At 66.1% G+C, this 56,327-nt stretch carries 52 protein-coding genes, 2 tRNA genes and 2 pseudogenes (2 of these 56 only partly in view); 30 read left to right on the forward strand and 26 right to left on the reverse strand.

Features of this window, described 5'->3' with window-relative positions; all coding sequences use genetic code 11:
* On the reverse strand, positions 1-896 hold the 5' portion of the coding sequence (locus DFI_RS05105; protein WP_051308333.1) for a M28 family peptidase. It extends 352 nt beyond the left edge of the window; only the first 896 of its 1,248 coding nucleotides appear in the window; its start codon is at positions 894-896; its stop codon lies off the left edge, out of view.
* A 32-nt stretch (positions 897-928) separates the two neighbouring features.
* Complete coding sequence (locus DFI_RS05110) at positions 929-1,816, reverse strand: EamA family transporter (protein WP_043779686.1); 888 nt, start codon at positions 1,814-1,816, stop codon at positions 929-931.
* Positions 1,817-1,954: 138 nt separating this feature from the next.
* On the opposite strand from DFI_RS05110, the gene DFI_RS05115 reads away from it, so the two are divergent.
* The 4 genes from DFI_RS05115 (at position 1,955) to DFI_RS05130 (ending at position 5,587) form a co-directional block, all read left to right on the forward strand.
* Positions 1,955-2,458: a MarR family winged helix-turn-helix transcriptional regulator gene (locus tag DFI_RS05115; RefSeq protein WP_022799747.1), complete on the forward strand. Its 504-nt coding sequence runs from the start codon at positions 1,955-1,957 to the stop codon at positions 2,456-2,458.
* A 65-nt stretch (positions 2,459-2,523) separates the two neighbouring features.
* A complete protein-coding gene (locus tag DFI_RS05120) occupies positions 2,524-3,033 on the forward strand; it encodes a phosphotransferase-like protein (protein ID WP_276345299.1) in 510 nt (169 codons plus the stop codon).
* Positions 3,034-3,131: 98 nt separating this feature from the next.
* Complete coding sequence (locus tag DFI_RS05125) at positions 3,132-4,385, forward strand: MDR family MFS transporter (RefSeq protein WP_051308329.1); 1,254 nt, start codon at positions 3,132-3,134, stop codon at positions 4,383-4,385.
* Positions 4,386-4,471: 86 nt separating this feature from the next.
* Positions 4,472-5,587 carry an MFS transporter gene (locus DFI_RS05130; RefSeq protein ID WP_244940323.1) on the forward strand — a complete coding sequence of 372 codons (1,116 nt, stop codon included), beginning with the start codon at positions 4,472-4,474 and terminating at the stop codon, positions 5,585-5,587.
* On the opposite strand, the gene DFI_RS05135 is transcribed toward DFI_RS05130, so the two are convergent.
* The 4 genes from DFI_RS05135 to cysM all read right to left on the reverse strand — a co-directional run bounded on the left by DFI_RS05135 (position 5,532) and on the right by cysM (position 8,762).
* Positions 5,532-5,894 carry a hypothetical protein gene (locus DFI_RS05135; RefSeq protein ID WP_027464276.1) on the reverse strand — a complete coding sequence of 121 codons (363 nt, stop codon included), beginning with the start codon at positions 5,892-5,894 and terminating at the stop codon, positions 5,532-5,534. The two genes, DFI_RS05130 and DFI_RS05135, sit on opposite strands and share 56 nt — an antisense overlap.
* A 122-nt stretch (positions 5,895-6,016) precedes the next feature.
* Positions 6,017-7,012 carry a lipoyl synthase gene (lipA, locus tag DFI_RS05140; RefSeq protein ID WP_022799742.1) on the reverse strand — a complete coding sequence of 332 codons (996 nt, stop codon included), beginning with the start codon at positions 7,010-7,012 and terminating at the stop codon, positions 6,017-6,019.
* 3 nt (positions 7,013-7,015) lie between these two features.
* Positions 7,016-7,747 carry a lipoyl(octanoyl) transferase LipB gene (lipB, locus tag DFI_RS05145; protein ID WP_027464275.1) on the reverse strand — a complete coding sequence of 244 codons (732 nt, stop codon included), beginning with the start codon at positions 7,745-7,747 and terminating at the stop codon, positions 7,016-7,018.
* Between the two features lie 121 nt (positions 7,748-7,868).
* Positions 7,869-8,762 (reverse strand): cysteine synthase CysM, encoded by an 894-nt coding sequence (cysM, locus tag DFI_RS05150; protein ID WP_027464274.1) that lies wholly within the window; start codon positions 8,760-8,762, stop codon positions 7,869-7,871.
* A 68-nt stretch (positions 8,763-8,830) separates the two neighbouring features.
* On the opposite strand from cysM, the gene DFI_RS05155 reads away from it, so the two are divergent.
* The 4 genes from DFI_RS05155 (at position 8,831) to DFI_RS05170 (ending at position 11,738) form a co-directional block, all read left to right on the forward strand.
* The gene (locus DFI_RS05155; protein WP_027464273.1) at positions 8,831-9,661 is read left to right on the forward strand and encodes a serine O-acetyltransferase; all 831 of its coding nucleotides are present in this window, start codon (positions 8,831-8,833) and stop codon (positions 9,659-9,661) included.
* Between the two features lie 56 nt (positions 9,662-9,717).
* Positions 9,718-10,242: a GNAT family N-acetyltransferase gene (locus tag DFI_RS05160; RefSeq protein WP_027464272.1), complete on the forward strand. Its 525-nt coding sequence runs from the start codon at positions 9,718-9,720 to the stop codon at positions 10,240-10,242.
* Positions 10,243-10,391: 149 nt separating this feature from the next.
* On the forward strand, positions 10,392-10,847 hold the full coding sequence (gene rplS / locus DFI_RS05165) for a 50S ribosomal protein L19 (protein ID WP_022799739.1): 456 nt from the start codon (positions 10,392-10,394) through the stop codon (positions 10,845-10,847).
* 81 nt (positions 10,848-10,928) lie between these two features.
* On the forward strand, positions 10,929-11,738 hold the full coding sequence (locus DFI_RS05170; RefSeq protein WP_027464271.1) for an HAD hydrolase family protein: 810 nt from the start codon (positions 10,929-10,931) through the stop codon (positions 11,736-11,738).
* A 61-nt stretch (positions 11,739-11,799) separates the two neighbouring features.
* Here DFI_RS05170 and DFI_RS20110 read toward each other — a convergent pair whose 3' ends face one another.
* Positions 11,800-12,021, reverse strand: a complete 222-nt coding sequence (locus DFI_RS20110) for a hypothetical protein (RefSeq protein WP_022799737.1) — start codon at positions 12,019-12,021, stop codon at positions 11,800-11,802.
* Positions 12,022-12,077: 56 nt separating this feature from the next.
* Positions 12,078-12,566, reverse strand: coding sequence for a GNAT family N-acetyltransferase (locus DFI_RS05180; RefSeq protein WP_027464270.1), 489 nt, complete (start codon positions 12,564-12,566; stop codon positions 12,078-12,080).
* 65 nt (positions 12,567-12,631) lie between these two features.
* Here DFI_RS05180 and DFI_RS05185 point away from each other — a divergent pair, with 65 nt between their 5' ends.
* Entirely contained in the window at positions 12,632-13,405 is a 774-nt protein-coding gene (locus tag DFI_RS05185) for a metallophosphoesterase family protein (RefSeq protein ID WP_027464269.1), read from the forward strand.
* Between the two features lie 8 nt (positions 13,406-13,413).
* Here the strand turns inward: DFI_RS05185 and DFI_RS05190 are convergent, their stop codons facing one another.
* Together DFI_RS05190 and DFI_RS05195 are read right to left on the reverse strand one after the other, a co-directional pair.
* A complete protein-coding gene (locus DFI_RS05190; protein ID WP_043779681.1) occupies positions 13,414-14,184 on the reverse strand; it encodes an RNA methyltransferase in 771 nt (256 codons plus the stop codon).
* Positions 14,185-14,228: 44 nt separating this feature from the next.
* Entirely contained in the window at positions 14,229-15,053 is an 825-nt protein-coding gene (locus tag DFI_RS05195; RefSeq protein WP_027464268.1) for a hypothetical protein, read from the reverse strand.
* A 103-nt stretch (positions 15,054-15,156) separates the two neighbouring features.
* Between DFI_RS05195 and DFI_RS05200 the strand changes: the two genes are divergently transcribed.
* Entirely contained in the window at positions 15,157-15,873 is a 717-nt protein-coding gene (locus tag DFI_RS05200) for an alpha/beta fold hydrolase (protein WP_027464267.1), read from the forward strand.
* A 3-nt stretch (positions 15,874-15,876) separates the two neighbouring features.
* Here DFI_RS05200 and DFI_RS05205 read toward each other — a convergent pair whose 3' ends face one another.
* Positions 15,877-17,223, reverse strand: coding sequence for a glycogen synthase (locus tag DFI_RS05205; RefSeq protein ID WP_027464266.1), 1,347 nt, complete (start codon positions 17,221-17,223; stop codon positions 15,877-15,879).
* A gap of 134 nt (positions 17,224-17,357) precedes the next feature.
* Between DFI_RS05205 and DFI_RS05210 the strand changes: the two genes are divergently transcribed.
* The 3 genes from DFI_RS05210 (at position 17,358) to DFI_RS05220 (ending at position 18,351) form a co-directional block, all read left to right on the forward strand.
* Positions 17,358-17,433, forward strand: a tRNA-Ile gene (locus DFI_RS05210).
* Positions 17,434-17,439: 6 nt separating this feature from the next.
* A tRNA-Val gene (locus DFI_RS05215) sits at positions 17,440-17,514 on the forward strand.
* Between the two features lie 84 nt (positions 17,515-17,598).
* Complete coding sequence (locus DFI_RS05220) at positions 17,599-18,351, forward strand: tyrosine-type recombinase/integrase (RefSeq protein ID WP_081426028.1); 753 nt, start codon at positions 17,599-17,601, stop codon at positions 18,349-18,351.
* On the opposite strand, the gene DFI_RS05225 is transcribed toward DFI_RS05220, so the two are convergent.
* Positions 18,298-19,412 (reverse strand): IS3 family transposase gene (locus DFI_RS05225; protein ID WP_244940324.1). Its coding sequence is split into 2 segments (ribosomal slippage): positions 18,298-19,163 and positions 19,163-19,412, totalling 1,116 coding nucleotides; the frame shifts between segments, so codons are not numbered across the junction. The two genes, DFI_RS05220 and DFI_RS05225, sit on opposite strands and share 54 nt — an antisense overlap.
* A 240-nt stretch (positions 19,413-19,652) precedes the next feature.
* Between DFI_RS05225 and DFI_RS05230 the strand changes: the two genes are divergently transcribed.
* The 7 genes from DFI_RS05230 (at position 19,653) to DFI_RS05250 (ending at position 27,886) form a co-directional block, all read left to right on the forward strand.
* On the forward strand, positions 19,653-21,290 hold the full coding sequence (locus DFI_RS05230; protein ID WP_043779689.1) for a tyrosine-protein kinase domain-containing protein: 1,638 nt from the start codon (positions 19,653-19,655) through the stop codon (positions 21,288-21,290).
* 130 nt (positions 21,291-21,420) lie between these two features.
* Positions 21,421-22,836, forward strand: a complete 1,416-nt coding sequence (locus DFI_RS05235) for an O-antigen ligase family protein (protein WP_162145444.1) — start codon at positions 21,421-21,423, stop codon at positions 22,834-22,836.
* Complete coding sequence (locus DFI_RS20115) at positions 22,823-23,635, forward strand: hypothetical protein (RefSeq protein WP_155864613.1); 813 nt, start codon at positions 22,823-22,825, stop codon at positions 23,633-23,635. The genes DFI_RS05235 and DFI_RS20115 overlap by 14 nt, the downstream gene beginning before the upstream one ends.
* Positions 23,628-24,872, forward strand: coding sequence for an oligosaccharide flippase family protein (locus tag DFI_RS05240; protein ID WP_081426031.1), 1,245 nt, complete (start codon positions 23,628-23,630; stop codon positions 24,870-24,872). Before DFI_RS20115 ends, DFI_RS05240 begins: the two co-directional genes overlap by 8 nt.
* Positions 24,872-25,831, forward strand: a complete 960-nt coding sequence (locus tag DFI_RS05245; protein WP_081426027.1) for a glycosyltransferase — start codon at positions 24,872-24,874, stop codon at positions 25,829-25,831. The genes DFI_RS05240 and DFI_RS05245 overlap by 1 nt, the downstream gene beginning before the upstream one ends.
* Before the next feature lie 205 nt (positions 25,832-26,036).
* Entirely contained in the window at positions 26,037-27,116 is a 1,080-nt protein-coding gene (locus DFI_RS20120) for a hypothetical protein (protein WP_162899072.1), read from the forward strand.
* 176 nt (positions 27,117-27,292) lie between these two features.
* Entirely contained in the window at positions 27,293-27,886 is a 594-nt protein-coding gene (locus DFI_RS05250) for a DUF3885 domain-containing protein (protein ID WP_027464263.1), read from the forward strand.
* Here DFI_RS05250 and DFI_RS05255 read toward each other — a convergent pair.
* From DFI_RS05255 to DFI_RS05275, 5 genes and pseudogenes are all read right to left on the reverse strand, one after another.
* A pseudogene (locus tag DFI_RS05255) lies at positions 27,883-28,686 on the reverse strand (IS4 family transposase); the annotation flags it as partial. The gene DFI_RS05250 and the pseudogene DFI_RS05255 overlap by 4 nt on opposite strands.
* Before the next feature lie 17 nt (positions 28,687-28,703).
* Positions 28,704-29,549 (reverse strand): IS5 family transposase, encoded by an 846-nt coding sequence (locus DFI_RS05260; protein WP_118375840.1) that lies wholly within the window; start codon positions 29,547-29,549, stop codon positions 28,704-28,706.
* Between the two features lie 79 nt (positions 29,550-29,628).
* A pseudogene (locus DFI_RS05265) lies at positions 29,629-29,916 on the reverse strand (IS4 family transposase); the annotation flags it as partial.
* A gap of 116 nt (positions 29,917-30,032) precedes the next feature.
* Positions 30,033-31,400, reverse strand: a complete 1,368-nt coding sequence (locus DFI_RS05270; protein ID WP_027462406.1) for a cytochrome P450 — start codon at positions 31,398-31,400, stop codon at positions 30,033-30,035.
* 47 nt (positions 31,401-31,447) lie between these two features.
* The gene (locus DFI_RS05275; RefSeq protein WP_051307606.1) at positions 31,448-31,747 is read right to left on the reverse strand and encodes a hypothetical protein; all 300 of its coding nucleotides are present in this window, start codon (positions 31,745-31,747) and stop codon (positions 31,448-31,450) included.
* A gap of 148 nt (positions 31,748-31,895) precedes the next feature.
* On the opposite strand from DFI_RS05275, the gene DFI_RS05280 reads away from it, so the two are divergent.
* A complete protein-coding gene (locus DFI_RS05280) occupies positions 31,896-34,112 on the forward strand; it encodes an ATP-dependent helicase (RefSeq protein WP_027462407.1) in 2,217 nt (738 codons plus the stop codon).
* On the opposite strand, the gene DFI_RS20570 is transcribed toward DFI_RS05280, so the two are convergent.
* From DFI_RS20570 to DFI_RS05315, 7 genes are all read right to left on the reverse strand, one after another.
* Entirely contained in the window at positions 34,099-35,040 is a 942-nt protein-coding gene (locus DFI_RS20570) for an NUDIX domain-containing protein (RefSeq protein WP_051307608.1), read from the reverse strand. The two genes, DFI_RS05280 and DFI_RS20570, sit on opposite strands and share 14 nt — an antisense overlap.
* Before the next feature lie 103 nt (positions 35,041-35,143).
* On the reverse strand, positions 35,144-36,826 hold the full coding sequence (locus DFI_RS05290) for a bifunctional metallophosphatase/5'-nucleotidase (protein ID WP_027462409.1): 1,683 nt from the start codon (positions 36,824-36,826) through the stop codon (positions 35,144-35,146).
* Between the two features lie 7 nt (positions 36,827-36,833).
* On the reverse strand, positions 36,834-37,916 hold the full coding sequence (bioB, locus tag DFI_RS05295) for a biotin synthase BioB (protein WP_081425781.1): 1,083 nt from the start codon (positions 37,914-37,916) through the stop codon (positions 36,834-36,836).
* A gap of 77 nt (positions 37,917-37,993) precedes the next feature.
* Positions 37,994-39,388 carry a hypothetical protein gene (locus DFI_RS05300; RefSeq protein WP_027462410.1) on the reverse strand — a complete coding sequence of 465 codons (1,395 nt, stop codon included), beginning with the start codon at positions 39,386-39,388 and terminating at the stop codon, positions 37,994-37,996.
* Positions 39,389-39,448: 60 nt separating this feature from the next.
* Positions 39,449-40,600, reverse strand: coding sequence for a vWA domain-containing protein (locus DFI_RS05305; RefSeq protein ID WP_118375841.1), 1,152 nt, complete (start codon positions 40,598-40,600; stop codon positions 39,449-39,451).
* A gap of 1 nt (position 40,601) precedes the next feature.
* Positions 40,602-41,624, reverse strand: a complete 1,023-nt coding sequence (locus DFI_RS05310; RefSeq protein ID WP_027462412.1) for an ATP-binding protein — start codon at positions 41,622-41,624, stop codon at positions 40,602-40,604.
* Between the two features lie 127 nt (positions 41,625-41,751).
* Positions 41,752-42,732, reverse strand: coding sequence for a vWA domain-containing protein (locus DFI_RS05315; RefSeq protein ID WP_027462413.1), 981 nt, complete (start codon positions 42,730-42,732; stop codon positions 41,752-41,754).
* Between the two features lie 324 nt (positions 42,733-43,056).
* Between DFI_RS05315 and DFI_RS05320 the strand changes: the two genes are divergently transcribed.
* The 3 genes from DFI_RS05320 to DFI_RS05330 all read left to right on the forward strand — a co-directional run bounded on the left by DFI_RS05320 (position 43,057) and on the right by DFI_RS05330 (position 48,487).
* Positions 43,057-46,254: a (Fe-S)-binding protein gene (locus DFI_RS05320; RefSeq protein WP_027462414.1), complete on the forward strand. Its 3,198-nt coding sequence runs from the start codon at positions 43,057-43,059 to the stop codon at positions 46,252-46,254.
* 114 nt (positions 46,255-46,368) lie between these two features.
* Complete coding sequence (locus tag DFI_RS05325; protein WP_027462415.1) at positions 46,369-47,214, forward strand: DegV family protein; 846 nt, start codon at positions 46,369-46,371, stop codon at positions 47,212-47,214.
* Entirely contained in the window at positions 47,207-48,487 is a 1,281-nt protein-coding gene (locus DFI_RS05330) for a serine hydrolase (RefSeq protein ID WP_081425782.1), read from the forward strand. The genes DFI_RS05325 and DFI_RS05330 overlap by 8 nt, the downstream gene beginning before the upstream one ends.
* Here the strand turns inward: DFI_RS05330 and DFI_RS05335 are convergent.
* On the reverse strand, positions 48,456-49,469 hold the full coding sequence (locus DFI_RS05335; RefSeq protein WP_027462416.1) for a DHH family phosphoesterase: 1,014 nt from the start codon (positions 49,467-49,469) through the stop codon (positions 48,456-48,458). The two genes, DFI_RS05330 and DFI_RS05335, sit on opposite strands and share 32 nt — an antisense overlap.
* Before the next feature lie 66 nt (positions 49,470-49,535).
* On the opposite strand from DFI_RS05335, the gene DFI_RS05340 reads away from it, so the two are divergent.
* From DFI_RS05340 to aceA, 4 genes are all read left to right on the forward strand, one after another.
* Positions 49,536-50,210, forward strand: a complete 675-nt coding sequence (locus DFI_RS05340; RefSeq protein ID WP_081425783.1) for a hypothetical protein — start codon at positions 49,536-49,538, stop codon at positions 50,208-50,210.
* A 70-nt stretch (positions 50,211-50,280) separates the two neighbouring features.
* Positions 50,281-50,904 carry an HAD family hydrolase gene (locus DFI_RS05345; RefSeq protein ID WP_027462418.1) on the forward strand — a complete coding sequence of 208 codons (624 nt, stop codon included), beginning with the start codon at positions 50,281-50,283 and terminating at the stop codon, positions 50,902-50,904.
* Between the two features lie 115 nt (positions 50,905-51,019).
* On the forward strand, positions 51,020-52,597 hold the full coding sequence (aceB, locus tag DFI_RS05350) for a malate synthase A (protein WP_027462419.1): 1,578 nt from the start codon (positions 51,020-51,022) through the stop codon (positions 52,595-52,597).
* Positions 52,598-52,690: 93 nt separating this feature from the next.
* A complete protein-coding gene (gene aceA, locus DFI_RS05355; RefSeq protein WP_027462420.1) occupies positions 52,691-54,019 on the forward strand; it encodes an isocitrate lyase in 1,329 nt (442 codons plus the stop codon).
* A 58-nt stretch (positions 54,020-54,077) separates the two neighbouring features.
* Here the strand turns inward: aceA and DFI_RS05360 are convergent, their stop codons facing one another.
* A complete protein-coding gene (locus DFI_RS05360) occupies positions 54,078-55,589 on the reverse strand; it encodes a histidine kinase N-terminal 7TM domain-containing diguanylate cyclase (RefSeq protein ID WP_027462421.1) in 1,512 nt (503 codons plus the stop codon).
* Between the two features lie 151 nt (positions 55,590-55,740).
* Between DFI_RS05360 and DFI_RS05365 the strand changes: the two genes are divergently transcribed.
* Together DFI_RS05365 and DFI_RS05370 are read left to right on the forward strand one after the other, a co-directional pair.
* Positions 55,741-56,160 carry an Rrf2 family transcriptional regulator gene (locus DFI_RS05365; RefSeq protein ID WP_027462422.1) on the forward strand — a complete coding sequence of 140 codons (420 nt, stop codon included), beginning with the start codon at positions 55,741-55,743 and terminating at the stop codon, positions 56,158-56,160.
* Positions 56,161-56,244: 84 nt separating this feature from the next.
* On the forward strand, positions 56,245-56,327 hold the 5' end (the start) of the coding sequence (locus tag DFI_RS05370; protein ID WP_027462423.1) for an SDR family oxidoreductase. It continues 766 nt past the right edge of the window; 83 of the gene's 849 nt are visible here — the first part of the coding sequence; the start codon lies at positions 56,245-56,247; its stop codon lies beyond the right edge, outside the window.

Below are 56,327 nucleotides of genomic sequence, written 5' to 3' on the forward strand. Positions count from 1 at the left end.
AGCAGGCCGTCTTCCTCTGCGTCGAACAGCACGAACACGCTGCGCGCCGCCACCGGGGTGTTCGCGGCCCGCCGGGCGATGTCCAGCACGGCCAGCGTGCCGGACAGGTTGTCGTTCGCGCCGGGCGAGAGGTGCACACTGTCCAGATGCGCGCCGATCAGTACGGAGGGAGGCGCCGCGGCCGGCCGGAACGCCACGAGGTTCACGGCCCGGGCCTCCACGGGCGCCACGTGCACCGCCACCGTCACGGCCTGTCCGGTCGTCATGGCCTGCGCGGTGCTCCGGCTGACGGCCAGCACTGGGAAATCCAGCCGCAACCCCAGGCGCCCGCCGTGCACGGTGTCGTCCGGCCCGGCCAGCACCACCGCGAACGCCCCGGCGATCATGGCGTTGAGGACCGGGGTGATCAGGGGCAGGTCGCTGCGCTCGATCACCGCGACCCTGCCCCGCACGTTCACGTTCAGGAAGTCGCTGTCCACCCCGGTGCCCGGCACCCGGACGGCCTCGGCGGTCACCTGCCCACCCGTGGACCCCTGCAGCGCCCGGCCGGAGAGAACCTGCGCCGGCCCGCCCGGGGTGGCGGGAGGCACCGTCACCGTGGAGCCCAGGTCGTTCAGGCGGCGGTATCGGAATTCCTCCCGGCGCGTCTGGTAGCCCAGCGCCCGGAACTGCCCTTCCAGGTACGCGCGGGCCTGTTCGTTGGCCGGGCTGCCCACCACGCGCGGCCCAAAGGCGAGCACCCGGCGGGCCTGCGCCCCCAGATCGTCGCCAGTGGCAACCGCGGCCACTCGCGGGGGCCGGGCCGTCTGGGCCGAGGAGAGGACGGAGGGCAGGCCCAGCAGGAGCGCCGTGGTCAGCAGAAAGGGGGTGGGACGTGAGGGGAGAGCGCGGCGCACCGGCCCAGGAAAGCACACGCCCGGGCGGCCCTTCAGGAGACCAGCTGCTTTTCCGCGGGCTGCGCCGCCGGCCTGAGGCGGGCGGGCCACGCGCTGGCGACCACGCTGCCCAGCACCAGGGCCGCGCCCAGCCACTGCGCCGGGCCCAGTGTGCGGTGCACGATCAGGACGTCCAGGATCAGGGCCGTGAAGGGACTCAGGGGCGCGAGCAGGCTCACCTGCTGCACCGGCAGGTGGTTCAGGCCGCGCTGCCACAGCAGGGCCGCCACGGCCGTGCCGACCAGCGTGAGGAACCCCAGCGCCAGCCAGCCGTTCAGGGGCAGCGAACCCAGCCGCGGCAGGTCCGCGGCGCTGAGGGGCAGCAGCAGCAGGCCGCCCAGCGTGAGGTCCCAGGCGACCTGGTGCAGCGGGGTGGCGCCGGCCGGCGCGCCCCAGCGTTTGAAGAGGGTGACGCCCAGGGCGTTGACCAGCGCGAACCCCAGCGCCATCAGGATGCCCAGGGGGTCCAGCCGCCCGCCGCCGGACACGCTGATCAGGGCCACGCCCACCAGCCCCAGGCCGGCCAGGGTGAGGTTGCGGCGGCTGGGCGGCTGGTGCAGCAGCGGCCATGCCAGGAACACGACCAGCATGGCGCTGCTGGCGCCGATGGTGGCGGCCACCCCGCCCGGCAGCCGCAGCGCCGAGGCGTACAGCAGCGTGAAGAACAGGCCCTGGCGCAGCAGGGACAGCACCGCGATGCGGCCCCACCACGCGCGCGGGGGGAGGCTGCGCACCAGGGCGAGCAGCAGCAGACCGGCGGGGAGGATGCGCAGCGTGCCCAGCAGCGGCGCAGGCAGATTGCTGAGGTACGTGGTGGTGATGAGGTAGGTGGTGCCCCAGATCAGGGGTGCCACCGCGGTGAGCAGCAGAACCGGGTTCATGGGTGGGACCGGGGAGACAGGGGAGGGGCGGCGCGCATGGGTCCACCATACGCCCATTACTTAGACGTCTAAATAAGCCGCGTGGCCTAGCGGGACGGCGCCACCTCCAGCCCATGCAGACGGTGGTAGAACAGCCGCATGTCCACCCGCCGCCACGTTCAGCGCATCCACGACGACTGGCGCCGCGTCCGCCCCGACCTCGACCCCACCCCCATGCGGCGCCTGATCCTGCTCAACCTCACCGCCCGCCTGGCCCTGGACCAGATCGAACGGACCCAGCAGACGCACGGCCTGAACCTCGCCCAGGCCGACCTGCTGCTCACCCTGTACCGCAGCGCCCCCGACCAGGGCCTCACGCCCGGCGAACTCACCAACCTGATCGCCATCACCCCCGCCAGCATCACCAACCGCCTGGACCGCCTCGAACACGACAACCTGATCGCCCGCACCCCCGACCCTCACGACGCCCGCGCCCGCCGCGTCCGCCTCACCCCCGAGGGCCGCGCCCGCGTCGAGGCCCTGCTCCCCGACCACCTCGGCAATGAGGAACGCATGCTCGCCGGCCTCACCGACGCCGAACACGCCGACCTGGAACGCCTGCTGCTGAAACTCGCCGGGCACCTCGAGGACCTCACCCCCTGAGCCACGCGGCCGATGCCCGGAACGGAACCCGGCCCCGGACTGCCGGTAGGCCCGGTTCCCTGATCCTGATCAACGGCGCGTCCAGCGCGGGAAAGACCACGCTGACCCACGCCCTGCGCGACACCCTGCCGATCCCGTTCCTGCACTTCAGCCTGGACTTCTTCCACTTCGGCGACGCGGTCCTGCCCCGCACCCCGGACGGGACACTCCGCGACTGGGCACGGGTGCGGCCTCAGCTGTTCGAGGGCTTCCACCGCTGCCTGCCCGTCCTCCTGGACGCCGGGAACAACCTGGTCGTGGACGACATCATCGAGACGCCGCAGATGTGGACGCAGTTCCAGACGCTGCTGCGCGGCCACGACGTGTTCCTGGTCGGTCTGCACTGCCCCCTGGCCGAACTTGAACGCCGAGAGCAGGCCCGCGGGGATCGCCGCGTCGGGGATGCCGCCCGCGACCTGCTCACCGTTCACGCCTTCACGCCCTCCCACCGGGAACTGGGGTGCAGTGCGTCTCCAGAGCAGAACGACGCCTGGGTCAGTCAGGCCTGGAGGCGGCAATCCGCTGCCGAACGCTGACCGGACCGCTGCCGCGCCCGTCCTGTGCGTCACGCAGGGACACCCCCTAGGCAATCTGGCGCTCCCCGCGCCTGCCCCGCTGCGGCACACTGGCCCGCATGTGGAACACGCTGCACCCGAACGTCAGGATCCGCATCATCAACTCCTTCCTGACCCGCATGGTGGGCGGCGCGATCTTCCCGTTCATGGCCATCTACTTCACGCACCACCTGGGCGCGGCCCTGGCGGGCCTGCTGCTGATGCTGCTGGTCGCCGTGCAGTTCGTCGCCGGTCTGTACGGCGGCGGCCTCGCGGACGCCTGGGGCCGCCGCCGCACCCTGCTGGCCGGTGAGGTCCTGAAAGTCGCCGCGTTCGCCGCGCTGCTGCTCGCCAACCTGCACGCGCCGCTGCCCTGGCTGACCTTCGCCACGCTGGTCGCCATCAACGTGGCCAACGGTCTGATCAACCCGGCCGCCGAGGCGATGCTGGTGGACGTCAGCACCCCCGAGACGCGCACGTTCATGTACTCCGTGAACTACTGGGCGATCAACGCCAGCCTCCTGATCGGCACGCTGCTCGGCGGGTGGCTGTACCAGGACCACTTCCAGGCGCTGCTGGCCGGGCTGCTGGGCATGTCCTTCGTCACGCTGTTCCTCGCCTGGACCCGCATGAGTGAAACGCTGGGCGGCCCGCGCCCCACGCGCGCCGAGGTGCGCGGGCGCATGGGGCCGGGGCCGCTGCTGCGCAGTTACGCCCAGGTGGTCGGGGACCGCGCCTACCTGCTGTTTCTGCTGGGGTTCGTGCTGCTCATGAGCATCGAGATGGGCCGCCAGAACTTCATTCCCGTGCACCTCGCGCAGGACTTTCCCGTGCAGGCGCTGTTCGGCGTGCCGCTGACCGGCGTGAAGGCCATGAGCTTGATGACCGCCATCAACACCGTCATGATCGTCCTGTTCACCATTCCCGCCAGCCGCTGGGTGCAGGGCCGCGACCTGCGGCGCGTGATGGCCGCCGGGTTCCTGCTGTTCACCGCGGGCTTCGCCGGCCTGAACGGCAGCGCGCACCTGGGCACCCTGATGCTCGCCAGCGTGGCCCTGAGCATCGGTGAACTGCTGTACGTGCCCAGCCGCCAGACGCTGCTGGCCGACCTGATCCCGGAGGACCGGCGCGGCGCGTACCTCGCCGTGAACGGCCAGACCTTCACGCTCGGGAAGTGGATCGCCGCGCTCGGCGTGCCGCTGGGCGCCCAGATCGGCCCGGGCGGCATGCTGGCCGCCGTGCTGCTCACCGGCGTGGCCGCCACGGCCCTCAGCCTCGCCGGGCTGCGCCGCCCCGCCGCGCCCGCCCGCGTGCCCGTCCCGGAGAGCGTCTGACGCGCCTGACCTCCCTGATCGCCGCGTACCCCCGGCCCTTCTGGCTGCTGTGGACGGGCACCCTGATCAACCGCACGGGCGAGTTCGTGGTGCCGCTCCTGGGTTTTTACCTCACCGCGCAGCAGCACATGAACGTGGGGCAGGTCAGCGTGATCCTTAGCGCGCTGGGCGTGGGCCGCTTCCTCGCCGAGGGCTTCGGCGGGCAGCTCAGCGACCGGTACGGCACCGCCTTCACCATGACACTCGCCCTGACCGGCGGCGGCCTCATGCTGCTGCTGCTCGCCCAGGCGCACACCTTCGCGCAGCTGTTCGCCGGGGTGCTCGCCTACTCCCTCCTGACCGCCATGTACAAACCCGCCGCCAGCACCGCCGTCGCCGACCTCACCGCCGGCCCGCAGCGCGCCCGGGCGTACAACCTGCTGTACTGGGCGATCAACGTCGGCGCGTCCATCGCCCCGGTCCTCGGCGGCGTCCTCGCCGGCCTGAACGCCCGACTGCTGTTCTACCTGGACGCCCTGACCATGTTCGTGTACGCCGCGATCCTCACCCTCTTCTACCGCGCGCCCCGCACCCCGCACGAGCACACCCGCAGGGCGGCCCTGCTCCCCCGCGACCGGCTGCTGTGGCAGTTCTGCCTCGCCACCCTGCTGTACGCCCTGACCTACCAGAGCTACAAATTGCTCGCCCTGGTGTTCGCGCAGCAGGGCTACGCAGCCGTGCAGTACGGCCAGGTGCTCGCCGTGAACGGCCTGCTGGTGATCCTGCTGGGCCTCCCGGTCGGGCACTTCATCGCCCGCACCAGCCACCCCCGCTGGCAGGTCGCGGGTGCCGCGCTGCTCGGCACGGGCTTCCTGCTGCACGCCTTCGCGCACACCCTGGGGCAGCACGTCCTGGCCGTCACCGTCTGGACCCTGGGCGAGATTGTCGCCTACAGCATCAGCAAGACCATCATCAGCGAACTCGCCCCACCCCAGAACCGCGGCGCGTACATCGGGCTGGTGGGCAGCATGAGCGGCCTCGCCACCCTCATCGCGCCCCTGCTGGGCGGCGCGCTGCTCCAGCACCTCGGCGCCGCGCCCATGTGGACCGCCATGGCCGGCGTGGGCTTCACGGCCGCCGCGCTGTACCTGTGGCTGGAGGCCCGCGTCACCCGCCGGCGCGCGGAGACGGCCCGCTGGGAAGCGGCCCTGCCGGCCGGCTGAACATGCCCGCCAGCAGGCACCCCCAGCCCACCGTTTCCAGCACCGTCACGAACACCCCCACCAGCCCCTGCATCCGCAGGGCCATTCCGGCCGTAAGATCCTGCTCCGCCATGTATCCGGGGAGCCAGACAGTCAGCCCGCTGCCCACCACCCGCGTGACGCCCAGGATGACGAACGCGGCGATCGCCCACCGCAGCGCCGGCCTTTCCCGAACATGAAGGGCGGCCAGCACGGCCCCGGTGAACCAGACGGCCAGGACGGGGAATTGGCCCAGCGCGGGCCACAGGACAGCTTCGAGGAAGGACATCAGTGGGCCAGCATCGCAGAGTCGCCCGGCAGGTGAAGGCGAATCTGAGGGGAGCGCTCGGCATGACTGGCCATATGAAGAGTGCCCCCTCGCGTGCAGGGGGCACTCTTCATCCGTGCTGATCAGATCAGCTTGAGTTCGCTGTCCTGGTTGAGGTGCGCGAGGTGCTGGGGCAGGTTGCCCGGCTTGTCCATCACGATCTGCTCGGCCTTGTAGCTGCTGCGCACGAGCGGTCCGGCGACGACTTCCATGAACCCGAGCTGCATGCCTTCCTCGCGGATCTCGTCGAACTCGGCGGGGGAGACGTAGCGGTCCACCGGCAGGTGGTGCATGGTGGGGCGCAGGTACTGTCCGAAGGTGAGGACGTCCACGCCGGCGGCGCGGCAGTCGCGCATGGCCTCGCGGATCTCCTCGCGGGTCTCGCCCAGGCCCAGCATGATGCTGGTCTTGGTGATCACGTCCGGGCGGGCCTTCTTGGCGTGCGCGAGGACGGCCAGGGTCTGGTCGTAGCTGGCGCGGATGTCGCGCACGGGGTGCGTGAGGCGCCGCACGGTTTCCAGGTTCTGGGCGTAGGTGTCCACGCCGCTGTCCAGCACGAGATCCACGCAGTGGGTGTTGCCGCCGAAGTCGGGCGTGAGGGCCTCCACGCGGGTTTCGGGGTTGACCTGTTTGATGGCCTGGACGGTCTTGGCGAAGTGGTACGCGCCGCCGTCGGGCAGGTCGTCGCGGTCCACGCTGGTGAGCACCACGTACTTGAGGTCCATGAGGCGCACGCTGTCGGCGACGCTGCGGGGCTCGTCCAGGTCCAGTTTGCCCATGGGGTTCCCGGTGTCCACGGCGCAGAACCGGCAGGCGCGGGTGCAGACGTGGCCCATCAGCATGAAGGTGGCGGTGCCGCGCGACCAGCATTCGCTGATGTTGGGGCACATCGCTTCCTCGCAGACCGTGTGCAGGCGGTGTTCCTTGACGATCTTGCGGACCTCGGTGTACACCTGCCCGGTGGGAATGCTGATCTTCAGCCAGTCGGGTTTCTTCTCGCGGACGGGGACGCTGTCCTTGCGGTAGATGCCGTTCTTGATGAACCTGATTTCCTTGTCCTGCGTGTCTTGCTGCGTCATGCGTTAACTCCCCGCCCGGGCCACTGGCGCTGCGCCCAGTTCCGGGATGGTCCAATCATAGGTGGCGAAGGTCTGGCGGAAGGCGTCCGAGAGTGCTTTTTTCGCGTCCGGGATGCTGGCAGTGCGCGGCAGGCCGCGCAGGTCGTACTCGCGCTGCACGCTGGTCATCTGCGTGCCTTCCAGGCCGCACGGCACGATCAGGTCGAAGTGGTCCAGGTTCGTCGTGACGTTCAGGCCGATGCCGTGCAGCGCCACGTGACGTTTGACGGCCACGCCGAAACTGGCGATCTTCTGGTCGTACGCGCGGCCGTTCACGGTGCGCGGGTCCACGTACACGCCCGCGTACCCGGGGTTCGGCCGGGCGTCCGGGAGGCCCAGGGTATGCAGTGCCTGAATGGTCGCGCCTTCCAGCAGCCGCAGGAAGTCCACGATCTTGCGGCCCACTGGGAAGATCGCGTACGCGACGAGCTGACCAGGGCCGTGGTAGGTGACGTCCCCGCCGCGTTCGATGTCCAGCACCTCGATGTTCTGGGCGTGCAGGTACTCGCGCGTGACCACGATGTTCGTGCCTTCCCGGGCCTTGCGGCCGAGCGTGAGGACAGGCGGGTGCTCCAGCAGCAGCAGTGTGGGCCGTCCGCCGCCGGCCACGCGGTCGTGGTGCGCGTGCTGCAACTCCCACGCCTGCCGGTAGGGGAGGACGCCCAGGTCCAGGATGTCGAACGCCGACTCGGTCACGTCCCGGATTCTAGGGGCCGGCCCCGGCTTTTTGCGTGTCCGGGTCACCCATTCCGGACGGATTGACAATCCTGGCTGGTGAATGCCGCGGCGCGTGATGGTGGGCCCCACACCGCTCCCTTCAGCCCTCGAAGATGTCGCTGCTGAGGTAACGGTCCCCGCGGTCACAGACGATCACCACGATCACGCCCGACGCCAGTCCGGCCGCGACGCGCGTGGCGGCCGTCACCGCCCCACCGCTGCTCATGCCGGCGAACACCGCCTCGTCCCGCGCCAGCCGGCGGGTCATGGCGGTGGCGTCCTCCTGGCTCACGTCCACCACCTGATCCACCCGCTCGGGTTCGAAGATGGTCGGCAGGTACTCCTTCGGCCAGCGGCGGATGCCGGGAATGCTGGACCCCTCGGTGGGCTGCACGCCCACGATCTGCACCGCCGGGTTCTGCGCTTTCAGGTAGCGGCTCACGCCCATGATGGTGCCGGTGGTGCCCATGCTGGACACGAAGTGCGTGACGGCCCCGCCCGTGTCCCGCCAGATTTCGGGGCCGGTGCTCTCGAAATGCGCGCGGGGGTTGTCCGGGTTGCCGAACTGGTTGAACATCCAGTACCCGCCCCCCGCCACCTTCGCCCGCGCGTAATCGATGGCCCCCTCCATGCCGACCTCGGTGGGCGTGAGGGTCACGGTGGCGCCGTAGGCGCGCATGGTCTTGACCCGTTCGGCGGTGGCGTTAGCCGGCATCACCAGTTCCAGGTTCAGGCCGTACTGCCGGGCCAGCATTGCCAGGGCGATGCCGGTGTTGCCGCTGGTCGGTTCGATCAGCCGGGTCTCGGGGGTGATCTCGCCGCGGCCCAGCGCACCTTCGAGCATGCTGCGCGCCGCGCGGTCCTTCACGCTGCCACCCGGGTTCTGGCCCTCCAGTTTCGCGTACAGGTCCACGCCCGGGCGGCTCAGGGACTTCAGGTGCACCAGGGGCGTGTTGCCGATCAGGTCCGTCAGGGTGCGGGTGGGGGCGGTCATGCCGGAATTGTAGACCTGAAGGGTCGGGTTTCGGGGGGCCGTGGGGGCCGGTGCCTATACTCGGCCGTATGGAAGGCCGCCCCGCCCTGGACACGGAATTTTTCACCCGGCTGATGCGTCACCACCAGCAGGGCCGCCGGTATCCGCCGTCCACCTGGGCGGTGGGCTTCGCCGAACGCCTGCTGTTCGCGCTGTTCCCCGAACACGAGGGCCGCTGCCTGGACAGCCTGTCGGAACTGCGCGCCGAGTTCAGCCTGCTGCACGCCGAACTGCTGCGCATCCTGGTTCCCCTACAACCGGAACTGCCGCGCCCCGCGGCCGCGCTGGCCGCAGACTTCATGGACACGCTGCCCGGCACGTTCGACACGCTGATGGCCGACGCGCAGGCCCTGCTGGCCGGCGACCCGGCCGCCCGCAGCCTGTACGAGGTGATCCGCGCGTACCCGGGTTTCTACGCCGTGGCGCTGTACCGCATGGCGCACACCCTGCACCGCCTGGGGGTGCCGCTGCTGCCGCGCCTGATCACCGAACACGCCCACGGGAAGACCGGCATCGACATCCACCCGGGCGCGGTGATCGGCCCGGAATTCTGCATCGACCACGGCACCGGCGTGGTGATCGGCGAGACCGCCCGCATCGGGCAGCGGGTGAAGCTGTACCAGGGCGTCACGCTGGGCGCTCTGAGCGTCACCAAGGACCTCGCGGCCGTCACGCGCCACCCCACCATCGAGGACGACGTGATCATCTACGCCGGCGCCACGATCCTGGGCGGCGACACCGTGATCGGGGCGGGCAGCATTATCGGCGGGAACGTGTGGCTCACGCAGAGCGTGCCGCCGCACTCGCGCGTGTACTACCACGGCGGGGACGAGGTCCGCCCGCCCAGCCCCGCCCGCTGACCCCGGCCCGACCAGATGACGGATGCCAGCCCTGGCGCCGACCTGTAGGCTCGGGCATGCCTGAACTGCTCTGGCCCTCCGAACGGTACAAAGACAGCTTCCTGAACGCCGCGCGCGAGGCGCAGGAGGCCGGCAGCGGCCTGGGCGACACGCTCGCCCTGAACCTGCCCGCCGTCACCGCCGACTTCGCGGCCTACCTGAGCAGCCTGCGGCAGTACGAGCCGGGCCAGCCCCTGCCCGAGGGGTACGTGCACAGCGAGACCCTCTGGCTGGTGGAGGGCGGCGAGTACCTGGGCCGCGTGAACCTCCGCCACACCCTGAACGCGCGCCTGCGCGAGTTCGGCGGGCACATCGGGTACGAGATCCAGCCCTCGGCGCGGGGGCGCGGGTACGCCACCCAGGCCCTGCACCTCGCCCTGGAGCGCGCCCGGGACCTGGGCCTGGAGCGGGTGCTGCTCACCTGCGACGTGGTGAACCTGGGCTCCCGCCGCGTGATCGAGAAAGGGGGCGGCGTCCTGGAAGGGGAATTCACGGTCCCGGGGCACACCGAGCCCATCCGGCGGTACTGGATTCCCCTCTGACCCCGGGGCGCCTTGCCGGGGCGGGGGGCGGTCCGGTATACTTTCCCGGTTTGATTCCCGCCAAGCGGGGGTCAGTGAACTGGAGTAAGAACGTCCCTCCCGCGCCCAGGCCGGTTCGAGCGACGGTCCGCTGCCCGAAGGAGCAAAGCATGCAGAACCAGGTGAAAGTCAACCGTGGCGCCATCCTCCGCGCCGTTGAGCAGCCCCACATCAAGACCGACGCGCCCGACTTCCGCCCCGGCGACACCGTCCGCGTGGAAACCAAGGTCGTGGAAGGCAACCGCACCCGCAACCAGGCCTTCGAGGGCGTCGTGATCGCCATCAACGGCACGGGCAGCCGCAAGAGCTTCACCGTCCGCAAGATCTCCTTCGGTGAAGGCGTGGAGCGCGTGTTCCCCTTCAGCAGCCCTCTGCTCGCCAAGGTCACCGTGCTCGAGCGCGGCAAGGTCCGCCGCGCCAAGCTGTACTACCTGCGCGACCTGCGCGGCAAGGCCGCCCGCATCAAGAATGATCGCAGCCGCGTGATGAAGGATGCCGCGCGCGCCCAGGCCCAGAAGGCCAGCGCTGCCGCGGCCGAAGCGGCCCCCGAAGCCCAGGGCGAATAAGCCCCGGCTTCATCCGAAACGCCGCCTGCCCCCCTGGGGTGGGCGGCGTTTCCCTTTCCCTACGGCTGCTACCCTCCGGACGTGACCCACTCCCGCTCCCCCCGCGCCCTGCCCGCCGGCCTGCCGCTGCTGCTCGCCTTCGACCTGGACGGCACCCTGATTCCCGAACTGGCCACCACCGTCCCGGAGACGTCCGTGCAGGCCCTGGCGCGGCTGCGGGCGCTGGGCGTGAAGGTCGCCGTGATCACCGGCCGCGACACGCTGCCCCGCGCGGTCATGCAGGCCGCGCAGCCGGACGCCGTGAGCACCAACAACGGCGGCCGGATCGAACTGCACGGGGAACTGCACACCGAGGCCCGCTTCAGCGCCGAGGATCTGGAGGCCGTGCTCGCCCATGAACTGCACGACGCGCGGGTGGTGATTTTCACCCGCGACGGCCTGTACGTGGACCTGCCGGCCGGCGCGCCGCCCGAGGCGTGGATGCTCGCCCGCGGGTACCGCCCGCTGGCCGAGGCGCCCCGCGAGGGCATCCTGAAGGTCGGGTTCTACCACCCGCGCGTGGCGGATCTGGCGGGCCGGCTGCGCCGCACGCACCCCCACCTGGTCCTGACGGGCGCGCAGGCCCCGTACACCGAATTCCTGACCGTCACGCCCGAGGGCGCGCACAAGGGCGCCGCCCTGACCCTGATCGCGGACGCGCTGGGCATCCCGCACGACCGGACCGTGGCCTTCGGGGACAGCGACAACGACGTCGCCATGCTGGAGGTCGCCGGGTATGCCGTGCAGTCCGGCACGCTGCCGCTCCTGGCCGGGCACGCCGACGCCCAGGTGGGCGGCCCGGACAGGCTGGGCGAGTACCTGCACGCCCTGGCCGACCGCCTGGAAGGCTGAACGGCACACAGGTGAAGGCCGGACACCCTAAATGGGGTATCCGGCCTCTTCCTTGCGAGTATCAGCCCTGCTCGGTGGCGGGCACGTTCCGGGCTTCCTCGACGTCCCGCTGCTCCTTGCGGCCGTCGTGCTCGGTGTTGCGGGCGGCGTTCGCCTCGCGGTCGTTCACGCCCTTGAACGAGGGCTTCTCGTCGTGCCGGATCTCGTGCACTTCCTTCTTGTTGCGGTCGTAGTCCTGGGGCTGGCTGGTGTGGCCGCTGTTCTTGTCGTCTTTGTCGGGCATGCCCGGAGTGTGCCACCGGGGGGCAGGCTGAACAGTTGTGAAGCCTCAAGCCGCGTTCACGCAGGCCCGCCGGGTGAAGGCCACGTGAACACCAGCACCCGGGGATGCGACCCGTCCGGGTCCGTCCAGGCGGCCACACCCTCGCCCGACGGCACCCACCCCAGCCGCGCGTACAGGCGCTGCGCGGCCCGGTTCTTCTCCTGCACCTGCAAGGTGAGCACGCCACCCCGCCGCGCCCCCTCGGCCTGCGCGGCCCGCATCAGCTGCTCGGCCAGGCGCTGCCCGCGCGCCTCCGGCGCCACGAACAGCCGCTTGACCTCCAGCCCGCCGCCCTCTCCGGGCGCGCGGCACAGCAGCACCTGACCGGCCGGCACGCCCCCCACCACCCCCACCCAGGCCGCGAGGGGCGCGCCGCCCTGCACGAAGGCGAGCGGGTTCTGCGGCCACACCGACGGGTACCCGTCCTGCTCGTGCACGCGCCGCAGCGCCGCCACCAGGGCCGGAAGGTCCCCGGGGACCCGTGGCCGGAGCCCACCCCCCGTCATGCCCGCCCCCGGTGCGGGGCACCCGTCCGGCGCCGGGGGCCGCCCGCATGGCAGAGTGGGAGGCGATGAGACTCGCGGTGATCTCCGACGTTCACGGCAACGCCTTCGCGCTGGACGCCGTGCTCCAGGACCTGCGCGCGGAGGCCCCCGACCTGATCGTGAACCTGGGCGACCAGGTGGAGGGCTCCGCCGACCCCGCCCGCGCCGCCGCCCTGCAGGCCGAACTGGCCGCCGGGGGCGCCGTGGAGATCCGGGGCAACAACGAGGAGAAATTCTGGCCGGGCGGCAGGCGTCACCCCATCAGTGTGCACATGGGCGAGTGGCTGGGCACGCAACTGGACCCGGCCACGATTCAGCACCTGGCCGCACTGCCCCGCGAGACGTGCGTCGCCGGCGGGCGGGTGTACGCCTGCCACGGCACGCCAGACAGCACCTGGCACATGCTGCTGTGGGCCTGGCACCCCGACCCCACCCACCCGCAGGGCGGCTGCTACCACGCCCGGGACGCCCGGGAACTGCGCCGCATCGTGGCCCCGCTGGAGGCCGAGGTGGTGCTGTGCGGGCACACCCACCGCCCCGGCCTGACCCGCGTGGGAGACACCCTGGTCGTGAACGCCGGGGCGGTCAGCGACCAGGTGGACGGCGACCCCCGCGCCCGCTGGACCCTGCTGGAACAGGGCCGTGGCGGGCGCTGGACCGTGGACTTCCGAACCGTGCCGTACGACGTGCAGGCCGCTGTGGCGTGGTCCCGGGCGCACTCGCCGTTCGGCGAGGCCGAGGCGCAGCTGCTCGAGAGCGGCGAGATGACCGCCCGGTCCCGCACCATTCCCGCCGAGTAGGCCCCGGCTCAGTCCTGCGCCGGTCCGCCCTCAGCCAGTTCCTCGCCCTGCGGGGCGTGGCGGGGGGCGGCGGTGCCGCGTTCGGCGGCGTCGTCCACCTTCCACTTCACCTGCCGCAGGAAGCCGCGGAACAGCCGGCTTTCGGCGCTGCTCATCAGCGCTCGGTCCAGCAGCGCCCGCCACAGCCGCAGGGTGTGCCGGGCCCGCACGGCGTCGGTGTAGCCGATCAGCTGCATGGTCTCGTGCAGGTGCCCGTACATGGCCTCCATCTCCTCGCGGGTGGCGGTCTTGCGGGTCAGTTCGGGCGGCTCGTCCTGCCCCTGCAGGAACTCGTAGCACACCAGCAGCACCGCCTGCGCGAGGTTCAGGCTGGCGTAGTCCCCGGTGGGGATGCGCACAGCCATCTGGCACTGCTCCAGGTCACTGTTGATCAGGCCCGTCTCCTCCGGCCCGAACACCAGCGCGGGCGCCGCGGCGTCCCGCACGAAGGGCCGCACCAGCGCCGGGTGCCGGGGTGGCGGCAGGTCCGCGCGCTGCCGGGCGGTGGTGCCCACGCTCAGGTCGCGGTCGGCCAGGGCGTCGCGCAGCGTCGGGTACACCCGCGCGGCCCGCAGGATGCCTTCGGCGTGCACGGCCATCGCCACGGACTGGCTGTCCAGGTAATCGCAGCGGGGCGCGACGATCCGCAGGTCGCTGGCGCCCATGTTCAGCATGGCGCGGGCCGCCGAGCCGACGTTGCCGGGCGTTTTCGGAGAGACGAGGACCACCGCGAGATTCACGCCGGGGATGCTACCGCGTTCCGGCGCATGGGCGGCCCCGCCGCTCAGGTGCCCGCGGCGTAGATGGGGTTTTCCAGTTCCACGCCCAGCCCCAGGCCCAGGTCGGCGGCCAGTTCCTCCGGGGTGTCCCCCCAGGATTCCACGCTCACGTCCGTGAAGCCCGCCTCGCGCGCCAGCGCGCACACGCCCAGCAGCAGCGCGGCGCGCAGCCCGCTGCCGCGCATGTCGGGCCGCACGCCGGGCGCGTCGATGCGCAGGTACCCGTCCTCCCGCGCGGCGCGGCACAGGCCCGCCGCGCGGCCCCCGGCGTCCACCGCGATCAGGCTCAGGGCGGAATCGAAGCCGCCCGCGCCCTCCTCGGCCGCCGCCGCGGCGACCGCGTGATGCCCGATGCGGTCCTCGTAGGTGCCCAGCGCGTCCAGGCGCGTGGCGAGGTCCGGCACGTCCGACAGGCGCCGCAGGGTCACGCCCTCCGGGCCGGGCGCGGCGGCGGTGGGCGTCGGCCCGGCCAGCATGCGGTACGCCGCCACCTCCCGCAGCCCCGCGCCCGAGAGCGCCCCGGCCGGCAGCATCAGGCCGTCCGCGAAGGCGTACACCCGGCCCAGTTCGGCGCGCGCGGCCTCCACCAGCGCCTGCGCCACCGCTTCCCCGTGCTCGCCGTCCAGGCTGCCGCCCATCAGTTCCATCCCGTGCGCCGGGCTGGGCCGCGCGCCCAGGGCGCCCAGCGCCTCTCCGGATTCGTCCAGCGCCACCCACGCGGCGCGCAGTTCGGCCTCCAGCCACCCCAGGTCGCCGGCCGGCGTGCCGTACAGCGCGGCGAACACATCCAGAACTCGGGAGGGCGGGGCAGGGGAGACCGTGAACGTCATGCCCGGCAGCGTAGCAGCCCCCGCCCGGCCCCACCCGGCCCGGCCAAGGGTCCGTCAATGCCGTTCAGGCCAGCCCTGGCGATGCGGCGCGTACCCTGGCGGCATGACCACCCCCGACTCCAGCCGGCCCCGCACAGTGCTGATGTTGCACGCCTACCCCCTGAACGCCCGCATGTGGGACGACCAGAAGGCCGCCCTGGAGGCCGCCGGGCTCACCGTGCTCGCCCCGGACCTGCCGGGCTTCGGCGCGGCGCCCGGCGCCATGACCAGCCTGGAGGAGACGGCCGCTGACCTGCTCGCCACCCTGCCCGCCGGACCGCTCGCCCTGGTGGGCCTCAGCATGGGCGGGTACCTGGCTATGGAGCTGCTCGCGCAGGCCCCGGACCGGTTCGCGCGGGTGGTGCTGGCCGACACGACCCTGCGCGCCGACCCTCCCGAGAAGGTCCAGGACCGCCACGCCCAGGCCGACCGCGTCCTGGAAGAAGGCCCCGGGTTCCTGATGGACGCCGCCCGCGACGAGCACCCGGCCGCCACCTTCAGGCGGGTGCAGCCCATGATCGAGGCCGCCACGCCCGAGGGCGTGGCCGGGGCGCTGCGTGCCATGGCCGCGCGCGGCGAGAGCCGCAGCGTACTGGCCGGCCTGCACGTGCCGCTGCTGGTGCTCGTCGGCGCGGATGACCCCGTCACCCCGCCCGACCGCGCGCAGGAAATCGCGGACGCCGGACGCGGGGACCTGGTCGTGATCCCCGGCGCCCGGCACCTGTCGAACCTGGACCAGCCCGCCGCGTTCACTCAGGCGCTGCTGGACTTCCTGACCTGAGCCTCAGGCCGCCGGGCCCGCCACCCGGCGGTACAGGTCCAGGTACTGCGCGGCCGGGCCCGCCCAGCTGAACTCCAGGTTCATGGCCCTCTCCACGCGCGCCGCCCACCCGGCCGGGTCGTTCAGGGCGGCCAGGGCCTGCGCGGCCGCGCCGGTCAGCGCCTCGGGCGTGGCCTCGCTGAACCGGAAGCCGACATCGTGTGGCACGGTGTCCACCAGCCCCCCCGTCTCCCGCACGACCGGCAACGTCCCGTAGCGCATGGCGATCATCTGCGAGAGTCCGCACGGCTCGAAGCGGCTGGGCATCGCGAACGCCTGCGCGCCCGCGTAGATGCGGTGCGCCAGCCCCTCCTGCAGGCCCTCCGCGAAGGTCACGCGCGGATGCTGCGCCCAGCCCCGGAACGCCGCCGTGAGCAGCGGGTCCCCGCCGCCCAGCACCACCACGTTCCAGTCCTGCGTGAGGTCCGGCAGCGCCTCCAGCAGCAGGTCCATGCCCTTCTGCCCGGCCAGCCGGCTCACGGTACCCAGCACCGGCGCGCCGTCCAGGCCCAGCTCGGCCCGCAGCGCCGCCGTGGCCGCCGCCTTGCCCTTCAGGTCCGCGTAGGTCGGGATGTCCGGGTCGGTGCGCGGGTCCCAGCGGTCCTGGTCCAGGCCGTTCAGGATGCCGCTCAGGCGCCCCTCCAACGTCAGGCGCACCATCACGCCGTCCAGGCCCTCCCCGTACTGCGCCGTGGTGATCTCCTGCGCGTACTGCGGGCTCACCGTGGTCACGTGATCCGCGAACACCAGCCCCGCCTTCATCAGGTTCACGTCCCCGTGGTACTCCACGCCCTCCACGCCCAGCATCCCGCCCGGCAGGCCCAGCCACGCGGCCGCCTCCGGCAGGTTCCAGCGGCCCTGATACTGCAGGTTGTGCACCGTGAACACGCTGCGCAGCCCCAGCAGCCGCGCGTGCGCCACCACCAGCCCCGCCTGCCAGTCGTGCCCGTGCAGGACGTCCGGCATCAGGTCCAGCGCCCGCAGGACCGGCAGGGCCGCCCGGCCGAACTGCGAGAAGCGCCACACGTCATCGTCGTGGTACAGGCCCGGGCGCCCGAACTCCTCCAGGCCCAGGAACAGGAACTGCACGCCGTCCTGCGTCAGGCGCCCTACCCGCACCGGGCCCACGCCCGGCACCACGCCCCGCCACACCTCTTCCGGTGCCCCCGCCAGGTCCGCGTACCAGGGACTCAGGACCACGGCCTCGGCCCCCTGCCGGGCCTGCACGGGTGGCAGCGCTCCCAGCACGTCCCCCAGGCCACCCGACCGCGAGAACGGAAAGACCTCGGACGCCACATGCACCACTCGCATACCCGCACTGTACGCCCCGCTCCCCGCCTGACCCGCCGCGTTTGACAAACCCAGACAGCATTGATACTCTTCCCCTCGCCCGAAGCAGGGCCTGCTCCCCGCAGCGGCCAAGGTCCACAGGTGCAATTCCCTCAGGGCTCTTAGCTCAACGGTCAGAGCAGTCGGCTCATAACCGATTGGTTGCCGGTTCAAATCCGGCAGGGCCCACCAACATCAGGGCGGTTAGCTCAGTGGTAGAGCATTCGCTTCACACGCGAAGGGTCGTAGGTTCAAGTCCTATACCGCCCACCAAATCATCCCAGACGGCGAAAATCCGTTCTGGGACTTTTCTTATCTGGCTACCAGTCTGACGGTCAAACCTTCAGGAGGGTCGCTATGAACATCCGTGATGCCATCGAAGCTTTTTTGCTGGACCACCGCGCCAGAGGCAGTCGCCCCAGAACACTTGAGTGGCACCGGTACACGCTCAGCTACCTGCTCCGGGACAGCCAGGATGCCGAGGTCGCCACGCTCACTGTCTTCGTCATCAACCAGGCGCTAGCCCGAGAGGTTAAGCCCAACACCTTAGCCAATTACGAGCGGTCTCTACGGGCGTTTTGCGCATGGCTGGTCGGTGTGGAGCTTCTAGCCAAAGACCCGTTTAAAGGTCGGAAGCGGGCCAAGCAGGTGTTCGAGCCAAAGCGCGTGCTGACGCCCCAGGAAATCTCGTTACTGTTTCAGGCGGCCAAGGCGGATAGACGGTGGAGATACCGAAACCCGGCTCTGCTGGCGGTATTCCTTGACTCGGGGTTACGAGCCTCAGAGGTGGCGCGCCTCAGTCTGGGTGACGTTGACTGGGAGACTGGGGTGCTGAAAGTGGAAGGCAAGACTGGACCCGGAACGGTTGCCATCGGCCGGCAGACCCTACGTTTACTCAAGCGGTACGTAAGCCATGAACGGAAAGCGAGATGCACAACCCTCTTTGTTCACGCAGGTAAGCCCTTGAGCCAGCCCTCCTTGACCCGGTGGGCAAGGCGTCTCGGTGTGAGGGTGCCCCAATTGCGGTTCCAGCCGATTTGCAAATCTCAGCGTACCTCAGCCCGCCTGTTCCAGGCGGGCAAATTCGTTCGGGGTCCGGCCACCAAGTGAGGTGTGGGGCCGGACGTCGTTGTCGTCCTGACGCCAGGCTGTGAGGATCAGGCGAGCCTGATCCAGGCTCTGGAACCAGTGGAGATTGAGGCACTCGTCCCGGACCCGACCATTGAAACTCTCGATGTAGGCGTTCTCCACGGGTTTTCCAGGCCGGATGAAGGTATGCGTGATGCCGCGGTCGTGGGTCCAGAGATCCAGGGCCTTGCCCGCGAACTCCGGGCCGTTGTCGGTGGTGATCGCCTGCGGTGCGCCCCTGAACCGCACCACGGCCTCGAGGACACGGACGACATCATGGCCCGTGATGGAGGTGCCGACGTGCATGACCAGGCACTCTCGGGTGAAGTCATCCACGACGTTCAGGACGCGGAACCGCTGACCGGAAGCCAGCTGATCGGCCATGAAGTCCAGGCTCCAGCGTTGATTCGGAGCAGAAACCTGCGGTTTCTGCTGACGCGCTCCCACGCTGAGTTTCTTCCGTTCTTTCTTCCGAACGGCGAGCCCTTCAGCCCGGTAGATCCGGTAGACGCGCTTGTGGTTCACGGTCTCACCTTCCCGGCCCAGCATCAGGTGAATCCGTCGGTATCCGAAGCGCGGTCGTTCCTGTGCCAGCGTGCGGAGACGCTCGACCAGGCGCTGGTCTTTCTCTCTTTTGGGGCTGTTCCGTCTTTGCGTGGTTCGGGAGAAGCCCAGCACCCGGCAGGCTCGTCGTTCACTGACCGTGAACGAATCCCGCAGCAGGGTCACCATCTGCTTTTTGAGGGGCGTCTGCGCCTGGGACGACGTCCCAGGCGTCACCACTTTCGTCCCACCACCTCTTTCAGCATCGCGTTGTCGAGCGACAGGTCAGCCACCAGCTTCTTGAGCCGCTGGTTTTCGGCTTCCAGTTGGCGGAATTTTCGAGTCTCGTCTTTGGTCATGCCGCCGTACTTGGCCTTCCAGCGGTAGATGGTCGTCATCGCGACTCCATGGAGTCGCGTCAGATCGCTGATCGGAGTCCCCGCCTCAAGCTGGCCGAGGATGTCCAGGATCTGCTGTTCCGTGTACCGTTTGCGTTTCATGCGCCTCCCAGTCTGCTGCTCGATTTGCAATCAGACTGGCACCGGAAACAGGGGCAAGGTCAGTGCCCGTCGCCAACGGTTTTGAAGAGTGGTGAGCACGTCGCCTCCACGCGGTAGGCGCGGCTTGAGGGTGAGATGTCCGTTACAGAGCGGGACAGAGTATTCTAGCGGTTGTATGACGGCTTCTCCTGGTAACCATCTTTGTTTTCTCATTCACAACGACACAATGTCGGGGCTAGTATGACCAACGCGTCCATTGCGAAGGAGCAAGAGTTCGATCTTGCCATGGTTGTGCGTGGTACACGCCGCCGGCTCTCATGGATTCTAGGCCTACCCATTTTTGTAGGAGCTCTTACTTACCTTGGATCAGGACTGCAGCCTCCCCTATATGCAGCAAAGTCAACACTAATTTCATCGTCTAGTACTACATCTGGCAATGATTTGCCGAGTGGCGGTACGGTGAAGGCTCCACCTCTTCCAGAGGGAGCTGTGTCGCAAGCCATGCAGAGTACATCTGTAATCGTGCCTCTGATTCAGAAATTAAAGAATGCAAATAGGATCGATGACATTGAGCGAGAGAGACTGATTTCCGATCTAAGTCGTGAATTGAGAAGTCAAGATTTTAGGACATTGAAGCTGTCCGCTCAAATTGAACCCTACGCGGCCGGCAATGGCATTTATACCATTATTGGAATAAGCAGGACACCTGATGCTGCTGCAGAGTTGGCAAATTTGGCAAGCGAGTCTTTATTATCATGGGATCGTAATCGCGCATCCGATAATATACGCCGCGCTCAGGATGGCTTTAGAGCTCAGTTGGCAGAGATCGATCAACAGTTGAGAAATTTGACGATTGATGAACTAGAAAGACAGACATTAGTCGTGCGACGCGCTGATATCCAGAATAGTTTTATCCAATCCGTAATTCTTGAGAAGTCAGCCGCGGGTGTTTTAAGTAGACTTTCAAACGCAGTGCCACCTATAGAGCCAGAGTCTCCTAGGCCTATTAGAGATGCCTTGATTATGTCAATTCTTACGATGATGCTTACAACGGCGGCTGTTGTAGTAATGACTGTGCTTGATCGGACTATTAGAACTGAAGATGATCTCGTTGATCTCGGCCTACCCACTTTTGCAACTCTTCCTCGGCTTCGTCAACGCGATATTGTCTTTTCCGGGATTGTTCGAGCTGCGCGAAAAGCTGGTCTGTATGAGGCAATTGGTTTTTTGCGTGTGAATCTTATGTCTGCGGTGAATAATATTGATCATCCAATAGTGATGGTGACAAGTACGGCTCCAGGTGAGGGCAAAAGTACAGTAACTGCTACCTTGGCTGACGGTATATCGGCGAGTGGACTAAAGGTTTTGATTGTTGATGCAGATCTTAGAAGGGGTACACAAGAATTAGTGTGGAAAAAATTCGATGAGAATGGTAGCTGGCATCAATTAGTGGGAGAAGGCGGTGCGAAAAATACACGTGAGGCACTGTTAAATCCCTATCATGTCCAGGTATTACAAGTAGAGCCAAATATAGATATGTTGCCAGCGGGACCGAGTATTCATGAAAGTCTATCTGTACTAAACCAAGCTGATATAGACTTAGCATTTACGATTTGGAAGAAGAACTACGATCTTATTTTAATAGATAGTGCCCCGTTGCTTGCTTTGGCCGATGGCCTTGTCGTCGGACGACATGTAGATGTTGTCGTTATGGTGTCGGAATACGGACGTACCAACATTAAAGGGTTGCGTAATGCACTTCATCGAGCACAGAGAGCAGGTCTGAAGGTGGCTGGTGCAATTATTAATAAATCGGATGTGAGGGAACAGCAGTCATATGGCTATTCCTATTCCTATCGAGTTGGTGCGGAAAAATAGCATTTCGCTATTAGAACTGCTCCTCTGGTCAGTATATTAATGTTTTCATTTAGGAGTGAAGCCTTGTGGTGGTACGATGAGAAGGTCGAAAAAAGCATCCGATTACTTCCTCAGTCTAGTGCCGATCACTATGACTGGCTTTGTAGGTAGTGTTTTTGGTCTGCGTAAGATCAATAGCCTACCAAGCTTCCTAAAAGTAGTAGTTATAATTTTTTGTCTTAGCCATGTGGGAGCTGCCTTACTGTCTCCTTCATTGTTTACTGCCACTATTTGGACGATATTTCGCCTTTTTATCCTTGTCGGCTTAATTTCTTATGGGTCTCATTTAAAAGATCTGAGGGGGATTAGATTTTTAGCCATTGGAATTCTTGCTTCAGAACTTCTAGCGATTTTTTTTACCATCACTGTTGACAGCGGCCTGACCTCGCGCTTGAAACATCCATATATGACCTCAGTGTCTCTTGGCCTTGTAGGTAGTTTTGGAATCTGGATATCAGTATTGGGACGGGACCTACTTTGGAAAACCTGGAACTTGGCCTTAAGTCTTTTGCTTTTTTCTTTGAGCACCCTGGTTGTCTTATTTTCGGGCAGTCGAAGTGCGGTTGCTGCGACGATTATAGGCCTTATTTTTGCAGCAATCACTTTCGAGAGAAAGCAGGCCATCAAAACTTTATTCGCCATCTTAATAATAATTGCTGTTTATATACTGCTCCTAGGATTTTCAAACGTAGGCTTCTTGTTTAGAATTCTGGATGGTAATACTTCTGGAAGGAGCGCAATATGGTACTCAGCTTTAAGTTTGATTAAATCCCAGCCGTATAGCGGTATCGGAGCTTATCAGTTCGGTAATTACAATAATGGGATTCAGGAGGGTTGTGCGAGTTTCAATAGTGAGGCCGTCATTGATAATTGCCGGGGGATAATTGATATTATCGGGACCCCTTGGATTATTACACATAATGCCACTCTCCAGGAGCTTGTAGAGTTTGGGTTTTTGGGAATAGCTAGTTTCTACGTCCTTTTAGGATTGATTCTTTATGCAGCTATAAAAACGCGAATTCCTCTTGTATTAGCTTTTGTTGTTGGCATGATGTGCATGTCATTGTATGACAATGTTTTGATTGTACCAAGCCCGTTCTTTGCGGAAGTATTTTGGGTGATTGGAGGCTACTGTATCGCCAGGGTTAAATTGAATCTACGTCAATTCACTGCGATACCTTTTTTACTATTTATAGTAATTTCCTCTCCTGTATTTATAATGTTTTTTCCACTAGAGCGTAATAATTATCTAAGTAGGCTTAGTGGAGTTTTTGAGGATCAGGAGGGGAAGCGTAATATTGCAGTGATGATTGAAAAAAGTGAGCTCGAGGTAGTTATATTTGAATGTACTAATTATTGTGTCGCGGTAGAGTCGAATTTTTCCTCGCGAGGCTTAAACATGATATCATGGTATCCGAAGATTCAGCAGCCTACCTCTTACATGTTGACTGCATTTCGCAGCACGGGGATGGTAACTCTTGAGAGTATTATCTATGTTGAAAAATAGCGTAATGGTTGTGTATTTTATATACACAACCATTATATCAATCGCATTGATAGTTCTTTGTTTGTGTATCTTCTTTCTTATTTTTTATAAGAACTTATCTGAGTATACGATAAGAAACGAGTTACCTGCAGAATGTACTATAACTAATCGCGGCTTCACAGTCGAGGGTTTATCGGAAATCCCAAAGCATATCGAGGCACAGCAAGGCATTGTATTACGAGCTTGTAAATCTGGAAGGATTATTTTAAAAGGCATAGCTACTAGAATTGATTCTAATGAGTATCTATTTGTCGCTCATGCGGGTATTGATCGATCGATTGAGGAAACGGTTAAAGGGGAGTTCCATTTAGAGCTACGAATTCGGCAGAACGATACCGTTTTGTTATATTTGCATGCTAAACCTCTAATCGCTTTCCGCGAGATTTTTGTTTCTCGACTTTTATATGGAAATCCTGTTTGTAATAGCAAGGATATTATTGTATCTAAAGAAACAGGCGGGGTATATGATAAACTGACATCAACAGGTTCGGCAATTTTCGATAAACCCATAATTGTCCCGCCATGTCCCGGTAGCTCAGCATCATTTGCCATAAATGGCACATCAGCTAACGGAGAGTATCCTATTATAGAAATCAAATCTGGGAATATAAGAAGAAAATTGCAGCTGAGTAAAGAAGAGCAAGTTATGGAAATAAGGGACGCTAAATCTTTAACTACCATCACAATTCAGAACCCTATACGGGATTCGTCAAATAATCCGAAAGTGATAATCGACAAGCTGGAGTTTCATCATGAGTAGCATTGTTCCTAGGATTCCAAGTAAATATAATGTGCTTCTTTTGTTTTGCGCCCAAGGGGCAAAATTTCTCGCGTTAGCAATTTCTCTCATCTTGCTGCCTACATTCGATACCTCTACATGGGGCCAATACATTTTTATACAATCATTGTCAATTTGGCTTTCGCTTATAATCGAATATGGTTTTAATATAGCGAATGTTGGACGCATTGCTAGAGTGTCGAAAGATGAACTTAGTTTTGAATGTAGACTAGCATTAGCTGAATCATTTGCGGGACGTAGTATAATATTTCTCGTTCTTCTTATAGCAATAGTGGCCTTTACTCCAGTAATAGAACTTAAAATGCAAATATCGTTAAATACTTTACTATTTGTTTTAATGGCCGCTGCTGGAATTGGAACTATGCCAACATGGTTTTTCCAATTTACTGATCGAATTTATGTAATTGCACTTGCGGAAGTTGCAAGCGCAATATTATCCATCGCTTGCCTCTTCTTACTCGCGCATCAAACAATTAATATACTTAATTGGTCTGCGGCTACAGCTATGATTGCGATTGTTATATCTTTGATAGTTAATTTCATAGCTATTAAGGAAGTCACGTGGCATACTGTTCCACTTCGTCATAGTTTTTGTATTCTTAAAAAGTCATTTACTTATTTTGTCTACAATTCTTCAGTGGGCATTTATAATGCTGGCACAACAGTACTGGTTGGTAGTCTTTATGGTATTAGCTTGAGTGGGGCCTATGGAGTAGCAGATCGTATCACTCGACTAATTAACTCGATTATCAGTCCGATCATAAAGGTATATTTTCCTAAATTTACATTACTATATATAAGTAATAAAAGATTGTACTATATGCAGCTTTCGAATGTCTTGCTAATCTCAATAATTTGCTTTTACTTCATTTCGCTTTTACTTTTCTTATTTTTTCCACTGCTGGTTCGGAATTTTAACATAGCTACGACAGAGTTGATAGAAATGGGCCAAGTGTTATCAGTGGCAATCTTCTTCGTCAATATGAGTACAATTATAAGCTTTTTTTGGATATTACCTACAAAACGCTCAATACATTTCAACTACATAACTTTATCTGCAGCGTTTATCAATACATGCGGGATCCTTATCTTGAAATATTTTGATATCGATAACATCGCTTATAGTGTATTGACTTCAGAAATATTTGTTTTACTCGCTCTGATTCTTTTGCTACACAAAGGTAGAAAGGAGAAATAATGATAGCCTCTGTAATAATTCCGACTCACCTGCGTCATGATAGTCTTAACCTAATTTTGGAGGATCTTTATAATCAAGAGTATCCTAAAGATTTATATGAAGTTATAGTTGTAGACTCTAAAGAACACGTAGAAAATACGCAAGAATTTATTCATAATATACAGTTTCACAATTTTGTAAAGATACTGGAAGCGGATAACAACATAGCAAAAAAGCGCAACACCGGTGCCGAGTGTGCATCTGGTGAGTATTTAATCTTTCTCGATGACGATATGCGTGTCGGGGGAAATTTTATTGAGACGCATATTGCCGCCCATATAGAGCCGGGATTGATTGTCTCGGGCCGCGTGCAGTTCCCAGAGAAATGGATACGAGAAAGTAATTACTATAAATATAAAAACTCCCGTCATGTAGGGCGATATAATGACGGCGCTAAACTTTCTGGACATCATTTTACATCAATGAACTTTTCAATCCTCAAGCATACCTTTTTATTAATGAATGGTTTTGATGAATCGTTCCAATTTTATGGAGGCGAAGATATAGAATTCGGATTACGGGCAGATCGATTCGGTGTAAAGCACCGCTACTGTGAAAAGTGTGTAGCTATCCATTGCGAAACACAAGGATCCTTGAAATCTTTCATGAACAAAGTTTACAAGGCGGCATTCTACAGCCACCCTCTAGTAATTGCGAAATCGCCTGCGACTCAATATATTACAACTTTCATCCTAACAGAAGATGGATTCCAACGACCATTAGAAAAAGAAATGCTATTTCTCATTGTAGACCGACTTGCGAACTCTAAAGTAATAAATATCTTACTAGCACTGCTCGGCCGTCTAAATAGAAACTCTTTCTTATATAGTCCTAGGCTGTATATGTTGCTAACGTTAATTGTTACTCGAAAGGCGGCTACTGATCGTTACATGGAGAAATATGATCCCATTTTTGACTAATTTACCATCTAAAGATGGAATGACTAGAAATAGAATTATAGCAGCGGCAAAATTCATTTTAGTTTTGTCCATAATAAATTTACACACCTTACGGAATGTATCGACGGTACTCTATATGTCCATATATGTTCCGGTAGTTCTCATGGTTTTAGTTGATTGCCTAATTAAAAGATCTCCTAGATTCAATGCTTTCGGACTTCTGTTGATGATCTTTTGGATATTGGCAATGATTTATGGTTTTTTTATATCAGTGCAATTTATTTCCTTGCAAGGCGGCATATACGGCCTAGTACGAATCCTATTCGCCTTTCCCATACTCCTTGCTCTTTATGCATACACAAATAACATAAATGATGTAAAGCATTTCTCCGGTTATGCTGTAATCTTTTTTGCCATCGCTTCGCTTAGCCTACCATTACAGTTTTTAACCGGACCAATACCATGGTTCCCTGCCGAAGCAGAGAGAGCTGGCTTTGTCAGATTCTCCTCTCTTATTGGAAGTTTAACATCAATAGGAGTTATAGTTGGGTCGTATATGACGCTGTCTCAAAAAACAGTGAAATATCAATATATCTGGCTGAGCATAATTGTGGTTTGTGCAGTGATATCGCTTTCGAAAGCCGCGATTGCTAATATCGGCATAGCCCTTACTATCCTAATTCTTCTCAACATAAAGAGTATTTCCAAGACTATAATAACACTTATCTTAGTTTGCGGTTCATTCATCGCATTATATTCCTCCGTTGATCAAATATCTAACCGGGTAAATGCTGTCCTAACAAGTTTTGGAGTATCAGTTGGAAACGAGCGTATTATAAATTATGACTACTCCTTTCGCGAATCGGCATTCGATCGACTAACCAAACTGCCACTGGACAATTACAATAAATTAAGTGGCTTAGGCACTAATGCTGTATATCTCACTGGTGCTGGATTCGGAATGGCCTCAACCGCATTAGTCCCGGAAGCTGATTCACTTGCGATTATGGCGCACAATCAATATGCTGAAAGTATTACGGTATTCGGCTGGCTAATTGGTGTGCTCATAAATATTTTGATTATTTCCTTCGCCTTTATAATATTGCGAAAATATTTAAGGACCAAGGAGAGATTCTATCTAACGCTTTTCGCTGCTTATTCTATATTTCTAATTAACTCAATTTTTGCTAATGGTACAATATATCAGCCCTCCTCCGCAACTATTTTCTATATCGCCATGTTTGTGGCCTGTAGTACAGATGGTAGATCATATAAAAATTTGCATTACAGTAATAAATATCGGTGATAATAAATTAAGATAAATTGTAAAATTCGGCAAGCAATGTAAATATAAAGAGGGTAGTAAATAAGAAAGAGCAGTGAGCCAGTCGAAGGACCTGCCAAGAGGGCTATGCGAAAAGTGGCCTGAGGCTCACCACTCTTCAAAACCGTTGGCGACGGGCACCGGTACACTGAGACCAAATGTTGTTGAGTCGTGTCTTTGACGTGTTCGGCCCCGCCGCCGTAGGACACGCCGTGTTCTACCATCACGAGCCAGCGCTTCGCTTTGAGCTGGCAGGCGGCGAAACGGTTGTAGATCGATTCTCGCAGGCCTATGACCGGGCACGACTGATCGCGTCTCGGGCCTTTGAGCGCACGGAACGGGTCACCGTCGTCCTCGCGACGTATGTCATCAACGAGCGGACCGCACAGACGCAGCTTTCTCGAAGTGCACGCTCATGCGGCGTAGCGATTCCTCGGAAGCGGGAATCTGTCCTGTGGCCGAGCGATGACGCGGGCAATCCAGCACGCCTCCTGATGGCGTTCGAAATGGATGTGGAGGCCGTCCCTCGCTTGCTTTGGGGTGTCCTGGCTCGAGAAGTCGGCGTGCGGCCCCGGTTGGACGGCGCGTTGTACCTCGCAGACCTGGACCACGGGATCCTGGTGCATCCGTACGACGATCGCGGCATGGATGTGATTGGGCCGAACACTGAGCGGATCGCGATGCTGTATCGCGAATTTCAGGCTTGGCGGCTGGCCTATGATCACGAACGCATGGAAGGCTTTTTCTCCTAGGACTCAAGACCTAGACCCGGAGACCGGTCCAAATTGGAGATGCGTGCAGTCAGAGTGCTCCAAGAGGCTGGGGAGGGATGCAGCAAAAGATCCTGTAGATGGTCCAGGCCCATTCGAAACACGGACACCGCGCGGTGTCCGTGACTTTTGATCTGGACATTGGTACAGGCAGCCAAGACTTCCCCGGTTACAGCCGCCCAGATGAACGCCATGCTGACCACCGTCAGCAGCGTGGACACCCGCTCTGCGCGGGTCAGTCCCGTGTCCTCCAAATTGAAACCCCTGGTCTTCAGTGCGGCATGCAGGTTTTCCGCTTGCCAGCGTCGCGCATACCGTCGAAGGTTCGGTCCCACGTGCCCCCGGTACGCCAGGTACAGCGTCTCTCCAGCGGCGTTCTTCGTCGCGGCCACCCGAAGGGACACGCCGTAGATCAGGGTCTGGCGGCGCCAGACCCTGATCTCACCCGCCTGGAGGTTCTTGAACACGGCCCAGACCGGGAGGCAGTGTTTCCCGATGGTGGCGCGTGCTGGGAGTCGAATACAGGGCGCGATGCCGTGTTGGTCGAGGAACCCGAACCAGTGTCGCCCAATGAATTCGCGATCCGCGAGGAGGCACCGGATTGGCCGACCCGGGCACAGCGTCAGGAAGCGATCTACGAGTGATTCCCGGACCCGGGAGTCACTGGCACCACCGTGTGGGAGCAGGGTCCACATCAGGGGCAGGCTGAACCCGTTCCACACAGCGGAGAGCAGCAGGATGTTTACGTCCTGCTGACCGAGTCTCCAATTTGTCCGATCTAAAGTGCGTCTGAAAACCGTCAGGGTGGGCCTTTGGCCAGACGGCGGACCATCAACCGAATCATGACCTCGTACACCAGGTTCTCGGCGGTCTCGACCAGTGCCTCGTCATCTTTGGCCATCCGCCTGGACTTGCCCAACCACGCAAACGTCCGCTCCACCACCCAGCGGCGTTTCAGCACCACGAACCCTTTCGGCACCTCCACGACCCGTGGAGGTGCGTCTTTTGGCGCCCAGGTGCCCTGCCAGCCGGACCAGGGATGTTTGACGATTTCCATCGTCCAGCCCAGGTGCGTCTTGATGTCCTCAGCGAGCTTTCCGGTGTAGCCCGCATCCGCCCACAGATGCCCCATGCGAGGAAACACATTGAGCAGATCGCGCAGGAGCAGGACCGCACCGGTGCGGTCCTGGATGTCCGCTTCATGCACCTTGATGGCCATCACTAGCCCCAGCGTGTCGACGAGCAGGTGACGCTTGCGGCCACTGACTTTCTTGCCTCCGTCATATCCGCGGGGTCCACCAGCCTCGGTCGTTTTCACCGATTGGCTGTCGATGATCGCGGCGCTGGGCGTCGCCTCCCGGCCTTCCCGGAGTCGAACCCACTCCCGCAGGGTCGTGTGCACAGCCTCCCACACGCCCTGCAGCCGCCAGACACGGTGGTAGTGATAAATCGTCTGCCAGGGGGGAAAGTCATGGGGCATTGCTCGCCAGGCAATGCCGCCGCGCAACAGATAGAAAATGCCGTCCAGGATCTCCCGCAGCGACCACTTCCGGGGGCGGCCGACAGGGGCCTCGGGAGGGAGAAGCGGACGAAGGACGTTCCACTCGGCATCCGTGAGATCGTTTGGGTACGCAGGCCGGGTCATGTGCGCACCACCTCCGCCTCATCGTGCGCTCTCGTTCACGCAGAAAAAATACGCACCAGCACGGTTTTCAGACGCACTTTAGGATGAGATCCACGGGACCATCCGGGAGGAACGACAGCGCGAAGCGGGGAAAGAGACTGTCTGGAAAGGAAAACTGCACAAAGCGGACCAGGCGTTGATATCGGGCAGCGACCGTGCCCGGCAGCTGAACATGCGTCTTCAGGCTGTACAGCACGACGGTTCGCGCTTGAATCACCGCCAGAACGAGGGCCGTGAAGACCACCAGACGGCGGGCATCGATGGGAAAGGCAGACCGCAACGCGATTTGCAAGCTCTCGTGAGGGGGTCGGCTCCTGGGTGGTTTCATCGCAGAAACACCGTACAAGACAAATTTCCCCTACCCCATACCCGTTTTGAAGAGTAGTCAGATACCGCCCACCAAGAAAACCCCGCTCCGGCGGGGTTCCTTCATTTTTGCCTTCTTCAGGCGAGCAGGCTCACCGCGTCGTGCCGCACGCCCTCCACGCGCAGCGCCAGCCGGCGGTCCGGGCTGGGGGTGGGCCGCGCCACCTCCCGCAGGCGGTACGCGGGGTCCAGGGACAGGTCCAGCGTTCTGAGCAGCGCCGCGGCGTTCAGCATCATCAGGCCCTCGGCCATGCCGCTGCCGGCGCAGGTGTGCGCCCCCACCCCGAACGGCGCGTACGCGCCCGGCTGGCGGTGCTCGGCGCGCTCCCGGGTGAAGCGGTCCGGGTCGAACCGCTCCGGGTCCGGGTAGAACCGCTCCAGGCCGTGCGAGACGGTCGTGCCGATGATCACGGTCGTGCCGGCCCTCAGGTCATGCCCGGCGAACGTCACGTCCTGCGTCAGGGTGCGGGTCAGCGCCGGCGCGATGGGGTGCAGGCGCAGCGTTTCCATCACGAAGCGGTGCAGCAGGGGGCTGCGGCCCAGCGCCTCGGCGTCTGGGGGGCCCTCCCGGAACAGCGTGTCCGCCTCGGCCCGCAGGGCCGGCAGGTACTCCGGGTGCCGGTGCATGCGGTACAGGATGAATGCCAGGCTGTTCGCCGCCGTATCCATCCCGGCGATGAACGCGCCCATTACGGCCATGCGCTGGTCGGCCGGACTCCACAGGTCTGGGCGTTCCTGCGTGGCGGCCAGCACGCTGTCCACCAGGTCCGGCTCGCGGCCGGCCTCGGCGGGCGGGGTGCGGCGGTGCGCGTCGATCAGTCCGTCCACCATGCGGGAGATCGCGGCCTTGCTGCGGCGGTACCCCGGGAGGGCGAGCATCGCCCGCGGCTGCTGCCGGGTCACGGTGACCATCAGGGCCGTCTGCACGAAGCGCAGCATGTCCGCCATGTAGGGCCGGGCGGTGCCGTTCACGACCAGCCGCGCGAGCTGCTCGGTGATCACGTTCTTGCTCCACTCCGCGACCGGCAGCGTGTCCCCGGCGCGGAAGGGCGCGAGGTCCTCCGCGGCCACGCTCAGGGCGCGCGGCAGGCCCGCCACGAACGCCGACCGGGCGTAGGACGGGCCCTCGACGCGGCGGTAGTGGCGGTGCACCTCGCCGTCCACGCTGATCAGCGACTGCCGGACGCCCATTTCCAGGTCGTTGGGCCGCCACGCTTCCTCGGAGCGCAGGACCTGATGGCCTTCTTTCATGGTGAAGAGGTTCGCCTCCGGGCCGGCCAGCGCCGTGAACCGCTGGCCCAGGGCGCTCACCTGAAAGACCGGCCCGTACGTCCGGTAATGCCGGGTCAGGAAGGGCCGCAGGCGCGGCGTCATCAGGTCCGGGAGGTTCCCGATGAGAGGGCGGCCGGGAACGACGGGGAGCGTTCGGGAGGACGGGAGGGCCATGCTTCATGCTAGGGCAGTTGCGTCCCGCAATGATCGCATTCTCCGGGTCAGTCCGGCACGTTCACGGGCCGCGCGGCGTCCAGCCACCCGTGATCCCGCAGGAACGCCCGGAAGGCCGCCAGTTCGGCCCGGCTCGCCTCGCGCTCGGCGTCGTCGAGGGACCGCAGCCACGCCTCGCCGGTCAGGGGCGTGAACCCCAGCAGCGGCGCGGGCGCGCCCAGGAACGCCTCGAAGCGGTCCAGGCCGGTCTGGCCGGGCCGGGTGGCCCGAAAGGCGTTCAGGGCATCGCGCAGCATGATCGGCAGAGCGGACGGGAAAGACGCAGGGGTGGGAAGGTTCGTCTGCATTCGGACAGCCTGCCCCTGGCCGGTCAGCCGGGCCTCAAGGGCGTGTCAGCCGGCCGTCAACGGAGCGCCTGGGTCTTCATATCGTCCTAGGCGTAACCACAGTCCCTCACTTCATGCCGGACATACCCGCGCCTGCTACACTTCTCAGGTGACTCCCGGGCCGGACCTCCTCTCGCAACTCAACCCCACCCAGGCGCAGGCCGCCGACCACTACACGGGCCCCGCCCTGGTGATCGCCGGGGCGGGCAGCGGCAAGACCCGCACGCTGATCTACCGCATCGCGCACCTGATCGCGCACTACGGCGTGAACCCCGGCGAGATCCTCGCCGTGACCTTCACGAACAAGGCCGCCGCCGAGATGCGCGAACGCGCCAGCCACCTCGTGCCCGGCGCGGACAAGCTGTGGATGAGCACCTTCCACTCGGCCGGCGTGCGCATCCTGCGGGCGTACGGCGAGCACATCGGACTCCGGCGCGGCTTCGTGATCTACGACGACGACGACCAGCAGGACATCCTCAAGGAGATCATGGGCGGCATTCCCGGCATCGGCCCGGACACCACCCCCCGCGTGCTGCGCGGCATCATCGACCGCGCCAAGAGCAACCTGCTGACGCCCGGCGACCTGGACCGCAGCCACGAGCCGTACATCAGCGGCCTGCCCCGCGACGCCGCCGCCGAGGCGTACCGCCGCTACGAGGCCCGCAAGAAAGCGCAGAACGCCATCGACTTCGGGGACCTGATCACCGAGACCGTGCGGCTCTTCCACGAGGTGCCCGCCGTCCTGAACGCCGTGCAGAACCGCGCCCGGTTCATTCACGTGGACGAGTACCAGGACACCAACAAGGCCCAGTACGAACTCACCCGCCTGCTCGCCAGCCGCGACCGCAACCTGCTCGTCGTGGGCGACCCGGACCAGAGCATCTACCGCTTCCGCGGCGCGGATATCCAGAACATCCTGGACTTCCAGAAGGACTACCCGGACAGCAAGGTGTACATGCTGGAGCACAACTACCGCTCCAGTGCCCGCGTGCTGGACCTCGCCAACCGCCTCATCGAGAACAACACCGAGCGCCTCGACAAGACCCTCAAGGCCGTGAAGGGGGAAGGCCACCCGGTCGTGTTCCACCGCGCCACCGACCACCGCGCCGAGGGGGACTTCGTCGCCGAGTGGCTCACGCGGCTGCACCACGACGGCCGCAGCTGGAACGACATGGCGATCCTGTACCGCACGAACGCGCAGTCCCGCGTGATCGAGGAGTCCCTGCGCCGCGTGCAGATTCCTGCGAAGATCGTGGGCGGCGTGGGCTTCTACGACCGGCGCGAGATCCGCGACATCCTCGCCTACGCCCGGCTGGCCATCAACCCCACCGACGACGTGGCCCTGCGCCGCATCATCGGCCGGCCCAAGCGCGGCATCGGGGACACCGCCCTGCAGAAACTCATGGAATGGGCGCAGCAAAGCGGCGCGAGCCTGCTCACCGCCTGCGCGAACGCCGCCGAGCGCGGCATCCTGGACCGCGGCGCGCAGAAGGCCGTGGACTTCGCGCACCTGATGCAGGGCTTCGCCGACGCCGCCGACGCCTACCCCCCGGGCGCGTTCCTGCGCCTGCTGATCGAGAACAGCGGCTACCTCGACCTCCTGCGGCAGGAAGGCCCGGAAGGGCAGATGCGCATGGAGAACCTGGACGAACTCATCAACGCCGCCGAGGAATGGGCGCAGGACAACGACGGCACCATCCAGGACTTCCTGGACGACGCCGCCCTGCTGTCCAGCGTGGACGACATGCGCACCAAGACGGAGAACAAGGGCGCCCCTGAGGAAGCCGTCACGCTGATGACCCTGCACAACGCCAAGGGCCTGGAATTTCCCGTGGTGTTCATCGTCGGGACGGAAGAGGGCCTGCTGCCGAGCCGCGGCGCGCTCGTCGAGGCGGGCGGCATCGAGGAGGAACGGCGGCTGTTCTACGTGGGCATCACCCGCGCCATGGAGCGCCTGTTCCTGACCGCGGCCGAGAACCGCATGCAGTACGGCAAGACCAACGCCGCCGAGGACAGCCGCTTCCTGGAGGAGATCGAGGGCGGCTTCGACACCGTGGACCCCTACGGGCAGGTCATCGACTACCGCGCGAAATCCTGGAAGCAGTACCGCCCCGCCGCGCCCGCCCCCAGCGCCGTGAAGAACACCAGCCCGCTCACCGCCGGCATGGCCTACCGCGGCGGCGAGCGGGTCCGGCACCCCAAGTTCGGGGAAGGGCAGGTGCTCGCTGTGGCCGGCACCGGCGAGAAGCAGGAGGTCACGGTGCACTTCGCGTCGGCCGGCACGAAGAAACTCATCGTGAAGTTCGCCAACCTCAGCCCGGTCTGACCGGCCACTCCTCCATGAGGTGCCCCACGCGACCGGCTGGCATATCCAGCAGGCCGCTCAGTCCGCGCGGATGAACGGGGCGGGCCTCCAGATCGGCCAGCGGCACCCACTGGAACGCCAGCTGCCCGGCGTCCCGCACGCGGCTGCCCTCGCTTGGCAGCGGCCCGGTTGCCTCAACGAGGTAACACAGGCCCAGCTGCTGGCGGCCCCGGCCAGGATCGAAGCCCTCGATCAGGCCGACCAGCCGCGCCGAGGCGGCCGGCACGCCCGTCTCCTCGAAAAACTCGCGGTGGGCGGCACTGCGGCTGTCCTCGTGCAGCTGCACGGACCCGCCCGGCAGAAACCAGAAGCCGGACCCCGGCACCGTGTTCGTGAGGAGGTGCCCGTCCTGCACGCAGAGCAGGTGGACGCGCACCTGCACCTCCGTCCCGTGCACGTCCAGCCGCAGGTCCGGCCCGGGCACACTGGCGCCCTCGTGGTGAATGACGTGCCGGAACTCGCCCTCCGGCACACCCAGCAGGGGCAGGGCCGCCGTGGGGTAGATGGGCGTCCCGCTCTCCGCATGCGGATCGGTCCACTCCAGGTGGTTGGCGGCCTGGTCCGCCACGCGGAAGGCCGTCACCGGCAGGGCGTCTGGGGCAGGGACGTGGTAGTAGACGCCCAACTCGTGCCAGCGCCGGCCCTTCAGGGTGAAGAAATTCTCCACGAGGCCCGCCAGGGCCAGCGGTCCGGCGGGCAGGCCCGTCTCCTCCTGCCACTCGCGGGCCGCGCCCCGCGCCAGCGTCTCCCCGGTGCGCAGGGCGCCGCCCGGCAGGTTCCGGAAGGGATAATCCCCGGCCTCCACCAGCACCCGGCCGTTCCTCTGGCACAGCAGCACCGCGCGGACCGCGAACACCGCGTCGTTTACCAGCAGCCTCAGATCACCCACCGCGCCAGTGTTCCGGACCGCGCCGCGCGTCACATCCGCCAATTGACGCAGCGCAGCAAAAACGGCCCCGGAACCCCGGGGCCGTCCGCGCGCCGAGGCGGGCTTACTTGCTCTTGATGATGCGGTCCTGCGCGCCGCCCGCCAGGTTCGGGTTAACTTTCACGTACGCCAGGAAGGCGTCCACGTCCACCAGGTTCGGGAGCTGCAGCACGTTCACGCCGCTCTTGAACGCCACGAAGTTGTCCCCGCCGGTCGCCAGGAAGGAGTTCATGGTCACGCGGTACGTCTTGGCGGGGTCCAGGGTCACGCCGTTCAGCTTGATGCTGGCCGGGTCCACCTTGCTGCCCTTGGGCGCGGTGCTGTCGTAGCTGTACGTGAAGCCCTTGCTGACCTGCAGGATGCGGTTGCTGCCGGGGTTGGGGTTGTCGAACTGCTGCTCCAGCAGCTCCTTGATCTGCGCGCCGGTCAGGTCCATCACGGCCAGCGTGTTCCCGAAGGGCTGCACGGCAAACAGGTCGCCGAAGGTGGCGGTGGTGCCGCCGCCCGTCGCGTTCAGGTCCGCGCGGATGCCGCCGGGGTTCATGAACGCGATCAGCGCGCCGCGGTCGGCGGTGGCGGCCAGCTGCGAGTCGGCGATCACGTCACCCAGGGCGCTCTCGCCGGCAGGGTTCGCGGCGCGCAGGATGCTGGCGGTGGCCAGCGTGCCGACCGGCTGGCTCTTCACGGCGTCCGTGAGGGTCTTGGCGCGCGTGACCAGGGCGGTCATCTCGGCGTTCTTGGGCGTGCTGCGGGTGTCCATCACGACGTTCGCGGCGCGGATGCTGGTGACCTTGTGCCAGCGGGTGTCCACGGTCATGTCCAGGCGCTGCAGCAGGTGCCCGTAGAAGTCCCCCTGAATGACGGTGCGGCCGTTCACGACGCAGTTGTACCCCTGGTGGGTGTGGCCGCTGATCACGGCGTCCACGCGCGGGTCGAGTTTGTTCACGATGTCGGCGATGGGGCCGGTCAGGGTGCCGCAGGCGGGCTTGTCGAAGCCGTCCTTGCTGGTGCCGCCCTCGTGGATCAGCATGATGATCGCGTCCACGCCCTTGGCCTTCAGTTCAGGCACGTACTTGTTCACGCTGCTCGCCTCGTCCAGGAAGGCCAGGGTGGACACGCCGTCCGGGCTGACGATGGTGGGTGTGGTCTTCGTGACGGCGCCGATGAACGCGATCTTCGCCGCGCCGACCTGCTGGATCAGGTACGGCTTGAAGACGGGCTGGCCGCTGGCCTTGTCCACCACGTTCGCGCCCAGCCACTGGAAGCCGGCGCCGGGGTACGGGTTCTCGAACTTGCAGGCCTTGGCCATGTCGTTGCTGTCGCAGCCGCCGTTCTGCATGCGCAGCAGCTCCTTGAGGCCCTGGTCGAACTCGTGGTTGCCGAGGCTGCTGGCCTTCATGCCCAGCTTGCTCAGCGCGATCACGCTGGGCTCGTCCCGCAGCAGGCTGCTGGTGATGGGGGACGCGCCGATCAGGTCCCCGGCCCCCACGAACGCCAGGTTGGGGCTCTTCGCGCGTTCGGTGTCCAGGTAGCCGCCGATGACCTCCACGCCGCCCGTGGTCAGGCGCACCTGCTTGGTGGGATCGTTCGGGTCGGGAATCATCACGCCCGCGAAGGTGGTGGCCTCCAGGTTGCCGTGGAAGTCGTTCAGGCCGATGACCGTCACTTCCTCGATGCCGGAACCGGTGAGGCTGGTGCAGCTGGCGAGGCTGAGGGCCAGGCCGATCAGGGTCAGATTTCTTTTCATGCGGGCCTCATTGTACGCAGTCCAGGGTCAGGCGGATGTCTCCCCCGGCGGGGGGCGCCCGGTCCGGAACTGCCTGCGCGGCCGCCCCCGTCGCCGGACGCAGGCCCAGGTCGGCCAGCATCGTCCAGTCGGCCTGCGCGGCCTGTCCCTCCTCCGTCAGGTAGTTGCCCAGGAAGATCGAGTTGGCGATCAGCAGCGCCAGCGGTTGCAGGCTGCGCAGGTGTAGTTCCCGCCCGGCCGAGGCCCGCAGTTCCGCGCGCGGGTTCGTCAGGCGAAACAGCGCCAGCACCCGCAGGCACCACCACGGCGTGAAGTGCGCGGTGGTCTGCGCGCCGTCCAGTGCCGCGCCGGCGATGGGCATCAGGAAGTTCACCGGAATGGAGTCCGCGCGGCGGGCCCGCAGCGTCAGGGCAAGGTCCACGATCTGCTCCGGCGTTTCCCCCAGGCCCACGATCACCCCCGAGCAGGTGCTCATGCCGGCCGCCGCGGCGTGCGTCAGGGTCTCCACCCGGTTTGCGTACGTGTGCGTGGAGCAGATGTCCGCGTAATGGTCCTCGTGGGTGTTCAGGTTGTGGTTGTAGGCGTCCACCCCCGCCTCTCTCAGGGCCTGGGCCTTGCGCTGCCCGTCCTCCCCCAGCAGCAGGCCCATGCAGGCGCACACTTCCAGGCCCGTGTTCGCCTTGATCTGGCGCGTGGCCTCCGCGACCTGCCGCACCTCGCCCCAGGTGCCGCCGCGCCCGGACAGCACGATGCAGTACCGCTGCGCGCCCGCCGCCTCGGCCCGCCGGGCGTCCGCGAGCATCTCCTCCGGGGTGCGCACCCGGTAACGGGGAATGCCAGTATCCGCGCCCTTCGCCTGCGAGCAGTACGTGCAGTCCTCGGCGCACAGCCCGCTTTTCGCGTTCAGCAGGACGTTCACCTTCACGGTGTCCCCGAACGTCTCACGCCGCACGCGCCACGCGGCGTCCACGAGCTTCAGCGTGTCGGTGTCCGGTACGTTCAGGACCGCCAGGCCCTCGGCGGGGGTGAGGGGGTCGCCGCGCAGCACGCGGGCGGTCAGGGCATCGAGATCAAGGAGGGAAGACGTCATTCGTTCAGCAGATTAAGGGAATCGCTGAACGAGCGCGAGGCGGACCCCGCCCCGTCCCGCTCCACTGGTCACCGGCCTCAGCTGCCGGCCTCCTCCCGCACGCTGGCATCCACATCCGCCTGAAGGCGCGCGCGCACGTCCTCCGGCAGGTCCGCCCGGCCCGCCACCGCCAGCCGCACCCCCTCATCCGGGTCGCCCGCCAGGACCTCCACCAGCGCCGCCGGCAGCGCCGGGTGAATGGCCGCCGCCCGCCGCACCCCCGCGTTCCCGTCCCGCGCCACCCGCACCAGGACCTCCGCGCCCGGCTGCTCCGCGTACGCCACTGCCCGCCGCACCTCCGCGTTCGTGTCCCCCGCCAGCCGCAGCAGCCGCGCCTCGCCCACGTCCGGCCGGACCGCCAGCACGGTGCGGATGTTCGCGTCCGGGTCCTCCAGCAATGCGTCCATCACCGCACCCGAAATTCCCTCCGCGCTCGCAATGTGCAGCCGGATGTCGGCCTCCGGCGACGCCGCCAGCGCCAGCACCGCCCCGTCCGGCAGATCACTGCGCTCCAGCAGCGCCCGCCGCACCGACTCCGACTCGTCATGCGCCAGCCGCACCAGAATCTCCGGCGCCGCGTCCGGCCGGCGCGCCAGCGCCGCCCGCACCTCCGGCTCCGCATCCCGCTCCGCCCGCACCAGCCACTCCGGCCGCACCCTCCACCCCTGCAACGCCGAAGCCCGCACGCTGTCCAGCTCGTGCGTGGACAGCCACTCCCGCACGCTCCGCGGCAGATCCACCCGCCGCGCCAGCGTGCCCAGCACGTCCACGTCCTCATCCGCCGCCAGGGTCAGGAGGCAGTCCAGCGGCAGGTCCAGCCGCCGCGCCACACTCGCCCGCACCATCCCGTGACTGTCCCGGACGAACGTCCGCAGCAGCTCGCCCGGCAGGTCCTCCCGCGCCGCCACGGCCTTGCGCACGTCGTAATCGTCATCCCCGGCCAGCTGCCGGACCAGCGCCGCCGGCAGGGCCGGCCGCTTCGCCACCGCCTCCCGGATCTGCCACCCGGCATCCGCCGCCAGCGCCGCCACGCGCTCCGCCGACAGGTCCGGGTGCCCCGCCAGCGCCGTGCGCACCTGAAAATCGTCGTGCCGCAGCGCCCCGTCCAGCACCCACCCCGGCACGCCCGGCTGCGACAACAGCGCGATCATGCCCTCCGCCGGAAACACGCCCAGCAGGTTCGGCCGCGCCAGCCGCATCAGCGGCAACCCCGGATTCCCCAGCACCTCCGCCGGGTACGCCGCTGCCAGCGCTGACAGCACCTCCACCGGGCTGTTGGGGTGCCGCGCCACTGCTGCGCGCACCCGCACGTCCGGATGCGCACTCAGGCCCGACAGCAGCTCCGCCGTCGCCCGCGCACTGCCCGCCGCCTCCAGCGCCCCCTCCACGCCCAACGCCGTCAACGAACGAGGGTCCAGATCAGAAAACGTCACCCCGGGATTCTCGCAGATCAGGGCAGGACACGGCCCCACGGCGGGAAACGGGCATCTCCCTTATTCCTCCAGCCGGAGCACTTCGCCGAAGGGGAAGCCTTCGTCTTCCAGGCCGCCAGGTGGCACGACCCACAGGGTGGGCGGGCGGGGCGCCTGCTCGGGGAAGTCGCCGTACCCGTCGGTGAGGTAGAGGATGACGTCCGGTTCGTGTTCGTCCACGAGCGCGAAGACGGGGCGGAAGTCGGTGCCGCCGCCTCCCACGGGGTCGGGAATGGCGTCCCCGGGGCGCAGGTCGTAGGGGCCGTAGGCTTCGGTGTCGGCGTAGTACAGCACGGCCTTCACGTGCGGGTATGCGCCGAGCACGCCCTGGACCTCGCCGACCAGGGCGCGCACGGCGTCGTCGTCCACGCTGCCGCTGGTGTCCACGGCGATCAGGGCGGTGATGGACTCGTCGTCCAGCGCTTCCAGGTACAGGCCGCGGCCCACGAAGCGGCGGTCGAAACCGCCGAAGTCCACGGGCGTGCGGGCCAGGAAACGCCACAGGTGCGCGCGCCAGTCCAGCCGGGCAGGGGCGAGGCGCTGCAACTCGCGGTGTGCGCCGAGGGGGTCGTGGCCCTGACCGCCGCTCATGGCGTCCACGCTGCGGGCCTGGGCCATGGCCTGCTGCCACTGGCGCTGAGCGCTTCCGCCGGGTTTGCCCGGTTTGCCGGGCGCGTCGCTGGGCGGGCCGTCCAACAGGTCGTCACCCTCGTCCCCGTCGCCGTCCCCTTCGGCCTCGATGGCGGTGTACACCTCCTCCACACTGAGTTTTTCCAGGTGCTCGTCGCGGCGGGAGTTGGGGGGCGTGGGAAGGCCGGCGGCGTCCACCATGCCGTTCACGATCAGGTCGGCGGCCTTGTTCCAGCGTTTCTTCTCGCGCGGGCCGCGCCGCTGCGGGTGCGACAGGGCGGCGTGCAGGACCTCGTGCAGCAGCAGGCCGTCCAGCACGTCGCGGGGGAGGCTGGCGGCGACTTCCGGGTTCACGTACACGCGTTCGCCGTCCGTGCCGGCGGCCGCGACCTCGCGGGACGGCACGAACTCGGCGTGCAGGAGCAGCGTGGCGAAGAACGCGGACTTGCTGCGCAGCCGCAGCCGGGCGCCGCTGATCAGGCCCTGGAACTGCGTGGGCGTCAGCTGCCCCGGCCCTTCCGTGCCGTCAGAGGGACCGGTCACCTCAGACCTCGGTCATGGCGAGCGTGCCCTGCACGAGGTCCGCGAGGCGGGCGTCGCGGCCGATCAGCCCGGCGAGTTCCCCGAGCTGCCCGATGGCCTGGAACTTGCTGACCAGCGTGGCGACGTACAGCTGCAGCCACTCGGGGCCGCCGGCGTCGGCCAGCCACGTGAAGGCGTGGTAGGCCTCGTCGGCGGTGTTCGCGCGGGCGGCGAGGCCCACCACGGCGGCGTAGCGGACGCTGGGTTCGTCCGGGAGGCGCAGGCCGGTGCCCTGGCCTTCCAGCACCAGGCCCAGATCCGGAAGCTGCTCGTACAGGCGCACGAACGCGCTGAATTCCGCGCCGGCGGCCTCTCCGATGGCGGGCGCAGTGTCCAGGCCGGCGCGGTGCAGGCGGGAGGCCATCTCCCAGGCGCGGGGGCTGGGCCAGGCGGGCTGCGTGGCGTCCAGGCGGTGCAGCAGTTCCGGGCGGAAGGTCAGGAACGCGATGACGTGCTCGTGCAGGCCGCGGCCCAGCGCGTAATTGCGCCAGGAGTCGAAGTCGGCGCGGGTAGTGAGGTGCAGGAAGCGGTTGGCCAGCGGCGCGGGCATGTCGAACACGCTGGCGCGGTCCTCCTTGCGGTTCCCGGCCGCCCACACGAACCAGCCTTCAGGCAGTTCGTAACTGCCGACCCGGCGGTCCAGGATCAGCTGCTGCGCCATGCCCTGCATGGTGGGTGGGGCCATGTTCACCTCATCCAGGAACAGGATGCCGTGCCCGCCGCGCGGCAGGAACTCGGGCGGGTACCACTTGCTCACGCCGCTGCCCTGCCCGTCCGCTTCGGGTACGGGCAGGCCGCGCAGGTCGGTGGGGGCGAGCTGGGAGAGGCGCACGTCCACGAACTCCAGGCCGTGCTTCTGCGCGATCTGCTGCACGATGCTGCTTTTGCCCACGCCGGGCGGGCCCCAGATCATGGTGGAGAGCTTCAGGTTCCCGGTGATCAGGGCGCTCAGGTACGTTTGCAGTTCGGCGGGGGTCAGGCTCACCCCCTCACGCTAGGGCGTTTGACCGGCCGGGGCAAGCGCGGGGTGCGGTGTGAAGCCGGGTTGAGGGGACCCTCATGCGCAGAGGCCCGGCCCACCACGAGGTGAACCGGGCCTGCTGGGCGGGTGTTCAGTACTGGACGCTGAAGGGCGCGCTGAGCGCCGCGCCGTTCACCTTGAAGTTCACCTTGCCGCTCAGGATCTGCCCGGCGATGGGCGCAGGCTGCACCACAAGCTTGATGCACCCGGCGCCCTGCGTCGCGTTGAACACCCCGCCGAACGCGGTGTTCAGGGCGGCCGCGTCGTTCGCCAGGGCGTACGTGCCGCCGGTCTGCTGCGCGGCCTGCTGCATGTCCGCGGTGTCCAGGTCGTCGGGTGAGCCCAGGCCGATCATGAACAGGCGCATCCCGGCGGCCTTCGCGGCGGCAATGGCGGGCGCAAGGTTGTCCGTGCCGTTGGCGGCGCCGTCCGTGAGGACCACGCCGACGCGGTTGCCGGTCTTGGTGCTCACGAACTGCACGAGTTCCTGGGTGGCTTCCCACAGAGGCGTGCCGCCTCCGGCCACCGCGGCCTCATCCACGGCCGCTTTCAGGGCACCCTTGTCGGTGGTGAAGTCCTGGTGCACGGTCAGTTCCGTGTAGGGGCTGGTGGCATCGTACCCGCTGAAAGAAGTGACAGCAGCGGCGGCTGTGCCGCTGAGCCGCTCGATAAACAGCTTGGCGGCCTCGGCGCGTTTCTTCTCCGGGTCGTTGTCGGCCATGGAGCCGCTGGCGTCGAGGAGGATGCCGGCCCTGAAGTCCCCGCTGACGCTGGTGATGTCGCCGCACTTGCTGGCGGTGACGGCCGGCGCCGCCTGGAGGCCCAGCTGGCCCTGGGCGAGCGCAGCGTCCGTCACGGTGATGTCGCTGATGGTGCCGCTGGTGAGCACAGTGTCCTGGCTGTCCAGTGCGCTGACGTTCAGGTTCACGCTCTGGTCGGCGTTTACCACGTACCCGTTCACGCTGGCCTTGGCGGGGGTGGGCCCGGCGGGCGGCTGGGGGGCCTGGGGTCCGGTGCAGGCCACCAGGGCGAGGGCGAGGGTCAGGGGCGCGAGCAGGACGGAATTCTTCATGGCAGCCTCCAGGGAATGCGAGATGGCGGAAGGGAAAAACCTAACACCCGGAGTGCCCAGCATACATTTGAGGGATGGTGGTGGCACGCCAGTTTGCCCGGCCAGGGCAAGGAGAGGGTGCTCATAGGTTTACTGCTAGTGGTGACACGCGCTTCTGCCGTGCGGGCCGGGGATGGGACGGCCGGTATACCCTCAGGGTGTTGATTTCGGCCCTCTGATTACCGTGCGTCGCCTGCCGTGCCTCTATACTCAGCCCGATACCTGGACTCGGTTCAATTTCCTGCTGTGGGCCCCACCCCACATCATCCCCGGAGGACACCCCCCGTGCTGCCCCTGACGCATAAAATCCTGTTCCTGATCTTCGCCCTGGTTGCGGGCGGCATCGGCCTGTACGGCTTCTACCGCCTGTACCTGCGCATCCGGCGCGGCGCGGCCGCCAGCGAATGGCGCTGGAATGATGCCCCGCAGCGCATCGGCTACGCCCTGTGGACCAGTCTCACGCAGGAACGCACCTTCCGGCGCCGCCCGTGGATCAGCGTCCTGCACAGCTTCATCTTCTACGGCTTCACGTACTACCTGCTCGTGAACGTCATCGACGGCCTGGAAGGCTACCTGCACTTCAGCATCAGCTCCGCCAACCCCCTCGGGGCCGTGTACAACTTCCTGGCGGACCTGCTCAGCTTCGGCGTGCTGGTGGGTGTGCTGGGCCTGCTGTACCGCAGAATCTGGGGCCGTTCCCGCCGCGACTTCCGCTTCACCGAGAAGACCCTGCTGCATCCCGCCGTGGAACGCGGGTACATCAAGCGCGACAGCCTGATCGTCTCCAGCTTCATCCTGTTCCACGTCGGCAGCCGCATCCTCGGCAACGCCGCCAAGATGGTCGAGGAAGCCCGGCTGCACAGCGGACAGTACGACTGGCTGCAGCCCTTCAGCACCCTGCTGGGCAGCGCCGCCTTCGGCAACCTGAGCGAGGGCGCCATCCAGGGCCTGCGGCTCTTCGGGTTCTGGGGCGCGCTGGGCAGCATCCTGGCATTCCTGGCGTACTTCCCCTTCAGCAAGCACATCCACATCTTCATGGCGCCCGTGAACTACGCCCTGAAACGCCCCGTGGGCAGCGGCGTGATTCCCCCCATGAAGGGCCTCGCCGAGGCGATGGAGCAGGAAGAACCCAAGCTGGGCGTGGAGAAACTGGAGGACCTGGAATGGCCCCGGCTGCTGGACGCCTACGCCTGCATCCAGTGCAACCGCTGCCAGGACGTCTGCCCGGCCAACGCCACCGGCAAGGCCCTGTCGCCCGCCGCGCTGGAAATCAACAAGCGCATGGAACTGAACGTGATCGCCGCTCAGCACACGCCGTTCACGCTGAAACCCGTGCCGTTCGAGGCCGGCGCCCCCACCGACCGCCCCCTGCTGGAATACGCCATCAACGAGGAAAGCGTGTGGGCCTGCACCACCTGCGGCGCGTGCATGCAGGTCTGCCCGGTGCAGGACGAGCAGATGCTCGACATCATCGACATCCGCCGCCACCAGGTGATGGTCGCCGGCGAGTTCCCCCCGCAGCTCCAGACCGCCTTCCGCGGCATGGAACGCGCCAGCAACCCCTGGGGCATCAGCCGCGACAAGCGCATGGAATGGGCCGAGGGCCTGCGGGTCCCCACCATCGACGAGAACCCGGAACCGGACGTCATCTACTGGGTGGGCTGCGCCGCCAGTTACGACCCGGGTGCGCAGAAGGTCGCGCGCAGCTTCGTGCAGCTGCTCGACAGGGCCGGCGTGAACTACGCCGTGCTGGGCAAGAAGGAAGCCTGCACCGGCGACAGCGCCCGCCGCGCCGGGAACGAATTTCTGTACCAGCAGCTCGCCGCGGAGAACGTCGAGACGCTGAACACCGTCGCGCCCAAGCTGATCGTCGCCACCTGCCCGCACTGCATGAACGCCATCGGCAACGAGTACCGGCAGCTCGGCGGTGACTACCGCACCATCCACCACACCGAGTACCTCGAGGAACTCGTGCGGCTCGGGAAACTCCCCACCGCCGAACTGCACGCGGACGTCACGTACCACGACCCCTGCTACCTGGGCCGGCACAACGGCGTGTACGACGCCCCCCGCACGCTGATCACCCGCATGGCCGGCGAGGTTCTGAAGCTGGAACGTGAACGCGAGAACAGCTTCTGCTGCGGCGCCGGCGGCGCCCAGTTCTGGAAGGAGGAGGAAGAAGGCCGCGAACGCGTCAGCGACAACCGCTTCCGGGAACTCCAGGCCCGCCTGGACACCGCCGCCGCGAACGCCCGCGCGTACGAGGCAGGCCAGCCGGAGAAGGTCGTCGCGGTCGGCTGCCCCTTCTGCAAATCCATGATGAACAGCACCCCGGAGAAAGCCGGCCGGGACGACATCATCGTCAAGGACGTCGCCGAACTGCTCCTGGAAAGCGTGGAACGCGCCACCGGCACCCACCTGACCCCCACCGGCCCCCTGCCGGACGTCAGCCCCATCCACCAGCCGGAAGTCGCCAGCGCCCCCAACGCCCTGACACCCATGCACCGCACCGGCGCGCACCCCGCCAGCGGCACGCCCGTCGCCGGCGAGACGAACGCGGACTTCATCAACCACCAGCCCGGCAGCCCCCGCGGCAGCGACGGCACCCACCCCGAACCGCAGGCCGCGCACCCCGAGGAAGTCACGGCGCGCAAAGCCTGGAAGCCCAAAGACACGGTGACCGGCGACGACGCGGCCCCCGCCACCGGCACCCGCAAGGCCTGGAAGCCGGGCGCGGCGCAGCCCCAGCGGGACGACGTGGTGCAGGCCCCCACCCCGGAAGCCGCACCGGCCCCCGAAGCGCCCGCCCGCAAGAGCTGGAAGCCCCGCGCCGCCACCGACGACGTGCAGGCTGCCCCGACCGGAACGGACATCACGGAGACGCCCGCGGTGCCCACGGACGCCGCTCCTGCCCGCAAGGCATGGAAGCCGAAGGCCGGCAGTGATGACGTGAACCCCGCCCCCGTCACGCCTCCCGTGGCCGAGCCCACCCCGACCGAGGGCGCGGAGGCCAGCGGCCGGAAAGCCTGGAAGCCCCGGGCTGCCCCCGCGAAGGAAGGTGCTGAAGAGCTCACACCCACGCCCGCGGCCTCGCCCGCCGAAGCCGCCGCCAGCCCGGCCACCGCAGCCCCCGGGGAACGGAAGAAGTGGGCGCCGAAAGTGGCCGCACCGGCCGCCGACGTGATCGTGGCCTCTCCTCAGCCCGAACCGGTGGAGCCCATGGCGCCCGCCCCGATCAACCCGGAGCCCACAGAAGTGGCCCCCGCCACGGGCGAACGGAAGAAATGGACGCCGAAGGCCACCACGACCCCCCCGCAGCCCGTGGAGCCCGTGGAGGCCGCCCCTCAGGCCGAGCCCGCACCGATCACCGAGCACGTGCACCTGGAACAGGTCGGGGAGAACCTGCTGGAGGAGGGCGAACAGGCCACCAGCGAGCCCGGCGTCGGCGGCCGGAAGAAGTGGGTGCCCAAGAAGAAGGACTGAACTCAGCAGTGCCGGGCGGGGCAGGGGAGACGGGTGCTCTCTTGCCCCGCTCCCGCTTTTTTATCTCCCGGAGGGGCCGGGGATTAAGGTTCCGTTCACGGTATGATTCACCGCATGAGTGTTGCCGTCGTCACGGACTCCACGAGTGACCTGAGTCCCGCCCTTTGCGCCCAGTACGGCGTCACCAGCGTTCCCCTGTACGTCCTGTTCGACGGGAAGATGCACAAGGACGGCCTGGAGATCACCCCCGAGGCCCTCTTCACTGGCCTGAAAGCCGGGAAGAAGACCCCCAGCACCTCGCAGCCCAGCCCGGCGGAATTCACCGAGGTGTACGCCCGCGCGCTGGAAACCGCCGATCACGTGCTGAGCATCCACATCAGCGGGCAGCTGTCCGGCACGGTCGGCAGCGCCCGGCTGGCCGCGCAGGAGTTCGGGGACCGCGTAACGGTGGTGGACACCCGCACGGTCAGCATGGGTCTGGGCCTGCGCGTGATCCGCGCCGCACAGCGCTTGCAGGAAGGCAAGGCCGTGCCGGAAATCGTCGCGGAACTCGATCGCCTGGCTGGGCTGGGCAGCATCCGCTTCACCGTGGAGACGCTGGAATTCCTGAAGCTCAACGGGCGCATCGGGGGCGGCGCGGCGCTGCTGGGCGGCCTGCTGAACATCAAGCCGATCCTGATCGTCCGGGACGGCCGCGTGGAGTCCGGCGGCCGCGCCCGCGGGCAGAAAAAGGCCATTCAGGACATCGTGGACGCCACCCGCAAGTACATCGTGGGTCACGGCCGCTGCCGGCTGGCGTTCGTGCGGACCGACGGCGGGCAGGCGAACGTGGACGAACTGCGCGCCGGGCTGGCCGGCCTGGACTTCGAGGACATGGGCGACCACGCGTTCGGCACGGTGATCGCCACGCACGCCGGCCCCGGCACGTACGGCGTGGTGATGGAACCCCTGAATGCCTGAACGGCCCCGCGCCCGGGCGAGGGTCGCGCTGGCCCTCGCCTGCCTGCTGCCGGGGCTGCTGACGGGCTGCCGCCCCGGCCCGGTCGGCACGGAGCGGCAGGTGAGCGCGCCGGTGGCGGCCGCCATCCGCATCGCCAGCACGCCGGCGACCTCCACTGCGGGTGGCCGGCCCGAGACGGGCGCGTCGGCGCCCGCCACCGTGAGCGCCCGGCCCGCCGGGGACACCGTGGGCGCGCCCGGCACCCTGGCCCCGGACGGCTGCCTGCTGCCCGCCCCCGAAGTGGAGAAGGCCCCGCCGCCGCCCTTCCCGCTCAGCGGCCGGCTGGGCCTGTGGGTGGCGGAGGTGGACCCGGCCACGCTGGCCGTGCGCCGCGCGGTGGGCACCAACGCGGACAGCGTGTTCCCGCTGGCGAGCACGTACAAGCAGGCGGTGCTGTGGGCGGTGCTCAAGGAATTCGACGCCGGGCGCCTCTCGCCCACCGAGCGCTTCGACGTGACCCGCCAGAACCAGAGCCTGGGGGACTACCCGTACGACGGCACCAGCGTGCGCGAGCTGTCCAGCCGCATGATCCAGTTCAGCGACAACACCGCCACCGACATCCTGCACCGCCGCGTGGGCCTGCAACGCGTGCAGGCGCTGGCGGATGACCTGGGCCTGTGCCGCACCCGCCTGATCCTGCCCACCCGGGACTGGTGGGTGGCGCAGGCGGGCCTGTCGCAGACCTTCAACGGCACGGGCCGCTGGGCGGCGGCGCGTGGCGCGGACCGCGAGCGGCTGGCCGCCCTGATCGACCGGGACGCGCAGGCGTACCGCTCGGATTACCTGCAGCGCAAACTCGACGAGTACTTCGAGCGGCGCCACCGCCTGGAGGATGACCTGGCAGCGCTGAACGTGAGCACCCCGTACGAGTTCGCCACGCTGCTCACGCACGAGTACCTGCGTCCGGGCCTGTCCGCGCGGGCCCTGGCCTGGCAGCAGGACGTGCTGGCCCGTGGGTACGGCCGCACGCCCATCGACGCCGCCCTGAAAGGCCGCGTCGCGGCGTTTGGCGGGAAGGGGGGCAACGGCTGGCGGCTCCTGACGTACACCGGGTACGTCCGCACGGACGACGGCCGGCACGTCGTGTACGCCTTCATGCAGCACGGCGCGGACCAGACCTACACGATGCCGAACACCCGGCGGGCGTTCGCGTGGATCACGGCCGGCATCCGCCGCGTGCTCGGCCCGGCACCGGCCCCGCTCAGGACGGCTCGGTCCGGCTCACCCGACTGAGTTCCTCCGCGATCGCCGCGTCCAGCTGCGGCCGGGCCACGGCGTAGGGGGCGCTTACGGTCGCTCCGGCGGCCGGGACGTGCCCGCCCCCGCCGAGCTGCACGGCCACGTTCTGCGCACTCACGCCGCCGCGGGAGCGCAGAGACACCTTCACGCGGTCGCCGTAGTCCTTGACCATCACGGCCAGCACGCTGCCCTCGGCGTTGCGCAGCAGGCTCACGTAGCTCTCCACTTCCTCCCAGGTCGCCCCGGCGCGCTCCAGCATCTCGGCGTCCACGCGGGCGAGCACCACCTGTCCGCCGTGCAGGAATTCCAGGCTGCCCAGCATCTCCCGCATCAGCAGGTAGTACGAGTGCGGGTTCTGCGCGAGGTTGTCGTTCAGCCAGCCCAGCCGCGCCCCGGCGGCCCGCAGCTGCGACGCGCAGTCGAAGGCGTCGGGCGTGACGCTCTCGAAGCGGAAACTGCCGGTGTCGGTGATCAGGCCCAGCATCAGCGGCGTGGCGATCTCCTCGGTGAGCGTGACGCCCATCGCCAGGATCACGTCCGTGACCATCATGGCCGCGGCCGGTTTGCTGGGGTCCACCACGCCGGCGGTCGCGCGCCGGGCGTTCGTGCCGTGGTGGTCCACGTTCACGACGTCCCCATGGAAGGCCGCGAGGTCCGCGCCCGCCACCCGCACCGGATCGTTGTTGTCCACGTCCAGCACGGCCAGCAGTGCCCCCTCCGGCCACGCGTCCAGGCTGGGCAGCAGCTCGCCTTCCTGCGCGAGGAAGCGCAGGTAGCGGGGCGGCGCGGTGACCGGCAGGGTGGTCTTCCCGAGGCTGCGCAGGGCGCGGCTCAGGCCGAGGACGCTGCCCACGGCGTCCCCGTCGGGGTTCTCGTGGGTGAGAATCACGATGGGGCCCGGGTGGGCGAGGAGGTGCCGGGCGACGTGGCGCACGTCCCGGGAGTAAGTGGGGCTGTCGTCGTTCACGGCCGTCATGTGCCCCGAGTATAGGAGCCCGCGTGGGACGTGCCGCGCGGGCGGCGGGCCGCTATCCTGCTGGGCGTGCCTGTCCGACTGAACCTTGCCGCCCTGAGTGACGCGGAACTCGCCGCACTCCTGGGCGACGAGGCCCTGCAGGCCCGCTACCCGGAGGTCAGCCGCGCCCGCCTGGAAGCCCGCCCGCTGCCCGGCCCGGTGTGGCCGCTGGACCCCTGGGTGGCGCCCGGGTCCGGCCAGCCGGGGCAGGGGTGGGGGGCCACGCCGGGCCAGACCCGCGCCCTGAACGACCTGCATGCCGCGCTGGGGGCGCTGGGCGCCGCCGCGCAGGGCCCCTGCCAGCTGTCCCTGGAGCGCCGGTTCTCTCACGCCTGCGGGTACCTGCTCGGCCCGGACACGGCCGTGACGGTGCGCTGGGACGAATCGCCCGACGGGCGTGACGCGCCCCCCTTCGTGGAGGTGCTGAGCTGGCTGCGGGACGACGCGAGCGGGGTGGAAGGCGTCCTGACCACCAACCGGCCGGCGCTGCCCTCGCCGGTGCCCACCGAACTGGTGGCGGTGCGGCACCTGCCCGGCGCGGCCCTGCCGGAGCTGCTGGAGGCCCACCGCCTGCACCTGGCGCGCCACGGCCGCGGCCTGAAACTGCCGGCGGAGGGCGGCTGGGCGGCCGCCTGGGAGCGGCTGCACCGCCGGAACGTGGACGCCTGGGACCGGCGCGGTCTGCTGCTGCGCGAGGACTGAACGTCGTCCCGGGCCGGTTGGTCTGCACAGCTGTCCTGCGCGCCGGGTGGCCCGGCGGAACAATGGGGGCATGACAGCAGCAGGGCAGGAGCGGCACGTCGCCTTCGACTGGGGCGGCGTGTTCACGGTGGGCACCTTCGATGGGCGCAGCACGCAGAACCTCGCGGAGCGGGCGGGCGTGCCGGTGGACCGGGTGCGCGAGAGTTACTTCCGGCACGTGCGGCAGCTGGAGGTGGGCGCCTGGAGCCTGCCGCAGTTCTATGACGTGCTGGCGCAGGAGACGGGCGTGACGCTGCCGTACGAGGCGTTCGAGCCCCTGTACCTGGGCAGCATTCACGACAACGGGGCCATGTACGCCACGCTGGAAGGCCTGCCGCGGGCGGTGCGGGTGGGGCTGCTGAGCAACAACTACCCGGTCGTGAGTGATCACCTGCGGCGGGACGCCCGGTTCGCGCGGTTCGACGCGCTGGTGTTCAGCAACGAACTGGGGCACAAGAAGCCGGCCCCAGAGGCGTTCGCGGCGCTGGAGGTGGCGATGGGCGTGCCGGCCGGGCAGGTGGCGTTCGTGGACGACGTGCAGGAGAACATCGACGCGGCGCGAGAGTCCGGTTTTCACGGCCTGCTGTACTCGCACGAGCAGCATGACCGCTTCCGGGGGGAGCTGGCCGGGTGGCTGGGGGTGCCCGTCCCCTGAAGTGGTGTACCTGTGAAAGTGGTGTACTTCCCGGCCGCGGAGGTACACCACTTCTTTTGAACGGTGCCGGTCCGCACAATGCCCCCATCAGCCCGCACGGCACAGGAGGCACCGCATGACCCAGACCACCCGCACCCGCATCACGCACCAGCCGCACCCCCAGGCGGACCGGGTGCTGACCGCCGGCGCACTCGCCTTCCTCGAGGAACTCCACGACCGCTTTGATGACCGCCGCCTGGAACTGCTCGCCGCCCGCCAGGACCGCCAGCGCCGCCTGGACGCCGGGGAACTCCCGGACTTCCTGACGGAAACGTCCGACATCCGCGCCGGGGACTGGAAGATCGCCCCGCTGCCCGATGACCTCCTGGACCGCCGGGTGGAGATCACCGGCCCGGTGGACCGCAAGATGGTCATCAACGCCCTGAACAGCGGCGCCCGCATGTTCATGGCCGACTTCGAGGACGCCAACAGCCCCACCTGGACCAACTGCCTGGACGGGCAGGTGAACCTGATGGACGCCGTGCGCCGCACCATCCGCCTGGACACGGGAGGCAAGGCGTACCGCCTGAACCCCACGACCGCCACCCTGCTGGTCCGCCCGCGCGGCCTGCACCTGGACGAGAAGCACGCTGCCCTCGGGGACCGCGCGCTGTCCGGGAGCCTCTTCGACTTCGGGCTGTACGCCTTTCACAACGCCCACGAGCGCCGCAGCCAGGGCACCGGGCTGTACTACTACCTCCCCAAACTGGAATCGCACCTGGAAGCCCGTTGGTGGAACGACGTGTTCACCTTCACCGAGGATCACCTGCACCTGAAACGGGGCACCATCCGCGCCACCGTGCTGATCGAGACGATCCTGGCCGCGTTCGAGATGGACGAGATCCTGTACGAGCTGCGCGAGCACTCCGCGGGGCTGAACTGCGGCCGCTGGGACTACATCTTCAGCTACATCAAGAAGTTCCGCACCCGGCACGACCGCATCCTGCCCGACCGGGCGCAGGTCACCATGGCGACCCCCATGATGCAGGCCTACAGCCGCCTCGCGATCCGCACCTGCCATCGGCGCGGCGCGCCCGCCATCGGCGGCATGAGCGCCTTCATCCCGGTGAAAGGCGACCCCCAGAAGAACGAACGGGCCTTCGAGCAGGTGCGTGTGGACAAGGAACGCGAGGCCACGAACGGCCACGACGGCACCTGGGTCGCGCACCCCGGCATGGTCGCCCTGGCGACCGAGGTGTTCGACCGCCTGATGCCCGGGCCCAACCAGATCGGCTGCGGCAAGCAGCTGGACCTCACCGTGACGGCCGCGGACCTCCTCACCCCGCCCCAGGGAAAGATCACGGAAGGCGGCGTGAACACCAACGTGGACGTCAGCATCCAGTACCTCGCGGCGTGGCTGGACGGGCGCGGCGCGGTGCCCATCCACAACCTGATGGAGGACGCCGCCACCGCCGAGATCAGCCGCGCGCAGCTGTGGCAGTGGGCGCACACCGAGCAGCGCACCGAGGACGGTACCCCCATCACCCCCGAGGGCCTGACCCGCCTGATTGACGCGCACGCCAACCGCCTGACCCGTGAACAGCCGGGGCGCGAAGCCCGCATCCGCGAGGCGGCCGCACTTCTCCAGACGCTGATCACGCAGGACACCTTCGAGGAGTTCCTGACCGTGCCCGGCTACCAGCACCTCACCTGACCCACCCCCGGCGCCCCGCGCCTTTCAAAGCCCCCCATCACCTTCGCCCGCCCGGGCGCGGGACCGCCCCCCACACCCCCAGGAGGACCCACCATGACCACCCCCGAGCAGCTGCGCACGCCCCGCACCCCCGCCGAGATTCTGGAGAAGACCTGGCAGACCGAGGAACGCTGGCAGGGCATCCGCCGCAACTACTCCGCCGAGGACGTCGTGAAACTGCGTGGCAGCCTGCCCATCGAGTTCACCCTGGCCAAGCACGGCGCGCAGAAACTCTGGCGCATGATGAAGGACGAACCCTTCGTGAACGCCCTGGGCGCCCTGACCGGCAACCAGGCCATGCAGCAGGTCAAGGCCGGCCTGAAGGCCATCTACCTCAGCGGGTGGCAGGTTGCCGGCGACGCGAACAACGCCGGGCAGATGTACCCCGACCAGAGCCTGTACCCGGCGAGCAGCGTGCCGGACGTCGTCAAGCGCATCAACAACACCCTGCGCCGCGCCGACCAGATCCAGACCAGCGAAGGGAAAAACGACATCGATTACTTCGTGCCGATCGTCGCGGACGCCGAGGCCGGCTTCGGCGGGCCCCTGAACGCCTTCGAGCTGATGAAGGCCATGATCGAGGCGGGCGCCGCCGGCGTGCACTTCGAGGACCAGCTCGCCAGTGAGAAGAAGTGCGGGCACCTGGGCGGCAAGGTGCTGGTGCCCACCTCCCAGTTCATCCGCACCCTGAACGCCGCGCGGCTCGCCGCGGACGTGAGCGGCGTGCCCACCGTCCTGATCGCCCGCACCGACGCCGACGCCGCGAACCTGCTCACCAGCGACGTGGACGAGAACGACCGGCCCTTCTGCACCGGGGAGCGCACCCCGGAAGGCTTCTACTACGTGACCCCCGGCATCGAGCAGGCCATCTCCCGCGCCCTGGCCTACGCCCCCTACGCCGACGTGATCTGGTGCGAGACCAGCGTGCCCAACCTGGACGACGCCCGCCGCTTCGCGGAGGCCGTGCACGCCCAGTTCCCCGGCAAGCTGCTGGCGTACAACTGCTCGCCCAGCTTCAACTGGAAGAAGAACCTGGACGACGAGACCATCGCGAAATTCCAGGTGGAACTGGGCAAGATGGGCTACAAGTTCCAGTTCATCACCCTGGCCGGCTTCCACGCGCTGAACATGAGCATGTTCGACCTCGCGTACGGCTACGCCCGCCGCCAGATGAGCGCCTTCGTGGAGTTGCAGGAACGCGAGTTCGCCGCCCAGGACCGCGGCTTCACCGCCGTGAAGCACCAGCGCGAGGTCGGCACCGGGTACTTCGACCTGGTGTCCACCGCCGCGGGCGGCGGGCAGAGCAGCACCACCGCCCTGGCCGGCAGCACCGAGGCGCAGCAGTTCGGGCAGAGCAGAGAGTTCGCCGCCGCGCACGACTGACCCGCCCAGTTGATTCGCGCAGCGCCGCTGAGGGGAACCCGGAAATCCCGGGTTCCCCTCAGGCGCGTGGCGCTGTCCGGCCGGCGCGGCGCTCCAGTTTCTGGGCGTACATGCGCGCGTCGGCCACCGCCACCAGGGCGTCGCCCTGCCCGTCCCCCGGGAAGTACGCCACGCCCACGCTGGCGTCCATTTCCGGGAAGCCGCGGGCCTGCACGTCCCGCACCACCTGAGCCACCCGCTCGTGAATGGCCGGCACGCCCTCCACGGCGCTGTGGGCCAGGAGCAGCGCGAACTCGTCCCCGCCCAGGCGGTAGGCGCGGTCCTCGGGCCGGAACGCGCCCGGCAGGGCCCGCCCGAACGCCGAGAGCAGCGCGTCGCCGTGTGCGTGCCCGTGCAGGTCGTTCACGGCCTTCAGGCCGTCCAGGTCGATCATCGCTACGCCCATCGTCAGCGCGTGCCGGGACGCCCGCGCCGTTTCCCGGGCCAGGTCCGTCTCGAAGGCCCGGCGGTTGCCGAGCCCGGTCAGGGTGTCCTCGTTCGCAAGGCGCTGCACGCGGGCGTGCTCGTGCGTGCGGGCCGTCACGTCGCGCGCCACCACCGCCTGTCCCAGCGCCACCCCGCGGGCGTTGCGGACCGTGGAACCCTGCAGTTCCCACACCTGATCGCCGGGGCGCCACTCCACCGGGCGGTCGTCGGGGAGGTCCGGCCAGCCGGGGAACACCTGCGTCAGCCGCCGGCCGCGCAGTGCCGGGGCCGGCTGACCGGCCAGCGCGGCGGCGCGGCCGTTCGTGTCCAGCACGCGGCCCTGGGTGTCCAGCACGAACACCGCGTCACCCAGCTGCTCCACGATCTGGCGGTGCACCAGGGGGGCCACGCGCAGCAGGCCGTAGTGCCGCATGGCCCACGCGACCGGCACCAGTCCGGCTGCCAGGAACACCGGCACCGGGCTGATCCCGCTGGGCAGCGTGAGGGCGCCCAGCAGGTACGCCACGTTCGCGAGGCTGGGGGCCAGCATGGCGAACAGCATCACGGTGATCTGGTGGCGCTCGGCGCCCCGCGCGGCGCGCCAGGCGGGCAGCAGCCGCGCCGCGCCCCAGGCGAGCATCAGGTTGGCGTACCCCACGACGGTCAGCCAGTACAGCGGCAGGCGCTGCACGGTCTCCCAGGTGGCCGGGGCGCCCGGGGGGAGGCGCCAGATCAGCTGGTGCTGGCCGTTCGTGAGGATCAGGGCCAGGGTCAGGAGCGGCACGGCCAGCAGGGCGAGCAGGCGCCGCGGCGGGACGGGCTCGGGGTCCGGTTGCAGGTGCCGCAGGGCCAGGACCAGCCACGCCACGGGCACGGTCAGGATGCCCAGGAACTGCACCTCGCCCAGCGTCCACTGGGTGTGCGGGTCGGGGGTCATGGCGGCCAGGATGTCGCCGCCCAGCCACACGCAGTTGCCCAGCAGCACGCCCAGGAACGCGCGGGGCAGCGGCTGCCGGGCGCGGGGCAGCACGTTGCCGACCATCAGCACGGTCGCCAGCAGGGCCAGCAGGGGCAGGTGGGTGGCGGGGGGCAGGGGAGGGGTCATGGCTGGGCACGGGCGGGACGGGCCGCTTCACCGCACATTAATGGAGGGGCCCTTGCGAAAGTCTCACGGCCCCTTGGTTGACAGAAACCGAGTTGTCACTAAAATGATGACAAGGTCGGGCCCTGGCCCACCGGAGAACAGGGAGGACCGGATGAACAGCCAGTACGCCATCGCCGTGCACATCCTCGCGCTCGTGGGCACCTCGGAAGAGCCCATGAGCTCCGAGGAGATGGCCGGAAGCGTGGGCGTCAACCCGGTGGTGATCCGGCACGTCACAGGCCTGCTGCGCCGCGGCGGGCTGCTCGTCACGCAGCGGGGCGTGCCCGGCGCGCACCTGGCCCGCCCGGCCGACCAGATCAGCCTGCTGGACGTCTACCGCGCGGTGGGCGCGCCGGACACGGTGCTCAAGCGCCACGCCCGGCCCAACCCGGCCTGCCCGGTCGGCGCGGGCATCCAGGGCGTGCTGGACGAGGTGTTCGGGGAAGCCCAGGCGGCGCTGGAGGCCCGGCTGGCGCAGGTGCGCCTCGCGGACGTGCACGCCGCCCTGGCTACCGCCGGCGCCCTCGCCTGACTTTTTTTGCCCCGCCCTGTCAGTTTTTTCATTACATCAGGCCCTCTCGTCGCCCGTCCGGCGCCCCGGACCCCAGGAGTCCCCATGATCGCCATCACCGGAGCCACCGGCCACCTCGGCCGCCTCACCATCCAGGCCCTCCTCCAGCGCGGCGTGTCCCCGGACAC

The organism is Deinococcus ficus, assembly GCF_003444775.1.
Classification (GTDB): domain Bacteria; phylum Deinococcota; class Deinococci; order Deinococcales; family Deinococcaceae; genus Deinococcus; species Deinococcus ficus.

What these genes read in the sequence shown, in the direction of transcription:
- DFI_RS05110 (WP_043779686.1), bottom strand. Translation starts at nt 1,816, where the DNA reads ATGAACCCGGTTCTGCTGCTCACCGCGGTGGCACCCCTGATCTGGGGC.
- aceA (WP_027462420.1), top strand. Translation starts at nt 52,691, where the DNA reads ATGACCACCCCCGAGCAGCTGCGCACGCCCCGCACCCCCGCCGAGATT.
- rplS (WP_022799739.1), top strand. Translation starts at nt 10,392, where the DNA reads ATGCAGAACCAGGTGAAAGTCAACCGTGGCGCCATCCTCCGCGCCGTT.
- DFI_RS05155 (WP_027464273.1), top strand. Translation starts at nt 8,831, where the DNA reads ATGGAAGGCCGCCCCGCCCTGGACACGGAATTTTTCACCCGGCTGATG.
- DFI_RS05250 (WP_027464263.1), top strand. Translation starts at nt 27,293, where the DNA reads ATGTTGTTGAGTCGTGTCTTTGACGTGTTCGGCCCCGCCGCCGTAGGA.
- bioB (WP_081425781.1), bottom strand. Translation starts at nt 37,916, where the DNA reads ATGACGTCTTCCCTCCTTGATCTCGATGCCCTGACCGCCCGCGTGCTG.
- DFI_RS05240 (WP_081426031.1), top strand. Translation starts at nt 23,628, where the DNA reads ATGAGTAGCATTGTTCCTAGGATTCCAAGTAAATATAATGTGCTTCTT.
- DFI_RS05360 (WP_027462421.1), bottom strand. Translation starts at nt 55,589, where the DNA reads ATGACCCCTCCCCTGCCCCCCGCCACCCACCTGCCCCTGCTGGCCCTG.
- lipA (WP_022799742.1), bottom strand. Translation starts at nt 7,012, where the DNA reads ATGACGCAGCAAGACACGCAGGACAAGGAAATCAGGTTCATCAAGAAC.
- DFI_RS05260 (WP_118375840.1), bottom strand. Translation starts at nt 29,549, where the DNA reads ATGACCCGGCCTGCGTACCCAAACGATCTCACGGATGCCGAGTGGAAC.
- DFI_RS05200 (WP_027464267.1), top strand. Translation starts at nt 15,157, where the DNA reads ATGACCACCCCCGACTCCAGCCGGCCCCGCACAGTGCTGATGTTGCAC.
- DFI_RS05335 (WP_027462416.1), bottom strand. Translation starts at nt 49,469, where the DNA reads ATGACGGCCGTGAACGACGACAGCCCCACTTACTCCCGGGACGTGCGC.
- DFI_RS05205 (WP_027464266.1), bottom strand. Translation starts at nt 17,223, where the DNA reads ATGCGAGTGGTGCATGTGGCGTCCGAGGTCTTTCCGTTCTCGCGGTCG.
- DFI_RS05195 (WP_027464268.1), bottom strand. Translation starts at nt 15,053, where the DNA reads ATGACGTTCACGGTCTCCCCTGCCCCGCCCTCCCGAGTTCTGGATGTG.
- DFI_RS05230 (WP_043779689.1), top strand. Translation starts at nt 19,653, where the DNA reads ATGACCAACGCGTCCATTGCGAAGGAGCAAGAGTTCGATCTTGCCATG.
- DFI_RS05290 (WP_027462409.1), bottom strand. Translation starts at nt 36,826, where the DNA reads ATGAAAAGAAATCTGACCCTGATCGGCCTGGCCCTCAGCCTCGCCAGC.
- DFI_RS05180 (WP_027464270.1), bottom strand. Translation starts at nt 12,566, where the DNA reads ATGACGGGGGGTGGGCTCCGGCCACGGGTCCCCGGGGACCTTCCGGCC.
- DFI_RS05270 (WP_027462406.1), bottom strand. Translation starts at nt 31,400, where the DNA reads ATGGCCCTCCCGTCCTCCCGAACGCTCCCCGTCGTTCCCGGCCGCCCT.
- DFI_RS05160 (WP_027464272.1), top strand. Translation starts at nt 9,718, where the DNA reads ATGCCTGAACTGCTCTGGCCCTCCGAACGGTACAAAGACAGCTTCCTG.
- cysM (WP_027464274.1), bottom strand. Translation starts at nt 8,762, where the DNA reads ATGACCGCCCCCACCCGCACCCTGACGGACCTGATCGGCAACACGCCC.
- DFI_RS05125 (WP_051308329.1), top strand. Translation starts at nt 3,132, where the DNA reads ATGTGGAACACGCTGCACCCGAACGTCAGGATCCGCATCATCAACTCC.
- DFI_RS05245 (WP_081426027.1), top strand. Translation starts at nt 24,872, where the DNA reads ATGATAGCCTCTGTAATAATTCCGACTCACCTGCGTCATGATAGTCTT.
- DFI_RS20115 (WP_155864613.1), top strand. Translation starts at nt 22,823, where the DNA reads ATGTTGAAAAATAGCGTAATGGTTGTGTATTTTATATACACAACCATT.
- DFI_RS05325 (WP_027462415.1), top strand. Translation starts at nt 46,369, where the DNA reads ATGAGTGTTGCCGTCGTCACGGACTCCACGAGTGACCTGAGTCCCGCC.
- DFI_RS20110 (WP_022799737.1), bottom strand. Translation starts at nt 12,021, where the DNA reads ATGCCCGACAAAGACGACAAGAACAGCGGCCACACCAGCCAGCCCCAG.
- DFI_RS05275 (WP_051307606.1), bottom strand. Translation starts at nt 31,747, where the DNA reads ATGCAGACGAACCTTCCCACCCCTGCGTCTTTCCCGTCCGCTCTGCCG.
- aceB (WP_027462419.1), top strand. Translation starts at nt 51,020, where the DNA reads ATGACCCAGACCACCCGCACCCGCATCACGCACCAGCCGCACCCCCAG.
- DFI_RS20120 (WP_162899072.1), top strand. Translation starts at nt 26,037, where the DNA reads ATGATCTTTTGGATATTGGCAATGATTTATGGTTTTTTTATATCAGTG.
- DFI_RS05365 (WP_027462422.1), top strand. Translation starts at nt 55,741, where the DNA reads ATGAACAGCCAGTACGCCATCGCCGTGCACATCCTCGCGCTCGTGGGC.
- DFI_RS05235 (WP_162145444.1), top strand. Translation starts at nt 21,421, where the DNA reads ATGACTGGCTTTGTAGGTAGTGTTTTTGGTCTGCGTAAGATCAATAGC.
- DFI_RS05330 (WP_081425782.1), top strand. Translation starts at nt 47,207, where the DNA reads ATGCCTGAACGGCCCCGCGCCCGGGCGAGGGTCGCGCTGGCCCTCGCC.
- DFI_RS05315 (WP_027462413.1), bottom strand. Translation starts at nt 42,732, where the DNA reads ATGAAGAATTCCGTCCTGCTCGCGCCCCTGACCCTCGCCCTCGCCCTG.
- DFI_RS05185 (WP_027464269.1), top strand. Translation starts at nt 12,632, where the DNA reads ATGAGACTCGCGGTGATCTCCGACGTTCACGGCAACGCCTTCGCGCTG.
- DFI_RS05220 (WP_081426028.1), top strand. Translation starts at nt 17,599, where the DNA reads ATGAACATCCGTGATGCCATCGAAGCTTTTTTGCTGGACCACCGCGCC.
- DFI_RS05135 (WP_027464276.1), bottom strand. Translation starts at nt 5,894, where the DNA reads ATGTCCTTCCTCGAAGCTGTCCTGTGGCCCGCGCTGGGCCAATTCCCC.
- DFI_RS05345 (WP_027462418.1), top strand. Translation starts at nt 50,281, where the DNA reads ATGACAGCAGCAGGGCAGGAGCGGCACGTCGCCTTCGACTGGGGCGGC.
- DFI_RS05115 (WP_022799747.1), top strand. Translation starts at nt 1,955, where the DNA reads ATGTCCACCCGCCGCCACGTTCAGCGCATCCACGACGACTGGCGCCGC.